Source organism: Halostella litorea, from assembly GCF_004785955.1.
GTDB classification, from domain to species: domain Archaea; phylum Halobacteriota; class Halobacteria; order Halobacteriales; family Natronoarchaeaceae; genus Halostella; species Halostella litorea.
In genome coordinates this window covers 1,256,393-1,311,709 of record NZ_SJER01000001.1, presented here as the reverse complement: position 1 = coordinate 1,311,709, position 55,317 = coordinate 1,256,393, and the positions used below count along the sequence as shown (strand labels likewise).

Sequence of the window (55,317 nt, the reverse complement as noted above, 5' to 3'; positions counted from 1 at the left end):
GGCGCCGCGCTCCGCCCGTATCTGGACGGCGTCGAACGCGTAACGGCGATACACGTCATCGAGAAGGCCGGCGGCGCAGTCGACAAGGCACCGCTGGCCAAACGCCGCGAGGACGCCGCCGAGTTTCTGGCCGTCGTCGAGTCGGAGATCGGCGACGCCGTCGCGGTCGACACCCGGACCGCCTTCGACACGGACGTCGTCGACGCGGTGTTCGCGGCGGCGGCCGACGCCGGCGCGACCGCGGTCGCGTTCCGGCCCCGGGGCGGCAGCCGCATCGTTCGGCTCCTGACCGGCGACACCGCGACGGGGCTGGTCACCGACCCCGAGATACCGGTCATCGCACTGCCGGACCCGGCGGAGGGCGAGTGAGATGGGCGGCTCGCCGTTCGTTCCTCCGCACTCACGGCCCCACCACGGAGGTGCGTCTGCGTGAGTGACTCGTCGTTCCTCCGCACTCACGGCCCCACCACGGAGGTGCGTCTGCGTGAGTGACGAGGAACTCGCCAAGGACCTCGGTCTCGTCTCCGCGATGACGATCGGGATCGGGACGATGATCGGCGCGGGCATCTTCGTCCTGCCCGGCGTCGCGGCCAGGGCCGCCGGGCCGATCGTCGTCGTCTCGTTCGTCGTCGGCGGCGTCATCGCGATGGTCAACGCCCTCTCCGTCTCCGAACTCGGGACGGCGATGCCGAAAGCCGGCGGGGGGTACTACTACGTCAACCGGGCGCTCGGACCGCTGTTCGGCTCGATCGCGGGGATGGGCGACTGGATGGGCCTGGCCTTCGCCAGCGCCTTCTACAGCATCGGCTTCGGACAGTACCTCGCGACCCTCGCGCCGATCCCCGGGATCCTGTTTCTCACGGACATCCAGGTCGGCGCGCTGATCGCCGGCACCGCGTTCGTCCTCGTGAACTACGTCGGCGCGAAGGAGACCGGCGGCGTCCAGACGGTCATCGTGACCCTGCTTTTGGCGATCCTGGGCGTGTTCGCGGTCCAGGGCTGGCTGTCGTTCGACTACGCGACGCTGGCCGGCGACGGCGGCCTCGCGCCGATGGGGGCCGGGGCGATCCTCCCCGGTACCGCGCTGGTGTTCGTCTCCTTCCTCGGGTACGCGAAGATCGCGACGGTCGCCGAGGAACTGAAAAACCCCGGCCGGAACCTCCCGCTGGCCGTCATCGGGAGCGTCGCCATCGTCACCGTCCTCTATGCGATCCTCGTGAGCATCATGCTCGGCGTCGTGCCGTGGCCGGAACTGAGCAAGGACGCCCCGCTCACGCAGGCGACCGAAGCCGCGTTCCCGGGCGGCTACGCCGGGATCGCCGTCACGACCGTGACGGCCGGCGCGCTGCTGGCGACCGCGTCGAGCGCGAACGCCTCGATCCTCGCGTCGGCCCGGATCAACTTCGCGATGGGCCGGGACAAGATCGTCACGAACTGGCTGAACGAGATCCACCCGAGCTACGCCACGCCGTACCGCTCCATCGTCGTCACGGGCGCGATGATCGTCGTCTTCATCGCCGCCCTCGGACAGGACATCGAGGTGCTGTCGAAGGCGGCGAGCGTCCTCCACCTCGTCGTGTACGCGCTGATGAACGCGGCGCTCATCGTGTTCCGGGAGACCGACGCGCCCGAGTACGACCCGGACTTCACCGTCCCGCTCTACCCGCTGACGCCGGTCGCGGGGATGGCGCTGTCGCTGGGGCTGCTCGCGTTCGTCGGCGGGCGCGAACTCGCGCTGTCGGCGGTGTTCGTCGTCGCCGCGGTCGTGTGGTACTTCGCGTACGCCCGGAAGCACACGCCGAAGCGGGGCCTGCTCGGGCGGTACATCCGGGACCGGCGGGCGACGATGCCCGACTCGGTCGTCGGCGCGGCCGAAACCGTCGCGCCGGACGGGGCGACGAGCCCCGACGAGCCGACCGTCATGGTCGCGCTCTCGAACCCCCGGACCGAGCGTGCGCTCATGACCCTCGCCGGCGCGCTGGCGAAGGCGAAGGGCGGGTCGGTACTCGCCACCCACGTCGTGCAGGTGCCCGACCAGACGTCGCTGGCGGCGGCCGCCGAGCAGCGCGGCGACCTCGTGACGGAGTCGGAGGAACTCCTGGCCGACGCACGGGCCGACGCGGAGCGCTTCGGCGTGGCCGTCGAGACGAGGACGATCCTCTCCCACCAGGGCGTCGCCGAGGTGTTCGACGCCGCGCGCGAACACGAGGCCGACACGGTCGTGATGGGCTACGGCGGCGCGCAGCTGGCCGGCGGGCGGGTGGAAGGGACCCTCGACGAACTCACCCACGACCTCCCCTGTGACGTGCTCGTGTTGAACGAGCGGGCGTTCGACCCCGGCCGGATCCTGCTGCCGACCGCGGGCGGCTACTCGTCGGACCTCTCCGCGGAGCTGGCCCGCGCGCTCCGCGACGCGGTCGACGCCGAGGTTTCGGTCCTCTACGTCGCCGAAGACGACGAGAGCGAGGCGGCCGCCCGGGAGTTCGTCGGCGGGTGGGCGGCCGACCACGGGCTGGACGACGCCGAGTTACTGGTCGAGACCGGCGACGTCGAGACGGCCATCCGGGACGCCGCCGCCGACCGGTCGCTGGTGGTCGTCGGGGCCACGGAGGAGGGGCTGCTCTCCCGCGTGGTGCGTGGCTCGCTGACGCTGTCGGTGCTGGAGAACCTCGACGCGTCGGTGCTGCTCGCCGAGCGCCCGCACTCGCGGTCCCTGCGGGAGCGGCTGTTCGGCTGAGGCCGCGGGGCCTGCCGGCGCGCCGTTTCCGAGCGACCGCCGGAGCCGGAAACCAAACCGTTTAGCACGGGCCGGCCCGACGGCCGAGGTATGGACCCGCGTATCCGCGAACACGCGTCCCTGCTCGTTCACGAGGCGCTCGAACTCGAAGAGGGCGACGACGTGGTGATCAAGGCACCGCCCGTCGCGGAGGACCTGGTCGTTGCCCTCCACGAGGCCATCGGCGACGTGGGGGCCAACCCCGTCGCCCAGTACACCACCCGCGGCGGCCGCGCAATCCGGGCGTACCTCCGCGCCCACGACGGCGACTTCGACACGCCCGACCACGAGATGGCGCTGATAGAGGCCGCCGACGCCCACGTCCACATCCGGGGCCACGAGAACGTCACCGAGAAGAGCGACGTCGACCCCGAGCAAAGCTCCGCCTGGGAGCAGGCCCAGCGGCCCATCCTGAACGAGCGGCTGACGGACAACTGGACGCTCACGCAGTTCCCCGCGCCCGCCAACGCCCAGCTCGCCGAGATGAGTACGGAAGGGTACGAGAACTTCGTCTGGGACGCCGTCAACAAGGACTGGGACGCCCAGCACGAACTGCAGGAGCAGATGGTCGAGATACTCGACCCCGCCGACGAGGTGCGGATCGTCTCCGGCGACACGACCGACGTGACGATGAGCGTCGCCGGCAACGTGACGATAAACGACACCTGCACGAACAACGTCCCCGGCGGCGAGGTGTTCACCGCGCCCGTCCCCGCCTCCGTGGAGGGCGAGGTGCTGTTCGACAAGCCCCTGTACCACCAGGGCCGCGAAGTGCTCGGCGCGTACGTGAAGTTCGAGGACGGCGAGGTCGTCGAGCACAGCGCCGAGAAAAACGAGGAGGTGCTGACGGGCATCCTCGAAACCGACGACGGGGCGCGCCGCCTCGGCGAACTCGGCATCGGCATGAACCGCGACATCGACCGCTTCACCTACAACATGCTGTTCGACGAGAAGATGGGCGACACCGTCCACATGGCGCTTGGCCGCGCCTACGAGGCCAACGTCGGCGAGGGCAACGAACAGAACGAGAGCGCCGTCCACGTCGACATGATCGTGGACATGAGCGAGGACTCCTACATCGAGGTCGACGGCGAAGTCGTCCAGCGGAACGGGACGTTCAAGTTCGAGGACGGGTTCGAGAGCGAGGCCGAGTGACCGTCGGGGACGAAGCCTCGGACGACGAGCGGCGAGCGGATCGCCGCGGGGATATTTTCGACACGATGCCGGCGAACTATACATCGAATCGACTAGACGAGTCGACGTCAGCCCCTCCCGTGACACTCGTCGGCACGTATCGAATTGGTTAAGTACTTCTATGAACGTTCGTGACCTATGCCGAAGGTCGCCTGTCCGGACTGTGACCGGAACATCGCCGTTCACGAACTCGAGGCCCGGACCGTCGCCCAGACGTCGGGGTTCAACACGAACTACCGCTGTCCGTTCTGCCGCGCCGACTTCGAGGACATCGGGGACAACCTGGTGTAAACGCCGCGTCGGCCAGCGAGCCCCGGTCGAAGACGGCCGTGAACCGATAGGTCTTTTTTCGCGTCACGAGGGCGCTACGGTATGACGAGCGGTAGTTCGGACAGCAACGACACCGTCTTCAGGCTGATCGGCGGCGGGTCGGCGGCGATGAACCTCGTCGTCTTCACCGTTGTCGGGCAACTCGCGCTGGGGAGCCTCCCCTACGGCGTCGCCGTCGGGCTACTCGCCGGCGCGGGGTCGGGGCTGTTCATTCCCTGGCTCCTGCGGTTTTCCGCCGCCCAGAACGAGTCGGCCGACAGTCCGACCGATGCCGACGACGGCGCACGGGCGACCGAGAGCCGCCTCGGCGTCGTCGGACTCGGGCTCGAACTCGGGGGCATCGCGATGCTCGCGGTCGGCTTCGCCGGTGACGAACCCGACCTGGTCACCGGGCTCGGCGTCGCCGTCGCCGTCGCAGTCGTCGTCCCGCTCGTGGCGTCCGAACTGGTCCTCGACTGACCGGCGGTGGCGTCGACGGCGCATCGGCCGCGGGGGACGCTTCGAGCCCCTTCCGTACGCCCTTAGTTTCTCACAGATAACGGGCACGATGGGATTCGAACCGGAGCCAGACGGTCGGCCTCGCTCCGCTCGGCCGCTGCGACTGGCAGGGTTCGAACCCATCTCCGTATGCTGTTTGCTCCTCGCGTCCGCTCGTCGCAGAACAGCGGGCACGATGGGATTCGAACCCACGACCGTCGGATTAGAAGTCCGACGCTCTATCCGGACTGAGCTACGTGCCCTCGCGTGTTCGTCCGGCGTTCCGCTCAAAATAGCTTGGGTTTCCGCCCGTCGGGCGCTTCAAAGCGCTTAAGCGCGCCACGGCAGTAGCACGCCCCAATGAGAGTCATCGGGACCGTCGGCCTGCCCGGCAGCGGGAAGGGCGAGGCCGCGGCCGTCGCCGAGGAACTCGGCGTGCCCGTCGTGACGATGGGCGACGTGATCCGCCGGGAGTGCCGGGACCGGGGGCTGGACCCGGCGACCCACCACGGGGAGATCGCCCAGGCGCTGCGCGAGGAGAACGGCCCGGCCGCGATCGCCCAGCGGTCGCTGCCGGTGATCCAGGAGGAACTGGAGTCCGCCGACGCCGTCCTCGTCGACGGCATCCGGTCGGGCGTCGAGGTCGAACGCTTCGAGACGGCGTTCGGCGACGACTTCGCGCTGGTGAGCATCGAGGCCCCGTTCGAGTTGCGCGCCGAACGTGTGAACGACCGCGGGCGGGACGCCACCGGCGACGACGGCGAGAGCCTCGCCGAACGCGACGAGCGCGAGCGCGGATTCGGCATGGACGAGGCGATGGAGCGGGCGGACGTGACCATCGAGAACACGGGGACGCTGGAGTCGTTCCGGCGGCAGGTCCGGTCGCTGATCCGCGACGGCCCCGAGGCGCTCCGGGAGGAAGCATGAGCACGGCGTACAGCGTCGACGTGCGGATCGTCGCGCCGGTGAAAGACACCGAGGTGACCGACCGCGTCGCCGACGCCGTGACGAACCTCTTCCCCGAGGCCGAGACCGAGTCCCGGCCGGGCGAGGTCGTCGCCACGGCGCACTCGATGGAACAGTTCTCCGAGTTGCTCCACCGCCAGGAGATCCTCGACACGGCCCGCCGGGAGTTCTTCGACACCCTCCGGGGCGACACGTTCTCGTTCGGCCTGAAGAAGCAGGCGGCGTTCCAGGGCGTCGTCAACTTCGCCGTTGGCAACCCCGACGAACTCGGCGACGTGGAGGTGCGGGTGACCGTCACCCAGCCGACGGCCGAGGCGTTCATCGACCACGTCGCCCCGCCGACCGAAGGGGGCGAACCCCTCGCCGACGAGTAGCGGTCAGTCCTCCCCCGTGATCGCGTAGTACGCGGAGCGCAGCGTGACCGGCGAGACGCCCGCCACGTCGGCCGCCCCGGTCTGCGTGAGGTCGCCGTCGCGCTCGGCGTCGGCGGCGTAGAGACACGCCGCGGCGACGCCCGCCGGGTTCCGGCCCGAGACGACGCCGTCCGCGGCGCGGTCCGCGAGTTCCCGGGCGCGGCGCTCGACCGCGCGGGCACAGTCGAGTTCGCTGGCGAACCGCGGCAGGTACTCCGACGGGTCGACGGGGCCGGTCGGAAGCCCAAGGTCGCGGTTCAGCGCGTCGTAGGCGGCCTTCAGTTCGGCCTCGTCGGCGCGGGCGTCGGAAACGACCTCGGCGAGCGTCCGCGAGACGGACTCGATCCGGCAGGTCGCGTACACCGCGGCGGCGGCGAAGCCCTCGATCGAGCGCCCGCGGAGCAGGTCCTCGGACTGGGCCGACTCGAACAGCGTACACGCCTGGTCGCGGATGTGGTCGGACAGCGACAGCGAGCCCACGAGCCGCCGGATCTCCGTGAATCCGTACACCTGGTTGCGGTCGGACTTCGACGGGATCCGCGCGCGGTTGTGCTCCCGCCGCATACGGGCGACCTGCCGGCGCTTCCGGCCCGTGAGGCGGGTGTTCGACCCGTCGCCGTAGCCGATCTCAGTCGAGAGGCCGCGGTCGTGTCTGGAGCGGGTCAGCGGCGCGCCGGTGCGCTCGCGGTTCCGGTCGTCGTCCGCGAACGACCGCCACTCCGGGCCGCGGTCGATGCGGTCCTCGGCGACGACGAGGCCGCATTCCGCACAGACGGTCTCGTCGCTGCTGTCGTTCAGTCGGCCGTCGCATTCCGGGCACGCGTCGATGGAGCGAGTCGGGCTCATCACGGTCGAAGCTTCGGCCGGATAGGTTATTTAAATCTAGACGTCTGGCGGATGAAACCGGGCGATCGGCCGGAAGCAACGTACCTATTATAGGTACGTTTCCCGATGCGGGCGGCTAGATTCCGACACCTGCATCCGATAATTTTTAGCCGATTGGCTGGATAGCTCCGACCATGACGCTGTCGGAGATCGCCGCGGACGTGCGGGTCACCGCCGAGCAGCGTGACCGCGGCGTGGCGACGGTCGACGACACCGAAGCCGATCTGGCGGACCGGTTGGCCGACTACGCGGAGGATCTGCCCTGCTCGGCCGACGAAGCCGCGGCCGTCGTCGAGGCGTACGCCGACGGCACGAGCGTGGGGGCCGCCGGTGGGGCGGCCGGCGTCGCGCCGATGACGGCGGCGAAGGCGCTCCACCGCCTCGGCGTACAGGGGCTCTCGCCGCTCTCGCCGCGCCAGCGCGAGGTCGTGCGGGACTGGCTGGACGCGTCGCTCCCGCGGTCGGAGGCGCTGGCGCTCTGTGGCGAGTCCGAGGCGGAATTCGCGCTCGCGGCGTACGTCGAGACCCACGACCCGATACCCGGTGCCGCCGAGGCCGCCGAGAGCGCGCTGGCCGACGCGGGGCCGGGCGAGGACCCGCTCGACGACGCGATGAGCTCCGTCGACGAACTACTGTAGCACGTCCGCGAGCAGCCCTTCCTCCGGGAACTCCAGCGACAGCGAGGCGTCGAACAGCGACTCGGCGACGGCGGCGACCGCCGGCGCGTAGGCGGCGTCGGGGTCGGTGACGGCGGGCGCGTTCCCCTCCCGGACGACCGCGCTCTCGGGGACGGCGACGTCCGCTTCCCCCACCGGGTCCTCGCCGCGGTTGGAGACGACGAGGTCGGCGGCCGCGCCGACGTCGGCAAGCCGGCCGCGGAGCCGCTGGAGCGCGTCGACGCCGCGGTGCGAGTCGGGGATCACGACGCCGACGCGGTCCGCGTCCGTCACGGCCGCCACGGCGGGGTTGTCCGCGACCGGCGGCGCGTCGACGATCACGCCGTCGACCTGCCCGGCCAACTCGGCCACGACGTCGCCGAGCCGTTCGGCCGCGCCGGCGGTCTTCGCCCGCGCCACCGCCTCGAACGCCGCCCTGGCGGGACAGGCGGCGACCGACCCCGGCGCGTCGACCGCGAGGTCGACCAGCGCCTCGGCGGGGTCGGCGTCGTCGTCGGTGACGAGCGTCGTCACGTCGGGGTCGATCCGGCCGTCGACGTAGCCCGCGAGCCCCTGCGTGGCGTAGTCCGCGTCGACGACCGCGACGTCCCACCCGGCGCGGGCGAGCGTCGCGGCGACTTCGACCGAGAGCCTGGTCGTCCCCGCTCCGCCGGTCGCGCCGACCAGCGTTGCAGACTGGATCGTCATGGCTGAAATTTTCAGTCGTCGTCGTATAAAAAATCCGGGCGTCGGTCCCACCGGGGCACACAGCGGCGCGCGGTCTACGCGCCGTCGGCGATGCGGTCGGCGATGTCGTCGAGTTCGTCGTCCGAGAGGTCGGGCCGGGAGCCGGCGACGGCGTGGATCGGGCGGCCGCCGTCGCCCTCGAACCGCGGGATGACGTGCCCGTGGACGTGGGGGACCTCCTGGCCCGCGGCCTCGCCGTTGTTGAACGCCACGTTCGAGCCGTCGGCGTCGACGGCGTCCTCGACGACCGGCGTCAGGTCGTGGAGCGCGGCGAAGACGGCCGCGCCGGCGTCGTCGGGCAGGTCGCCGAGCGTCTCGTGGTGCGCCTTCGGGATGACGAGCGTGTGCCCCGGCGCGAGCGGGTTCGCGTCGAGGAACGCCAGCACGTCGTCGTCCTCGTAGACGGTGCGGCTCGGGATGTCGCCGGCCACGATCTTACAGAAGATGCAGTCCTCGGCCATGTGCGGGGCGTCGGCCGCTCGGCTAAAGAAGGTTACCGACGGCCGGGCGGTCGCCCGTCGACCCCGCTCACCCGACGAGCGCCGCCAGTTCCTCGCGGATCGCCGCGACGTACCCCTCGCGGTCGTACCCGAGGCGGCCGAGCCACACGTCCTGATAGGAAGGGTGCAACAGCGGCAGGACGTCGACGCCGAGCGATTCGACCCCGACGGGGTCGAGCACCGAGTCGACGAAGCCGTCGAGTGCCCGGCCGTCGGCGGCGAGCAGCGACTGCGTCGCGTGCTTGCCCGTCGCGAGGACGGCGTCGGGAGTAACTTGGGCGAGCTCGGTCCGCAGGTGGTCCCGGCAGTTCGCGCGCTCGGCGGCCGTCGGCTCGCGGTTGGAGCCGTCGTCGGCCGCGGGGAAGCACTTGACGGCGTTGGTGAAGTAGCAGTCGCCCGCGTAGCCGAGGTCGGCCACGAGGGCGCGGACCCGCCGCCCGGAGTGGCGCGTGGTGTACGCCTTCCCGGTCCAGTTGCCGCCGCGCCAGCGGTCGGCGTCCGGGTCGCCGGCACCGGGGGCCTCCCCGACGACGGCGAGCGTCGCGTCGAGCGGGCCGGTGCCCCACGAGATGCGCTCGCGGCAGTCGACCAGCGCCGGGCAGCGATCGCAGCCGGGGTCGAGGACGTTGCGCGACTCCGGAAACCGCGGCATCACTCCGTCAGCGGCATGACGATGCCGAAGACGAGCGGCCCGAACAGCGCGGCGAGGACGCCGACGACTTCGAGGTCGAACAGTAGCGTCTCCTCCCACGCCGGCATGGTGCCGAGCGGGCCGTGCCCCACGATGGAGCCGACCGCGCCGACCGTGAACGCGGCGACGCCGGCGAGGAAGGTGAGCTTCGCGTAGCGGGAGTAGTCGATGGATCCGTACCGTCCCATAGCCGTTTCGACGACCAATGTCGGCAAAAGCGTTCGGAAACCGTCGCCGAGCGAAAGACCCATAATCGACTGCTGTCTGCTGTCAGCCATGCAGATACTGATCGAACTGATCGCGTACACCCTCGGGGCGGGTGCGCTGACGGTGCTCGGCCTGTTCTCCGAGTACAGTGGCCTCCAGCATCTCACGGGCGGCGAGCCGATCCTCGGCGTCTGGTTCGCCGCGTTCGGCTGCATCATGCTGTACGCCGGGACGTACCTGCTCGGCTACGAGCAGGTGATCCGCCGGGCGCTCGACGGCTGATCTGGGCGTCGAACCGAGTACCCCACAACGACCGGGTAACTACGCGCCAGCAGTCGGGTGGCTGTCCGACACAGAACCCCGCAGAGCCCGCAATAACGGTTAATCCGCTGTTCTCCTTGCTTACGGAGGTAATGTCAGCAACACGGCGAGACGCGCTGAAGGCGCTCGGTGCGGCGGGTGTACTGTCGGTCGTCGGCGCGGGAGCGGCGACGGCCCAGGAAAACGACGATGACGACGGCGTCGACCTCGACGCCGACGAGGGGGCGGTCAGGGTCGCCCACGCGTCGCCGGACGCGCCCGACGTCGACGTGCTCGTCGACGGGGAGCCGGCCTTCACCGGCGTCGCCTACGGGAGCGTGACGGAGTACGCGACGCTCCCGACGGGGACGTACACGGTGACGATCACCGCTGCGGGCGACCGCGACACGGTGGCGTTCGAGGGAGAGGTGTCGGTCGAGCCGGGCTACTACACGGTCGCGGCGGTCGGCGAACTGAGCGAGGAGACGTTCGAGCCGGTCGTGCTGGCGGACGGGAACGCCGCGCTGGTCCGGCTCGTGCACGCCTCGCCCGACGCGCCCGCGGTCGACGTGGGCGTCGAGGGGACCGAGTACGTCCCGTTCGAGGACGTGAGCTTCGGCGAGACGACGGGCTACGCGTCGGTCGCGCCCGGGACGTATACGCTCGGCGTCCGCCCGGCGGGCGACGACGGGACCGACCCGGTCGCCACGTTCGACGTCGAACTGGCGCGTGGAACGGTCTACACCGCGTACGCGACGGGATATCTCGCGCCCGAGGACGCCGCGGGGGACGAGGAGTTCGACCTGGTCGTCGCCGAGGACCCGTTCGAGGAACTCCCCGAGTCCGATGACGACGCGGACGACGACACCGACGACGATGGGAGCGGCGGGGACGACGATGGCGACGATACGACCGCTGACGACGACACCGACGACAGCGACGACGGGCACTGACCGCCCCGCACGCGTTTTTTGCGCCGCTGACCGCCGACGGCCGGAACCGGTCGAACCGAACCGGTTTGGCTTAGACCGATGTGGTTACCGATCCGGTCACCGAACTAGTCTCACGACCACCGTACATGAGCGCCCTCATCACGACAATCGGCCGGCGCAAGCACGCGGCGCTCCGACGCGCCGCGTGCGAGCGTTCGGGGGAGGGCAGGCACTCGAAGCGTGTCGCGGCGATCGCCGCGACTCGCGCAGACTAGCGGTGCCTGGAACGAGCGCCGGGGGCGCTCGTTGGCGGACATAGAAAGGGCGAGGAATCGCCGCCAGGCGATTCCGAGGGCTTTCTGTGGGACCGATCCCCCTTTAATAGTGGAGGGACACAGACCACCCATGAGCAGGTTCGCGGCGGTCGACGACCAGTACGACCCCGACGCGGTGGAAGAGCGGGTGTTCGACTACTGGGACGAGGTCGACGCCTACGAGCAGGCGAAGGCGCACCGCGAGGGCGAGGAGCCGTTCTTCTTCGTCGACGGCCCGCCCTACACCTCCGGGTCGGCCCACATGGGCCACGCGTGGAACAAGAGCCTGAAGGACGTGTACATCCGCTACAAGCGGATGCGCGGCTACGACGTGACCGACCGGCCCGGCTACGACATGCACGGGCTCCCCATCGAGACGAAAGTCGAGGAGGAGAAGGGGTTCGAGAACAAGAAGGACATCGAGGAGTACGGCGTCGACGCGTTCATCGACGACTGCCGCGAGTTCGCCGAGGGGAGCCTCGAAGGGCTGCAAAACGACTTCAAGTCGTTCGGCGTCTGGATGGACTGGGACGACCCGTACAAGACGGTCACGCCGGAGTACATGGAGGCGGCGTGGTGGGGGTTCTCGCAGGCCCACGAGCGCGGCCTCGTCGAGCAGGGCCAGCGCTCGATCACGCAGTGTCCGCGCTGCGAGACCGCCATCGCCAACAACGAGGTCGAGTACGAGGACGTCGAGGACCCCTCGATCTACGTGAAGTTCGACCTGCGGGACCGCGAGGGGAACCTCGTCATCTGGACGACGACGCCGTGGACGATCCCCGCGAACACGTTCGTCGCCGTCGACGGCGACCTGGAGTACGTCGGCGTCGACGCCGAGCGCGACGGCGAGACCGAGCGCCTCTACGTCGCCGAGGAGTGCGTCGAGGACGTGCTCCGCGAGGGGCGGTACGACGACTACGAGGTCGTCGAGACGCTGTCCGGCGAGGAGATGGTGGGCTGGGAGTACGACCACCCGCTCGCCGACGAGGTGCCCGACCACCCCGACGGGGAGGGCGCGCTGCAGGTGTACACCGCCGACTACGTCGAGGCCGACCGCACCGGCCTCGTCCACTCCGCGCCGGGCCACGGCGAGGAGGACTTCGAGCGCGGCCGCGAACTCGGGCTCGACATCGTCTGTCCCGTCGGCGGCGACGGCGTGTACGCCGAGCGCGCCGGAAAGTACGCCGGCGAGTACGTGAAAGACGCCGACGACGACATCATCGCCGACCTGCAGGACGCGGGGCGGATGCTGTCGGCCGGCACGACCACCCACAGCTACGGCCACTGCTGGCGCTGTGACACCGGCATCGTCCAGATCGTCACCGACCAGTGGTTCATCAACATCACCGACATCAAATCGGACCTGCTCGACAACATCGGCGACTCGGAGTGGTTCCCCGAGGAGGCCCGGGAGAACCGCTTCCGGAACTTCGTCGAGGAGGCCCCCGACTGGAACGTCTCGCGCCAGCGCTACTGGGGGACGCCCGTGCCGATCTGGCTGCCGGAGGACTGGTCGGGCGACATGGACGACGCCATCGTCGTCAGCGACCGCGAGGAACTGGCCGAGCGCGTCGACCAGGACGTCGACGCCGGGAGCGTCGACCTCCACAAGGGCACCGTCGACGACCTGACGATCACCGAAAACGGCGTCACCTACGAGCGCGTCCCCGACGTGTTCGACGTGTGGCTGGACTCCTCGGTGGCGACGTGGGGCACCCTCGACTACCCCGAGGAGACCGAGGCGTTCGACGAGCTGTGGCCCGCCGACCTCATCATGGAGGCCCACGACCAGACCCGCGGCTGGTTCTGGTCCCAGCTCGGCATGGGCACGGCCGCCGTCGGCGAGAGCCCGTACGAGCGGGTGCTGATGCACGGCCACGCGCTGATGCCCGACGGCCGCGCGATGTCCAAGTCCAAGGACATCCGGGTCGACCCCGGCGAGGTCGTCGACGAGTACGGCGCGGACCCGATGCGGGCGTTCCTGCTGTCGCTGACCGCCCGCGGCGACGACATGCAGTTCTCCTACGAGGAGACCGAGGAGATGCAGCGCCGCCTCAACATCCTCTGGAACGTGTTCCGCTTCCCGCTGCCGTACATGCGGATGGACGGCTTCGACCCCGAAGCGGTCGACGTCGCGGACGCGGAACTCGAACTGGCCGACGAGTGGGTGCTGTCGCGGCTCCAGACCGTCGAGGCCGAGGCAACCGAGGCGATGGAGGCGTATCGGCAGGACGAGGCCGTCGACGCCGTCCTCGAGTTCGTCGTCGAGGACGTCTCCCGGTACTACGTCCAGCAGGTCCGCGAGCGGATGTGGGAGGAGGCCGACAGCGCCTCGAAGACGGCCGCGTACGCGACGCTGTACCGCGTGCTCCGCGAGGTCGTCGCCCTGCTCGCGCCCTTCACCCCGTTCATCACCGAGGAGATATACGGGGCGCTCACCGGCGACGCCGAACACGACACGGTCCACATGTGCGACTGGCCGACGCCGGACGAGGCGTGGCGCGACGAGCGACTGGAGACGGACGTGGCGTTCCTGCGGGCCGTCGAGGAGGCCGGCTCGAACGCTCGCCAGCAGGCCGAACGCAAGCTCCGCTGGCCCGTCCAGCGCGTCGTCGTCGCGGCCGACGACGAGCGGCTGGTCGACGCCGTCGCCCGCCACCGCGACCTGCTCGGCGACCGGCTCAACGCCCGCGCGGTCGAACTCGTCGGGGCGGACGAGCAGTGGGGCGAATTGCAGTACAGCGCCCGCGCCGACATGAGCGAACTCGGCCCGGCGTTCGGCGACCGCGCCGGCGAGGTGATGAACGCCCTGAACGACGCCCGCGTCGACGAACAGTCGCTCGACGCGCTGGAGGCGGCCGTCGCCGACGCGCTCGACGGCGAGTCCCTGACCGACGGGATGGTCGAGTTCGTCACCGAGACGCCCGAGGGCGTCACCGGCACCGCCGTCGAGCGCGGCGGCGAGGAGCGCGGCGTCGTCTACGTCGACACGACGCTCACCGAGGACATCGAGTCCGAGGGGTACGCCCGCGAGGTGATCCGCCGCGTCCAGGAGATGCGCAAGGACCTCGACCTGGACATCGAGGAGCGCATCCGGCTCGAACTGACCGTCGCCGACGACCGCGTCGCGGACCTCGTCGACCGCCACCGCGACCTCATCCGCGAGGAGGTCCGGGCCGACGAGTTCGCGGCCGTCGAGGACGGCCACCGCAAGGAGTGGGACGTCGAGGGCGTGAAAATGGAGATCGCGATCGAACCGCGCGAGGCCGACAGGAAGGAGGCCTCGGAACGGACGAGCGGCGACTGACCGGAGCCGCGAGGCCCGGCGACGCAGGAACCGTCCGACTGACCGGGGGCGAAACGCCCATAACGTATCAGTCCCCAGACAGCGTAGTGCTTCGGAACAGTTTGGTCCTCCTGCTCGTGGTCGTCGCCCTCCCGGCGGCCGCCGGCGTGGCGGGCGCGTCGCCGGGAGTCGCCGGGGGCGGGGCGAGCGCCGACGTCGCCGGCCCCGCACCGACGGCGTCGAACGCCACCGACGACCGGCTCGTCCGGACGACGACGTTGCGGCTCACGCCCGACGACCCCGGCGCGGTCGAGGCGACGGTGCGGTTCGACGCGCCGGACCACGTGACCAGCATCAGGCTGACGGTGCCCGAGGACGCGACGGTGACGGCCACCCGCGGGTTCGACCGCGAGAGCGGGCGGGAGTACCGGTGGGACGGGTCGACCGTCCGGCCCTCGGTCACGTTCGACCAGCCGGCGAACGTCACCGACGACGCCCGCCGGTCGGTGAACGTGTCCGGCGGCGGGACCGCGGCCGCGGGGGGCGGCGGCGCGGGGAACTGGAGCGGCTACGCCGTCGACGACTACGCCGCCCCGCGCGGCCACCTCGACGGGGCCGCGACGGGCTACGTGTTCGTCGACGCCGGCGACTGGGCCGTTGTGGAGGTGCCCCGGCTGGCGACGAGGTGGGGACGGACGAGCGACGGCCCGGCGGTGACCCTCGACCGCCGCACGGAGGTCGCCGGCGAGGGGGCGACCGGCGGCGAGATGGCCTACCTGGGGCCGTCCGAGCAGCACGTCCGCGAGACCGACCGCGGCCGGATACGGCTGGTCGTGCCCGAGGCGGCGTCGATGGCGGAGTCGCCCGACGACGTGCTCGACTCGGTCGCGGACGCGAGCGACCGGCTCCGCGTGGGCGCGAACGACGCGGAGACGTTCTTCGTCGCCGTTCCGAGCGACGCCGGGTGGGGGCCGCTGGGCCTCCAGTACGGCCCGGACGACGCGTGGGTGCGCGCGGACTCGCGGCTGGCGTCGCCCAACAACGTCTGGATCCACGAGTACGCCCACACCCAGCAGGACTACGACCCGACCGCGGAGACGGCCTGGACCATCGAGGCCTCGGCCGAGTACTACTCAGCCCTGTTCGCGTTCGAGCAGGGCGAGATCGGCTTCGACCGGTTCCGCGACCACCTGCGGAACGGGCAGCGGAGCCCCTTCGCGGGCGCGGTGCTTTCGGACCCGTCGACGTGGCAGAACACCGGCGCGAACTACGTGAAGGGGGCGCTCGTCGTCGGCGCGATAGACTACACCGCCCGCGTCGAGAGCGACCGCCGACGGAGCTACGGGACGGCGCTCCGCCGCCTCAACGAGCGCGAGACGGTCGACGGCGAGGCCTTCTTCGCCGCCGTCAACGAGTCCGGCGGGCCGGCGGTCCGCGACCTGGCCCGGCGGTACGCGACGACCGACCGCGTGCCGACGGTGTGGAGCGCGAGCGACCACGGCAACGCGTTCGACGCCGCGCCGGCCGTCCGCACCACGGCGGTCGAGGGGTTCCGCGTCGACGGGCCGTACCGGAACCGGAGCGTCGCCACCCCGCCACCGCTCGCGACCGGCGAGCGCCTCGTGACGACGGTGGCGGTCGGGAACGCAGGCGGCCGGACCGGCGAGTTCGTCGTCGCGCTGACCGTCGACGGCGAGCGCGTCGCCGCCCGGAGCGTGACCGTCGCCCCCGGCGAGCGGGCGACCGTCGACCTCGCCGAGACGTTCGACGCGCCCGGGGAGTACGCGGTGGCCGTCGGCGACGCCGAGCGGACCGTGACGGTCCGCGAGCCCGCCGCGCCGACCGTCGCGGACCTCCGTATCGAGCCGTCATCGCCGACCGCCGGGGAGCCGGTCCGGCTGGTCGCGACGGTGGAGAACGACGCCGACGTGCCCGCGAGCGGCGACGTGACGTTCGCGGTCGACGGTGAGACGGTGGCGAGCCGGGCCGCGACCGTCGACGCCGGCGGTCAGGCGACGGTCGCCGCGAACGCGACGCTGCCCGGCGGCGACGTGGTCGTCGGCGCTGGCGGCGTCGAGCGGACCGTCTCGGTCGCCGAGGGCGGGAGCGACGGCGGCGGGACGCCCGGGTTCGGCGTCGGGGTCGCGGTCGCGGCGCTCGCCGCGGCGCTGTTGCTCGGCCGGCGACGGGCGTAGCCGGGGAGAAAAAGCGGGCCGCTACGCTCGGGTCACGACCAGTTCGCAGTGGTCGTCGCCCTCGTGGACGCAGACCGGCTGGTCGACCGAGACGGACTCGCCCCTGTCGGCGGCGACGCCGTGGACGATTCCCTCCGCCATCGCACAGAGTTCGCGGTCCGAGCGGTACACGACCGTCACGGTGTCGCCGTCGCGGGCGGTCTCGACCGCCGGCGGCGAGGTGTCGTCGCTGCTCTGTTCTATCCCCTCATAGATCGCCTCCAGCCGGGCGAGCACGTCGAGGGTGTCCCAGTCGTCCTTGACGTGTGCCTTGAACGTGTCCAGCAGCTCCGGCGCGAGGAACTCGCCGAAGTCCCGCTGGACCGCCCGCTCGGACCGCCCGGCGTTGTCGGCGATGGTCGTCACTATCGCGGTCACTTCCTCGTCGGGGTAGTGTGACACCGGGAGGTAGAGTTTCGGTTCGATCCCTGCCTCGTCTAGGAGGGCGTCCCAGGCGCCGTCCGACATGCGGTCCTCGACGTACTCCTTCAGCGATTTGTGGATGATCCCGTGCATGTGTTAGCGTCGCCCCCACGCACGCGTGTTGTTCACAGGGTTACGTCTGTGGAGGGGCGCTTAAATCCCCCGGCTCGCATGAGAGGTCGGAACGGTTACAGGTACTCGGCCAGCGAGGGGGCGACCGACACCGCGCTCGCGGCGCGTTCCAGCGTGTCCGTGCCGTAGACGGCCTCGACGCCGGCCCGGGATAGCTTCGTCGGGGCCGAGCGCGCCAGCAGCGGGTGGACGCAGGCGACGAACACCCGGGCCGCGCCCCGGTCGGAAAGCACCGCGACCGCCTCGCTCATCGTCGACCCGGTCGCGATGATGTCGTCGACCACGACGACGTCCCGGCCCGCGACCGCGGCGTCGCTGGGCGTGACCTCCACGTCCACCCCAGAGTGGCGGGTCTTCTCGAAGAAGTCGGTCTCCCCCTGTCCGTAGGCGTCCCGGACGGCCGTAGCGATGTCGACCGCGCCCTCGTCGGGCGCGAGGAAGAGGGGGTCCGAGAGGGCCGCCGGGAGCGGCTCCGCCAGCCGCGGGGACGCGTCGACCGCCGTCGCGGCCGGGTCGAAGAAGTCCAGAACCGCGTCCTCGTGGGGGTTGACGACGAGCGTCCGGTCCGAGCCGGCGCTCACGGCGCGGGCGACGGCGCGGGCCGAGACCGGTTCGCCCGGTTCGAACGCCGCGTCCTGGCGCGCGTACCCCATGTACGGCAGGACGGTGACGACCTCGGACGCGCCCGCCTCGCGGGCGGCGTCCTGCAACTGGAGCAGTTCGAGGTGGGCGTCGCTCGTCGGCGTCGACGCCACAACCACGGCCCGGTCCGGCGAGACGTCGCCGACCCGTGCGATCAGTTCGCCGTCCGGGAAGCGCTCGAACTCGACGGGGGCGAGCGCCTCGTCGAGTTCGGCGGCCAGTTCGGCCGAGAGCGACTGCGACGCGGACCCGCTGATAATCATGGGTGGGGATCCGCGAGCCTGGTTAAACCCGTTTTCGTTCTGCCGGGACCGGGGAAAGCGGGGAGAAAGCTGGGCGGGGGAACTCAGCGCGTCCGGACCCGGACCGTCCCGGCCGCCTCGACGGTCACCTCGAACTCGTCGTAGTCGAACCGCAGGCGGTCCGCCCCGGGGCCGTCGTCCGGCGTCCGCCCGAGCAGCGTGTCGAGGGCGTCCGGGTCGACGAAGTCGTACAGCGGCGGGAGGACGCGGCCGTCGCCGTCCGGCAGGGCGACCGGCTCGTAGCCCGAAACCGCGGTCACGGCGCTGACGACGGCCTCGCTGAACCGTTCGGCCGGCTCCATCTCGTAGTCGAACGGAAGCGCGTCGAACGGGGAGGTGTTTCGGGAAGACATTTCGTACCACGGCTATGCCACCGCCGGGGTTCAACGCGGAGGTTCACTATGGAAGGTGTTCAAGTGGGGATCCGACCACGCGGCGGTACCCCCGGCTACTCGCCGTCGGCCGCCGGGACGAGCGTGCTGCCGATGAGGTTGCGGTAGCCGCGTTTCAGCCGCGCCGACACCGCCGTCCGGGAGATGCCGAAGCGGTCGGCCAGTTCCTGCAGGGTCGTCGCCCGGGGGTCGTCGTAGTACCCCTCCTCGAAGGCGAGCAACAGCGCCTCCCGCTGTGCCGGCGTCAGGCCGTACCGGCCGCCCAGTTCGTTCTCCGAGAGCGTGTGCAGGCGCGTGAGCGTGACGTCGACGCCGCAGGCCACACAGCGCCGCCGGAAGTCCGCGACCGCGTCGGCGTCGTCGCCGCGGAGTTCGAAGGTCCACTCCGCGGCCGTCCCGGTCGCGCGCAGCAGCGACGCGTCACTGTCGGCGATGCAGGTGACGAGGCCGCGTGCGTCGCTGTCCCACGCCACCCGGTACAGCGACACGTCCGGCGTCGTGTCGACCAGTTCCATCCCGGCCAGGTCGGGGTGTGCCCCGATGGCCGCGGCGACGTCGTCGACCGCGGCGTTCCGGACCCAGACGTACGGGATCACCGTGTCCGTCGTCGGGACGATGCGGTCCAGTTCCATCGTCGCCGCCGGGAGGTCCTCGAACAGGCTCCCCAGCGGGAAGGCGTCCGCCGGAACGGTAAACGACGCTATCGTGGCCATGTACGTGTGACCGTCCCGCCGGTGAAAAGCGAGGGGTCCACGCGACGGCGCGGCCGGGGCCGGTTCCCCAACGCTTAGTGCCGCTTGGCCCCTTGGACCGCCCGATGGAAAGCACGTCAGGCCGTGTCCCCGCCGCGCCGTCGAAGCCGGAGACGGCGGTGTTCGTCTCCGGCGTCGCCAGCATGGGGCTGGAGATACTCGCGGGGCGGGTCGTGGCCCCGCAGTTCGGGAGCAGCATCTACACCTGGGGGAGCATCATCGGCGTGTTCCTCGCCGCGCTGAGCCTCGGCTACCACGTCGGCGGGAAACGCGCCGCCACGGAGGCGACCAACGAGCGGCTGGCGGTCCTGCTCGCCGGCACGGCCGGCTACGTCGCGGTGCTCATCTTCGCCGGCGACCTCCTGCTCGCGAGCGCGGCGGCGTTCCCGCTCCCGGCGCGCTACGCGTCGCTGCCCGCCATCGTCCTCCTGTTCGGCCCGCCGACGTACCTGCTCGGGTTCATCAGCCCGTACGGGGCCGAACTGACGCGGGCGGACGGGATCGGCGCGGCCTCCGGCCACGTGTACGCCGTCGGCACCGTGGGGAGCCTCGTCGGCGCGTTCGGGACGACGTACTTCCTGATCCCGTCGCTGTCGGTCGACCTGATCGGCCTCGCCTTCGGCGCCTCCCTCGTCGTGACCGCGGCGTGGCTGCTCTTTCCCTCGCCGGAGCGCCGGCCGGCGGCCGCCGTCGCCGTCGTGACGCTGCTGCTGGTCGCCGCCGTGCTGGCCCCGGCGGTCGGCTACTCCGTCCGCGGCGAGGTGGTGTACCAGACCCAGACGCCGTACCAGGAGCTAGAGGTCATCGACAGCGGCGACACGCGGACGCTGTACCTCGACGGCCAGCGCCACAGCGCGATGGACAAGGACGCCCCGACCCGCCACGTGTTCGAGTACACGCGGTACTTCCACGTCCCCATGCTCGTCGCCGACGACGTGGACCGGGTGCTGTTCGTCGGCGGCGGCGGTTTCACCGGCCCGAAGCGGTTCGTCGAGGAGTACAACGCGACCGTCGACGTGGCCGAGATAGACCCTGAGGTGATAGACGTCGCCCGCGAGTACTTCCGCGTCCCCGAGACCGACCAGCTGAACGTGTACAACGAGGGCGGCCGCCAGTACCTGCAGGAGACCGAGAAGACGTACGACCTGATCGTCCTCGACGCGTACAAGCGGGACAAGGTGCCGTTCCAGCTGACCACGGTCGAGTTCATGCAACTGGCGAACGACCGCCTCGACGAGGACGGCGTCCTGCTGGCCAACGTCATCTCCGCCCGGAACGGGCCGGCCTCGAAGTTCTACCGCGCGGAGTACAAGACGATGGAGCGGGCGTTCCCGCAGGTGTACGCCTTCCCGACGGCGGGCGCGGCGTCCGTCCAGAACATCGAGCTGATGGCGACCAAACGCGACGGGCAACTCACCGAGGCGGAGCTACGGGAACGCAACGAGGAGCGCGACGTGGGGCTCGACCTGTCCGACGAGATAGCGAACTTCGAGCGGTCGGCCGAGACGGACGGCGTGCCCGTCCTCCGGGACGACCGCGCGCCGGTCGACAGCCTGCTCGAACCGATGGCCGGCCAGCGCTACGTCGTCGAGGAGACCGGGGACGGCGACGACAACGAGTCCGAGGCGCTCGCGCCGCCGCCGCTCCGGGCCGACGCCGCCCGCGGGCCGGCGGTCGCGGGCTGACGCGTCGGGTCCGGGCGGCCGTCCCGTCCGCGCCGGGAGCCGTCGCTATAGCAGCCGGATTCGGCTTGCGTGAAACGACTCGTTCGGGGCGAGTGCGGGCGTGACGGGGTGTGTGGGTCCGAAACGAACGGCGTTCGCATCGCAACCCCTTTGTTTCGGTTCGAAATACGATCCGCCGTGCGACGCGTTCCGAACCCCGTCCGGCTGGTCGTCCTCTGGATCGGCCTCGCGCTCGCCCGCGCCGGCCTGATCTCCGGCGAGCGGGCGCGCCGGACGACGGAGTTGGCCTGGCCGCGGATCCTCACCGGGATCGCGCGGATGTCGAAAAACGCCGTCGACGTGGCGATGGTGGGGCTGGCGGTCGGCCCGCTCGCCATCGCCGGCGTCGGCTTCGCCACGCCGTACTGGGGGATCGCGTTCTCGCTCGGCGGCGGGTTCGCCGGCGGCACCATCGCGCTGGTCTCCCAGCGCTACGGGGCCGACGCCCACGGCGAACTGGGGCAGGCGATCCGCACCTCCGTGGCGCTCGTCCTCGCGGTGACCGTCCCCGTCGCCGTCGCCTTCTACCTGTTTCCCGCCGACCTCATCGGGGTGATGTCCGACGACGCGCGGACGATCCGCCTCGGCGCGGACTACCTGCGCGTGCTCGCGTTCGGCGTGCCCTTCGCGGGGCTCAACCTCGTCGGCAGCCGGATCTACATCGGGATGGACGACGCGTACACGCCGATGCTGGTCCGGGCGGGCGGCGCGGTCGCCAACGTCGTCGGCAACGCCGTCCTGATCTTCGGACTGGGGATGGGGGTCGTCGGCGCGGCGCTGGGGACGGTCGCCGCCAACGTCCTCGTCACGACGGCGTTCGCCGTCGGGCTGGCGGCCGGGCGGCTCCCCGGCACGGGCGACCTGGGCGTCAGCGTGCGGTTCGCCGGGCGGTACGTCGACCGGGGCGTCCTCCGCGACCTCTTCGACATCGGGCTCCCGGTCGTCGGCCGGAACCTCGTGTGGACCGTCGCGAAGTTCCCGATGCTCGCCATCGTGGGCCTGTTCGGCCCGACGGTCGTGGCCGGCTACGTCATCGCCCGCCGCATCTGGGGGATCATGAACACGCCGGGGTGGGGCTTCGGGCTGGCCGCCTCCAGCCTCGTCGGGCAGGAACTCGGCGGCGAGGACGAGCGCGCCGCCGAGGCGTACGCCCGCGACGTGATCCGCTTCTCGGTGGCGACGTACGCCGTCGCCGCGGTCGCGATCGGCCTGTTCGCACGGCCCATCGCCATCGCGTTCGTCGGCGACGCCGGCGACCCGTCCGTGCCGGTGGCGACGGCGTTCGTGTACGCCGCCTGCGTCGCCTCGATCCCGCAGGCGGTGAAGGGCGCGACCGCGGGGCCGCTTGACGCCAGCGGCGACACGCGCTGGCCGTTCTACAGCCAGGCGGTCGGGATGTTCGCCGTCGCGCTCCCGCTTGCCTACCTCGGCGCGACGACGGCGCTCGGGATCGCCGGGCTGTACCTCTCGTTCGTCGCGGAGACGGCCGTCCCGGCGGCGATCAACTACCGGCGGTTCGCCACGGGGAAGTGGAAGGCGATCAGCCGGGAGTTCCGGCCGGACGCCGTGCCCGCCGACGACTGAGGCGGGCCGACGTCCGGCGGTCCGACTGGCCCCTTCACTCCGCGTCGCTCGGGGCGTCGCCCGGCCCCGGCGGGGCGGGGGAGTCGGACGGCGCGGCGGGCGGGTCGTCGTCCGACGCCGGTCCGTCCGTTTCGTCGGCATCGTCCGGTCCCTCGGCATCCGTCCCCCCGTCCTCCGTGAGCGTCGACTGCCGGTAGCCGCCCGTCTCCGCCGACAGCAGTTCGACCCCCTCGACGAGCAGGGCCACCGCGAGCGGGCCGGCGATGATCCCGATCGGGCCGAGGGTGAGCAGGCCGCCGGTGAAGCCGATGAAATACAGCGTGCTCGGCATGTCGGCGCTCCGGCGCGCGAGCCGCGACCGGATGACAACGTCGGGGAGGTAGCCGACGAACACCGCCCCGGCGACGCCGACCAGCGCCGCCATCGCGACGTTTCCGGCGAGCAGTTCGTACGCCACGAGCACGCCGAGCAGGACGCTCGGCCCGACGATGGGGAGGAACTGGAGCACGCCCGCGACGACCGCGAGCGTCACCGCGCCGGAGTAGCCAAGCGCCAGGAACAGCACGAGCGCGACGGCGAACGTGCCCAGCGCGGTCGCGGCCTGGAGCACGTAGATGGCGAACAGCGTCGACCGGGCGCGCTCGTGGAGCGCCTCGACGACGCCGCGGTACTCGACGGGAACGGTCCCGACGGCCGCGCGGTAGGCGCGGTCGCTCCCCAGCAGGAAGCCGAACACGACGAACGCAAACAGCGCGAACTTGATCCCGAGCACCGGCGTCGCGGCGGCGACGTCGACCGCGATGTCCCCCAGATACCCCGCGACGATCGACCGCGCCTCGCCCGCTTCGATGACCCGGCTGTAACCGAGGAACTCGATCTCGACCGCGGAGGGCAGGCTGCGGAACAGGTCGAGCAACTGGTCGCGGCGGCGGTACAGCACGCCGACCAGCGGCGTGAACACGGCCAGCGCCGAGAGGAAGGCGAGCGCGGACGTGGCGACGCTCGCCCACCACGCCGGGACGCCGCGGGCGACCAGCCGGCGGTACACCGGCGCGAAGACCGCCGCCACCGTGACCGCGAAAAACACCGTTGCGAGCACGTCCCGGAGGATGAACGCCGCGACGAGCGCGAGCGCGGCGACGACCCCCGAGAGCACGTACCGACGACTGCGTGACACGGTTTGTGCTCTCGCCCCGGTGACAAAACCGTTCCGCCACGCCCCCCCATCCGACGGCGGGCCGGGGACGGCGACCCCCGCCCACCGACGCCGTCGCGGATCACCGACGTTAAGACCACCCAGTTCAACCACCGAGTAATGAGACGGCGAACCTTCCTGACGGCGACCGCCGGCGTCGCCGGCACGGCGCTCGCAGGGTGCATAACGCAGACCGACGACGGCAACGGCGGCGACGACGGGGACGACGTGGAGACGCTGACCACCCCGGAGAGCTTCGAGGGGGAACTCACCGTCGCCACCTACAGCGCGTTCGTGGACTCGCCCAGCAGCAGCCCCGGCCAGTGGGTGAAAGAGCGGTTCGAGGAGGAGTTCCCGGACGTGACCCTGAACTGGAAGGTCGCGGAGAACGGCGTCAACGAGTACGTCCAGCGGGCGGGCCGGGACGCGAGCATCGACGCCGACGTCTACCTCGGGCTGAACGTCGACGACCTCGTCGTCGCCGACCGGGAACTCGACGACTCGCTGTTCATGAGCAGCGACGTGTACGAACTGGAGAACGGAGGCGCCGTGAAGGACGACCTCCGGTTCGACCCGCAGTCGCGGGCGATCCCGTACGACACCGGCTACATCGCGCTCGTGTACGACGAGAACGAGGTCGACGAGCCGACGAGCCTGGACGACCTGACGGCCGACCCCTACGATGGCACGTTGCTGGCCCAGAACGCCCAGGACAGCGACCCCGGCCGGGCGTTCATGCTGTGGACCGTCGACGGATACGGCGAGGACGGCTACCTCGACTACTGGCGGGACCTGGTCGACAACGACGTGCGGATCTCCAGCTCGTGGAGCGACTCCTACGACGCGTACAGCCAGGGCGAGCGCCCGATGGTGGTCTCCTACTCCACCGACCAGGTGTACGCCAACCGCTACGACCAGGACATGAGCCGCCACCAGGTCGCGTTCCCGAACGGACAGGGGTACGCCAACCCGGAGGGGATGGCCGTGTTCGAGGCCTCGGACTCGCCGGCGCTTGGCTTCGAGTTCCTCGATTTCGTCCTCTCGCCGGCGGTGCAGGGCGAGATCGCCGTCCGCAACGTCCAGCTGCCCGCGACCGACCACGCCGACCTCGACTCGGAGTTCGACGAGTACGCGCTCGAACCCGACGAGACGGTGATGTTCGACTACGAGACGCTGTCGGGCAGCCTCGACGGCTGGGTCAGCGAGTGGGCCCGGGAGATCGCCGGGAACTAACCCGCGGGCCGCCCCTGCTTTCAGCGTGAGCCGTACAGGTCGGGTCGCCGCGGCGCTCGAACGCCACGCGGTCGGCGCGGTCGCCGCCGCGGCGGCCGTCACCATCGCGCTCGTGTTCTACCTCCCGGTGGGGATCGTCCTCTCGGAGGCGGCGACGGTCGTCCCGGGGGTCCCGCCCCGGGTCTCGGTCGCGCCGCTCGCCGACGTGCTCACCGACGAGTTCTACGTGGGCGCGCTGGCCGGCGTCGCCGCCGACCCGCTTGCCGTCCCGCGGCACGCGGGCAACGTCGCCGCCTGGGCCGGCGCGGTCGCCGCCGGCGACGCCGGCCTCCCCGACTTCGGGCTGTTCGGCTTCACGGCCTACCAGGCACTCGTCTCGACCGCCGCCAGCCTCGCGCTCGGCCTCCCGGGGGCGTACGTCCTCGCCCGCTTCGAGTTCCCCGGCCGGCGGACGCTCCGGTCGCTGACGATCCTCCCCTTTATCCTCCCCTCCGTGATGGTCGCCATCGGCTTCGTCGCCACGTTCGGCCGGCGCGGCGTGCTGAACGACGCGCTCGCGGCGCTCGGCCTGCCGCCGGTCGACCTCATCGGGAGCCTCGCCGTCGTGGTCGTCGCCCACGCGTTCTACAACGCGCCGCTGGTGACCCGCGTCACCGTCGCCGCGTGGGAGGGGGTCGACGCCCGCGCCGTCGAGACCGCGCGGAGCCTCGGGGCGGGCCGCCGCCGCGCGTTCCTCGACGTGGTCGTTCCCCAGTTGCTCCCCGCGGTGCTGACCGGCGCGCTGCTGACATTCGTGTTCACGTTCATGACGTTCCCCATCGTGCTGGCGCTCGGCGGCCTCGAACTCGCCACCGTCGAGGTGTGGGTGTACGCGCTCCTGCGGAACCTGCGCTACGAGGAGGCGGCGGCGCTGGCCGTCCTCGAAACCGCCGTGTCGCTGGCGCTGACCTACGCCTACCTCCGCTACGAGGCGGCCCAGGCCGCGGGGAGCCGCGGCGCGAACCCGCCCGAGCGCGTCCCGCTCGTCCCGTCGGCCCGCGCGCTGCTTTCGCCGAGCCGGCTGGCGGTGATGGCCTACGCGGCCGTCGCCGCGTTCGTGTTCCTCGGGCCGATCCTGAGCATGGTGTGGACGAGCGTCGCCGGCCCCGACGGCCCGACGCTCGCCTACTACGAGTTCCTCGTGCAGCGCCAGGTCGAGGGCACCGCCGTCCAGACGAAACCCTGGCCGGCGGTCCGCAACTCACTGACGTTCGCTCTCGGCGCGCTCGTCGTCGCGCTCCCCATGGGCGTCGCCGTCGCCCTGCTGACGACCCGCGAGTTCCGCGGGCGGACGGTCCTGGGCGCGATAGCGATGGGGCCGATAGCCGTCTCGGGCATCGTCACCGGCGTCGGCCTCCTGCTCGGGCCGGTGTTCGGCATCCCGCTCGGCGGGGGCTACCGCCTGCAGGTGACGGGCGCGATGGCTATCGTCGCCGCCCACGCCGTCGCCGCGTACCCGTTCGTCACGCGGTCGGTCGCCCCGCCGCTCGCCCGGCTTGACCCGGCGATGGTGGAGTCGGCGCGGGCGCTCGGCGCGAGCCGCGCCCGGGCGCTGCTGGACGTCGAACTGCCGCTGGTCGCCGCCGGCGTCGTCGCCGGCGCGGCCTTCGCCTTCGCGATCAGCGTCGGCGAGTTCGATTCGACGGTCATACTTGCGGAGGGCGCGGACAGCTACACGATGCCAGTCGCCGTCGAACGCTACCGCGGCCGCCGGCTCGGCCCCGCGACCGCGATGGGCACCGTCCTGCTCGTCGTCACGAGCGTCAGCTTCGTCGTCATCGACCGCCTCGGGGGGCGGTTCGAGGATGGTTGACATTCACCTCGACGGCGTCTCGAAGCGCTACGACGGCGCGACGGCGCTCTCCGGCGTCGACCTCGACGTCGCCGACGGCGAGTTCTTCACGCTCGTCGGCCCCTCGGGTTGCGGGAAGACGACGACGCTGCGGGCTATCGCCGGCTTCGAGGAGCCGACCGAGGGGGCCGTCCGCTTCGGCGACCGGGAGATGGCGGGCGTCCCCCCGGAGGAGCGCGACGTCGGGATCGTGTTCCAGTCCTACGCCCTCTTTCCCCACATGACGGTCGCTGAGAACGTCGCCTACGGCCTGCGCTTCCGGGACCCGCCCGGCGACGCGACGACCGACGAGCGCGTCGCCGACCTGCTTTCCCTCGTGGACCTCCCCGAGATGGGCGACCGCGACCCCGAGGAGCTGTCCGGCGGCCAGCAGCAACGCGTCGCGCTGGCCCGGGCGCTAGCCCCCGGCCCGGAGGTACTCCTGCTGGACGAGCCGATGAGCGCGCTCGACGCCCGCCTCCGGGAGCGCCTCCGGCGGCAGGTGAAGGCGATCCAGTCCGAACTCGGGATCACGACCGTCTACGTCACCCACGACCAGGCGGAGGCGCTGGCGGTGTCCGACCGCGTCGCGGTCATGCACGACGGCCGCGTCGAGCAGGTCGGCCCCCCGGAGGACGTGTACCGCCGGCCCGAGCGCCGCTTCGTCGCGGAGTTCGTCGGCGAGAACAACGTGTTCGAGGGCCGGATCGCCGGCCGCGACGCCGCCGGGACCACCGTCGACGTGAACGGGCGCTCGCTCCGGATCCCGCCGGTCGAGGCGTCGGCGGACGACCGGGTGACGTTCTGCGTCCGGCCGGCCGCCTTGGACCCCGACGAGGTGACGAACCAGCTCCGCGCCGACGTGCGGACCGCGGAGTTCCTCGGCGAGGCCGTGCGGGTCCACGCCGACTGGAACGGGCGGGAGCTGGTCGTCCGGCTCCCGGACGCGCCGAGCGGTGACCGCGTGACCGTCGGGTTCGACCCGGACGCGGTGCACGTGGTCGGGACGGACGGGTAAGTATTTACGCCGGACGCGGGACGGTTTTCCCCATGCGATCGACGCGAAGATCCGTCCTGCGGGCGGTCGGCGCGGCGGGCGTCTGCGGCGTCGCGGGGACGGCCGCGGCGCGGGGACGGTCGACCCGGTCCGACGAGGGCGCGTGGACCCACACGTACGACGCCGACCACACGGAGTACGCCGACGCCGTGACCCGGACGAGCGACGGCTACCTGCTCGCCGGGCGCTCGAGCGACGACGGCGACACGCTGGAGTACTTCGTCCTCGAACTCGGCCCGGACGGCGACCGGCGGTGGGCGACGGCGTTCGAACACGACGTCCGGGGCACCGTCGAAGCGGTCGTGGCGGCCCCGGACGGCGCGGTCGTCGTCGGGACCGACCTCGGCCCGAGGGACGCCGTCACCGCTTCGTGGACGCCGTGGGCCGCGAAGGTCGACGACTCGGGCGTCGCGTGGACGTACGGGAAGGACCGCGACGCGGTCGAGCGCGACCACGTCCTCGGCGGCGCGACCCGGGCGGGCGACGGGGATGTCGTCGTCGCCGGCTTCGTCGGCCTCAGCGACGCGGACGCCTGGATGCTCCGCCTCGCCGCGGACGGGAGCACAACCCGCGAGGACACCGCGGACCTGGACCGGTCCTCGACGTTCCGCGACGTGGCCGCCGTCGGCGACGGGGGCGTGGTCCTCGGCGGTTCCGTCGGCGGCCCGCAGGACCCGACCGCTCGGCTCGTCCGGCAGGCCGCCGACGGGACGACGACGTGGGAGCGGACGTACGACGGCGCGGAGCGGCCCCGACTCGCCGACGTCCGGTCGGTCGCGGTCGACGGCGACGGGTTCGCACTCGGCACGACCGGCGTCACCGGCGGCGACGCCGGGCCGACCGTCGCCCGCGCCGACGGCGACGGGGCGCTCCGGTCGACGGCCTACCTGTTCGCTTCCCCGGCAACTGCGGTGGGGGCGGTCGCCCCCGTCGACGGCGGCTACCTGGCCGGCGGGAACTTCGTCCTGGAGGACAGCGAACACGACTACTGGCTCGCGGCCGTCGGCCGCGACGGGGGCGTCCGGTGGGCCGCCCGGTACGCCGACGGCGGCTACCTGGGCGGCCTCGTCGGCGACGGCGCGAAGGGCCTGTTCGCCGGCAGCGACGGTGACGACGCGGTCGGCCGCCGGTTCGACCCCGCGGGCGCGCCCTGGGAGCCGGCGGCCGAATCCGGGGGCGGGACGACGACTGCGGCCGGCACGACGAGCGGGACGGACGGCGGCGGGGCCAGCCAGTCGAACGGGTCGGAGGCCGGCGACGCCGAGAGCGACCAGCCGAGCGGGTCCGACGACGAGTCGAACTCCTCGGGCATGCCCGGCTTCGGCGTCGGCGAGGCGGCCGCCGGCATCGCGGGGCTGGAACTGCTCCGCCGGCGGCGGTCCTAGTCGACGCCCGACCAGAACCGGTCCAGCCCCAGCGAGAGCATGTCCGGGCTGACGGGCTGGAACTCGTCGGTTTCGGGGAAGTACTCGCGCACGCTGTCCCAGGAGTCACGGGCGTAGCGCTCGTCGACGAGGACCCGGACCCCCACCTCCTCGGGGCCGCGGATGACGCGGCCGATGGCCTGGCGCGCCTTGCGGACCGCCGGGATGGTCAGCGCGTACTCGAACCCGCCCCGGGAGCCGGATCCGCCACCGCCGAACTGCCGGTCGTAGGCGGTCCTGACCGCCCGCGTTCGGGGGCTGGCGGTGTTGATGATCGGGACGCCACAGACCACCGCCGCGCGGAGTTTGTCGCCCTCGTAGTCGACGCCCTCGGTGAGCGTCCCGCGGAGGCTCGTCACCAGCACCTTCGCCTCGCCGGCGAAGAAGTCGCCCTTCAGCGTCTCGGTGGCGTCGTCGCCGCTGGACTCGTCGATGAGGACGGGCTTGTCCACGCGCCCGCGGAGCGCCGCCGCCATCCACTCCGCCTCCGCGTAGTTGGGCATCCCGACGAGGACGTTGCCCGGCGACCGCGCGACCTCCGCGACCGCGTCGGCGTACGTCCGGCGGGTCCGGGCGTGTTCGTCCGCCGCCTCGCCGCCTCCAGCGCCCGCGCCGTCCGGCGTCGGCCCGCGGTTCTCGTAGGTGAACTTCGGCGCGGCGACGGCGAAGCTCTCGCGGTTCTCCGCGGGGAAGTCGAGGCCGTACGTCCGCTCGACGACGGGGCGTTCCCCCTCGCGTTCGAGGTGGCGCAGGCCGGTCACCTCGGCGAACACGTCCAGCGGTTCCAGCGTCGCGCTCATCAGGACGCCGCCGCCGAAGTCCGCGAGGCGCTCGCCGATGGCGTCGCTGGGCACGCAGTTGTGCAGGGCGAGGCTGGCGTTGTACGCCCGCCGCCACGAGCCGTCCGGTTCGGTCCGGTCCCACGTCCGCTCCAGGTCGATCTCCCGGAAGTAGTGCTCGTGGTCGTTGCGGTACCACTCGCCGAGGACGCGGCCGGCCGCCGGGGCCGCGCGGGTCTTCTGCTCGTCCTCGGCCTCGTCGAGGATGCGCTTGACGACCGCGCCGACCGCCTCGGCGCGCGCCCAGACGCCGCCGTCGTACCCCTCGCGCTCGGCCCACTCGGTGATCGCGTCCGGCTCCGGCGTCTCCGGGTCCCGGAGCGGTATCTCCTCGTCGGGCAGGTCCGAGAGGTCCGCCTTCCACCCGCGGTGCTCGCGTTCGAGGTGGGCGGTGACGCGGCGGTCCAGTTCGTCCCGCAGGTCCCGGACGAACGCGCGCGTCTCCTGCAACTCGGAGAGGGTCACGTCGCTGTCGGACAGTTCGCCCCGGATCAAGTCCGCGTCCTCTCGGGCGGTGTCGCGGTCGTTCGCGTCGTCGAACTGGAGCGGCTGGATCACCCGCGACAGCTCCGTCTCCGCGTCGCGCAGGGTGGCGTCCGCGACGCCGTCGCTCACCAGGTCCCGGACGCGCGGTTCGAGCATGTGCGCCTCGTCGCAGACCACGAACGTCGAGTCGTCGAGCAGCGCGCCGGTGAACGACCCCGTCGTCGTCGGGTCGAACGCGTGGTAGTAGTTGCCGATCACCACCTCGGCGTGGCCCAGCATCGCGCCCATCATCGAGTGCGGGCAGGTGCCGTGTTCGACGGACCGGGCGACCAGTTCGTCCGGCGTCAGCAACCCCGCGGCGGTGAAGTCGAACGGGACGGCCTCGCCCGGGTCGCCGTCCTCCGGCAGGTCCGCGAGGTACTGCGCGTAGAACGGGCAGTACTCGGTGTCCTCGAACTCGGGCATCTCGCGGGGGTACGGCGACGGCTCGTCCGCCGTTTCCAGATACGTCGCGCCGCCGGACCCCGAGTCGGCAAGTCCCACCTGCTGGCTCCGGGCGTCGGCGGCCAGCGCGTCGGCCGTGGTCGGCCCCTCGCCCGTCAGCCCGCGCGTGCGGTCGCGCAGGTCCTCGCAGCGGTCGTACACGTTGTCGTCGTCGATCCGGCCGGCGTTCTCGCGGTTGTACGGACAGACATCGGCCTTCCCGACGAGCGTCAGCCCCGACACCGGGCGGTGGTCGTCGGGCAGGTTCCCGTTTATCGTCCGCAGGTCCTCCTCGAACTGGCGGAGTTGCTGCTTGACGCTCGTAAGCACCAGCACGCGCTCGAAGTCGCTGTCGGGGTCGCGGACGAGGTGGATCCCCGCCGTCAGCGCGAGCATCGTCTTGCCGGTGCCACAGGCTCCCTCGAGGGCCAGAAAGCCGCCGTCGCGGGCCGTCTCGACCGCCGTCTCGACGCCGTCGACCTGGTCGTCGTACGGCTCGTCGTGGCCGAACACGTCGCGCCAGGAGCCTGCCATCGTCGTGTCGTCTACCACCGCCGCGTCGGGCATAGGGCTGTCGAAGCAGTGGCCGCGGCTTCGGGTTTAAATCCCCGGGCGGGCGGCTACTCCCCGCCGTCCGTCCACGTCGTCTCGCCGTCGCCGCCGCCGGTCTTGTACACCCCGCGGGCGTCAGCCACGGCCCCGCCCTCGCCGTCGGTCACGTCGACGGAGACGACGGCGACGCTCCCGCCGTCCCGCACCACCTCGGCCTCGGCGCGGAGGCGGTCGGTGCCCGGCGAGAGGTAGTCGATCCGCATGTCGACCGTGGGGGTCGGTTTCGGGTGGAGCGAGTACACCGCCGCGCCGCCGACGGTGTCGGCCAGCGAGTACGTGACGCCGCCGTGGGCGACGGTCGTCCACGGGACCGAGGAGTGGCCCTCCTCCAGTTCGAGGGTGCCGACGGCCCGGCCGTCGCCGGCCGACTCCATCTCGATGCCGAGTCGCTCGACGAACGGCAGTTGCGAGAACAGTTCCACCGCCTCGAAGTCGTCCATACCCCACCCCACAGCCGCGGGGGAAATAAACTGTCCGGGCGTCGTGGGTTTTCCCACGGGACAACCACCGCATCTGCCGGTCCTCGCCCGCGACGGCCGCCAGACGCAACCGTTACCCGCCGCCGCGGCCAACGTCCGGGCATGACCGAGACGTTCGACGCGGACGCCTGGCGGCGGGAACTGGAGACACAGCGCGAGGAGAAGGACCGCTTTTTCGACGAGCACCGGCAGTCGCCGATCCCGCCGGAGGAACGCGACGACTTCGACGGGCTGGACTACTTCGACCCGGACCCGGACTACCGCGTGACGGCGACGGTAACCGTCCACGACGACCCCGAGCCGGTGACGATGGACACGACGGCCGGGACGGAGGTCCGGTACCTGCGCGAACTGACGCTGACGTTCGAGGTGGACGGCACCGAGCAGGAACTCGCGGCGTACCGCCAGGAGGGCGACCGGCAGTACTTCGTCCCGATCCGCGACAAGACGACGGGACAGGAGACGTACGAGGGCGGGCGGTACATGGAGTTCGAGAGCGACGAGGACCTGACCGACGGCGACGAGATGACCCTGGATTTCAACCTCGCGTACTCGCCGTTCTGTGCCTACAGCGAGACGTTCGCCTGCCCGCTCCCGCCCGAGGAGAACTGGCTGGACGTGGCGGTGCGGGCCGGGGAGAAAGCGCCCTGACCGTCGCTGGCGGGGTTGCGAGGACCGCCGTTCCGGGCGAGGACAGTCATAGGGGGCCGGTCGGCCGGAACGTGGCTACGCCGCCTCCGGCCGGACGGAGTCGACCGTCGTGTCGTCGAGGTCGCGGGCGACCGACGCGAGATTTATGGTCGCGTGAACCGCGACCGCCGGGAGCAGGCTCCCGGTGACGGCGACGACGCCCGTCATCCCGAGGGCTATCGCCACGTAGAACGCGAGCACGAGGGGGTTGAGGACCGCGAGGCCGTGCGAGAGCGCGAACGCGAGCGCCGCGCCGAGCACCGCCGCGGGCCACGGGAGCCCCAGGCCGAGCAGGCCGGCGACCGCGACGCCGCGGTAGAGGAACTCCTCGCAGACGCTCGCGGTGACGCCGCCCGCGAGGAACCAGAGCGCGCGTTCGTACCCGTCGGCCGGGTACGTCGTGGTGTAGTCCGTCGGGGCGTCGGCCCGCGGGACCGCGGGCGTTCGCAAGGCGACGTAGCCGTACCAGGCTGCGGCGACGAGGGCGAGGCCGGCGCTGGCCGCGGTGACTGCCGTCGAGGGCGTTCGGACGCCGACCGTCGCGAGCGAAGCGTCGGCGGCGACGAGGACGGCGACGGCGACCCCGGCCTGTGCCCACCGGAGCACCACCGAGGCGCTCCAGTAGGCGGTCCACGCCCGGTGGTCGTGGTCCGTCCAGAGGCGACGCGACCACGGGGTGAAACTGTGCACCACGTCGAGGAGGGGCAGCCCGAGAACCAGGGCGACGCCCCATGCGGGAAGGGAGCTTTCGGGGAGCACGCGTGGGAGCCGATAGATCCCCCCACGACAAAAATTTAGGCCGTGAACGGCGGTATCGAAGCGGATCCCCCCGTTCAGGGCGACGAGGCAGCGTCAGGGCGCGACGCCGACGGTCAGCAGCGTGCCGTACTCGCGGTAGCGCTCGACCATGTCCTCGCGGGTCTCCCAGCTATCGGTCGGGAACTCCTCGGCGGGCGGGATCTCGATCTCGTCGTCCGGGATCGTGTCCTGCTCGGCGACGTGTAGGCCCGCCTCGCGGAACGCCTCGCGGTACTCGGACCGGCTCCAGCGGGTCATGTCGACGGCGATGTTGTCCTGCCACTCGTGGGAGTGGACGTTCTCCTCGTAGTAGTTCACCGCACAGAAGAACGTGCCGCCGGGCCGGAGCACGCGCCGGACCTCCCGCAGCGTCTCGTGGGGGTCGGCGGCGTAGTAGAAGGCCTCCATCGACCAGACGTGGTCGACCGAGCCGTCGGCGAAGGGAAGCGACCCGAAGTCGCCGACGACGTAGCCCACGTCGGGGTCGTCGGTGTACTCGCGGGCGTTGCGGGTCATCTTCGGCGCGCCGTCGAGGCCGTAGGCGCGGCTCGCGTCCTTGGCCTCCCGGAGCGCGCGGCCGGCGTAGCCGCTGCCACAGCCAAGGTCGAGGACGACGTCGCCCGGTTCGACCGGCATCCGCGCGAGGGCGTGCTTGGCGGTGTGCCAGTGTCGGTCCTCCATGCCGCGGTCGCGGCCGTCCGCGGCCCACTCGTCGAACTCGGCGCTGACGCTCATGGGGGAGACGAGACGACGCGGGGACTAAACGGATCCGGACGAGGCCGGGACCGGTCCCGCGCGGGAGCGAGTCGCGGGGCTTTTCATCCGTCCCCCCGGGAACAGGGGTATGGTCGGCCGTCGCAAACGCTACCGGATCGCGGACTCCGCACAGCAGGTCGTCGGCGGGTTCCTGCTGGCGGGGCCGTTCGTCGTCACCGAGGAGGTGTGGGTGCTCGCGGCCAACATGACGTTCTGGCACGCCCTGGTGACGGTGGGGATCGTCGCCGGGATCGGCTACGGCGCGCTGTACAAGGCCGACGCGGGGCGGGACCCCGACACCGAGGCGGAGGTCGCGGGGATCCCCGTCCGGTTCGTCTCGCTGATGCTCGTGTCGTACGGGTCGGTGTTCGTGCTCGCGCTGGCGCTGACCGCCCCGACGACGTTTCTGGTGGAGGCGGAGATCCTCACGGACCCGACGCGCACCGGGGTGGTCCTGACGACGATCAAGGCCGTCAGCGTCGGTGCGATCTTCAGCGTCGTCGGCGCGGCGACCGCCGACAGCGTGTTCTGAGGTCGCGGGGGTCCGGACCGCTCACCGGCGATCACCCGGTCCAGCAGTCTTAAGTCCGTCCCACACGCTTTCCGGTGTATGGATTACGAGCTGGCGATAGACGGCAGCCCCGAGACGGTCCCGGGCGGGACCGGCGTGCTCCTGTTACATCCGAGCACGGGCGAGACGGACCGCATCGACACCGACTTTCTGAAGCGCGACACGGACCGATTCCTCGTGATCTCCACACGAACCACTGCCCGGGAGGTCATGCAGAAACTCGACTACTACGACGTCGACGAGGACCGCGCGGTCGTCCTCGACACGCTCTCGGTCGAACGGGGCTACTCGCGGCGCAGCAGCGAACACGTCCACTACGTCGGTGCCCCCGACGACCTCGACGGCATCGTCGAGCAGACCGAGGAGTTCCTGACGAGCCACGACGGCAAGCGCCGGGTGAGCCTCGACTCGATCACGGAACTGGCCTACTACGCCGGCGAGGAGGCCACGCAGGACGCGATCCGCGAGATCCTCGCGCTGCTCGACGAGCACGACGCGGTCGGCCTGTTCCACCTCGCGACCGAGGTCCACGACGACGAGGTCGTCGCGTCGTACCGCGACCTGTTCGACGGCGTCATCGACTTGGACGAGGACGGGAGCGTCAGCGTCGACTTCTGACCGGCGCGGCCCATCGCGCCCGGCCGCTACAGTTCCTCGAACGTCTTCTCCGCCCAGGTGACGGCGTACTCCGCCCCGTGGTGGCGGTACGCGCTCGTCGCCAGCGCCGCGAACGGCGCGGGCAGGTCGAGGTCGTGTTTGATCGCCGCGCAGGCCAGTTCCGTCGCGTCGGCGAAGTCCGTCTCACCCCGCGCGACCTCGCCGGGCAGGCCGTCGACGCGGCCCGCGATCCGCTCGCCGGCGTCGACCCATGCCTCGCCGACCCGGGGGTGGTCGGCCGGCCAGTCCGCGAACGTCTCGCGGGTGTGGCAGCCGAGCCAGCCGTCGTACAGCGCCGCCGCCACCTGATACGTCGCGTTCGGCGACAGCGGGAGCGCGTCGTCGAGGTCGCGGTAGCGCTCGCCGAAGAAGGGCAGGAAGCCCTCGGGGGCGTCCAACCCGACCTGTACGAGCGCCTCCGCGACGAGGAAGTCGACGAACGACTCGGGCGACCCCTCCACCCGCGGCTTGACGAGGACGACGGGCGGGTCGGTCTGGCGCGTCCAAGCGACGCTCCCGTCGCCGGGCAGGCCGATCGTGAACTCGCTCCCGGCGTACCGGGCGAGCAGGCGCGGCGCGTCGTCGGGGAGCCACGCCGCCGGGTACGTCGCCGGGTCGAGCGAATCGACCAGCAGCCCCAGGTCCTCGGCCTGTTCCGGCGGCAGCGTCTCGAAGTCGCTGGCGGCGGAGAGGACCAGCGCGTCCGGCGCGTGGGCGTCCCGGACGGACGCGACGTCCTCTCCCAGGTCGCGCTCCTCGAACATCAGGCGAGCAGCGACTGGACGACGAGCGCGACCGCCAGTAGTCCGGAGATCCCGATGGTGCCGAGCACGACTTTCGTGGCTTCGCTCATGGTCGGGTGGAGAACCCACGCGCGCTTAAAACCAGGGCAATCGCGTCGGGACGAGAGACGGTACACGGTACGGGGCGGAGGACGCCGAGGTGGCGGACGCTACGCCTCCTCGTCGGACCGCCAGGTCTCGGGAACTTCGATGACGTAGCGGCCGTCCTCCTGCAGCGAGATGATGTACTCGTCGCGGTCGTACAGCTCCATCAGGTTGAGTTCGTACCGGCCGGGCTGGACGATCTTGATGCTCTCGAACTGCTGGTTGAGCTCCTCGCGGAGCTGTGAGAGGTCCGGGCGCTCCTCGTCGGGCGTGTCCGCGATGGTCCCGCCCGTCGGGGCCGCCGGCTCGCCGGCGTCGCTCGGCGGCGAGCGCTCGTCGAGCGCGGGTTCGGGCGGGTCGTCCGGGAGTTCGTCCTGCGCGACCACGCCGCTCCGGGCGTCGGCCTGTGCGGCGTTCTCGTCGTCGGCCGCCCCTGCCGTGCCGTCGGTCGCCGGGCCGGCGTCGGCGGTGGCGCCGTCCGTCGGGTCCGTGCCGGTGGACGACGCGTCGTCGGTCCCGACCCAGTCGCGGACCGTTTCGCGTGCGCGGCCGACGGTGCCCGTGGCTCCGCCGTCGTCCGACGGAGTCGCGTCGGGGACGTCCCCTCCGTTCGGGTCGGCGGCCTCGGCGCTCGCGTCGGCCGCGGCGCCACCGCCGTCCGACCCGCCGGACGGGTCGAACTGGAACTTGTTGCCGCCGCAGTCCGGACAGCCCGACAGCATCTCCTTGGAGCCGTCGGCGAACGTCCGGCCGCAGTTCGTACACTCGTGGGGCATTATCTGCGGGAGACGAGGGCGCTGATGAGCGTCTCGTCCTTGTGTAGCGTCTGGATCTGGTTCGCCGGGCCGATGACGGTCAGCTTGTTCGTCGACTCCCGCCCCATCAGCCGGTCCAGGAAGCTCGCGTCGTCGGTCTGGGCGCGCGGGTACGTCTCGATCTCGATCCCGTTGAACCCGTCGGGGCTGATCTCGGTCATCGTCACCTCGATCAGCCGGCTCTCCTCGTCGGGGGAGAGTCCCTCCTCCAGGATGACGATGTTGCCCTCGTGGACGCCGTCCAGGATCATCCGGATCTTCTCCATGCTCGTCATCCCGGCCATCCGCTCGCCGCTGATGAGGTCGATCTGGACGCCGTCGTCCGATTCTTTGGACTCAGGCATGGTTCACCCGAAGTACTCCGCGATCTTGTCGTACACTTCGTCCATGTTGTCGCCCTCCAGCGCGGAGAGCGGGACGGTCTCGTGCTGGGGGAAGGCGTTGCGGATGCGCTGCTCGCTGGAGTCCTCGAGGTCGATCTTGTTGGCGAAGATGAGCACGGGGAGATCCCGGCTCTCGATGATGCCGATCAGCATCGTGTTCACCTGCGTGAACGGGTCCTCGGCCGAGTCGAGCACGTAGATGACGCCGTCGACGTCCTCCCGGAGCCAGTGCATCGCCTCGGCGACCCCTTCGGTCGCCTCCCGGGAGCGACGCACCGCGTCCTCCTTCTCCATGTCGAACTCGGTGAACTCCTCGTAGTCAACCTTCGTCGTCACGCCGGGCGTGTCGACGATGTCTATCGTGACCGACTTGCCGTTGCGCTCTATCTCGACGTCCTCCTTCCGGCGCGCCCGCCGGGTCTCGTGGGGGATCTGGCTCTCCGGCCCGACGGCGTCGCCGGTCCAGTCCCGCGCGATCCGGTTGGCGAGCGTCGTTTTCCCCGCGTTCGGCGGCCCGTAGATGCCGATCCGCTTTGGCTCCTCCTCCGAGAAGAGCCGCTCCGTCGCCCGTGAGATGCTCTGTCTGAGTCCGTTTATCAGTCCCATCCTGTCCTCACGCACCCGTAGGTGCTTGTCCACGTAACGACACCGGATTCACTTAAGCCTACGTCAGACACGTATCCGCCCCGAACGGAGCGATCGACGGCGGCCCGCCGCGCAGTACCGCGATCGTGGATCGGCACCCGCCGTTCGTGTCCGCCAACCGATCGGTCCAGCGACCGACGATGCGGCCCGGACGTGCCGGATAGCGAGCGGGTCCCCGCAGGTAGCGGGACGGATCCCCGTTGCGGGGTGTCGAAGGGAGTGCGCCGTGAAGGGAGTGGCGACAGTGGTTTCCAGTTGAAACAGAGGGGTGTTAGGTCATGTAGAGTGCGGGTTCAGTAGGTCATTCGAACCCAGACATTCCCTTCTTTCGTGTGGAGGCGAAACGGTGGGGGGTAACGGGCCAGGCCAACGGGGCCGACCATACCGGAGACGGTTGAGAGACCCCTCGAACCCCGACGGATCTCGAACGCCGTTGTACGGGGAAGAAGGACGAGGGTGACCCCCCCACCCCTTCGTTTCGGGTGGAACGGTCGAAGGTGGGGTGGGGGTGTCTCCGGCAGTCTAGAGTGGCGTGGTTTTATGTACCAAGCTCTCAAACCAAAACCGTAATGCAGTAAGCACGTTTTTCATATATTGTACATACTGAAACAATCTATTAGGAACCACTAGAGACCCGCTAACCGATCCGACAGTCGACACGAACACCACCCGTCACCCCACACCCCACGCCCCGCCGAGCGCCGTCTCCAGTTGAAACGAAGGGGTGGGGGTGTCGGAGAGATCGAGACTGACCCGCGAAACGAGGTTCGAGCCGAGAGGATGAACGGGACAGCCTGCGACGTACCGGGTAAGCTCCCAAGCGAACCAGAACCGGCCCGGTCCGCGGACGGACCCGAACTGCCCCCGACGGACTGACTGCCCCGTCGACCGTCCGGAACTTCCCGCAGATCCACTTGGTTCCGGTCGACGGCCGTCTCCGTTGGGACTGACGACTACGACGTCGACGACGTTCGAGCCTGTGGGACGTGGCTCCGACCGGCCCGCGAACCACAAACCCCGCTTGATCCGGGACGTTACATCGGTCAGCGGTCCGTTCCGCCGGTCCGAACGGTCGCTATTCCGAGAGGGAAGATTTTAAGACCCTGGTGTACCTCCACTTCGTTTGCATCAACTGGACGGACCGCGACACCGTATTGACTGCGAACCCACGATATGAGGCCACTACGACGGGTTCGCTCGGCTTAGGCGGGCGGTTTCCAGATGAAACGAAGGGGTGAATCACGCAACGGATGACCGAGGAAGACACGGGATCGGAGCGCGCCGACGTCGACGTAGATTCGTCGCAGGACTTCGACGTCGAACTCGACGACGTCGTTCTGGAGGACGAGGAGGAGGAGAATCAGGGGCTGTTCGACGACCTCCTGAGCGGCGAGCCCATCTTCGAGAACAAGGAGGTGCTGCGCCCGTCGTACACGCCACACGAACTACCACACCGCACCGAGCAGATAAACAAGATGGCGACGATCCTCGTCGCCGCGCTGCGGGGCGAGACGCCGTCGAACATCCTCATCTACGGGAAGACGGGGACCGGCAAGACCGCGAGCGCGAAGTTCGTCAGCCAGGAACTGGAGAGCACCTCCCAGAAGTACCAGGTGCCCTGCGAGGTCGAGTACATCAACTGCGAGGTGACCGACACGCAGTACCGTGTGCTCGCCCAGCTGGCGAACAAGTTCATCGAGGAGAACGAGCGCCACATCGACGAGCGGCTGGGCGACCTCCGGGAGCTCCGGGAGGCCGCGACGGACGACCCGGCGGCCCTGTCCGACGCCGACTTCGACTCCGTCGAGGCGGTCGACGACCGCATCGCGGAGCTGGAGGCCGACCGCGAGGAGTTCGAGACGGTCCCGATGACGGGGTGGCCCACCGACCGCGTGTACAGCGTCTTCTTCGAGGCCGTCGACTACCACGAGCGCGTGGTCGTCATCATGCTGGACGAAATAGACAAGCTGGTCGAGAAGTCCGGCGACGACACGCTATACAACCTCTCTCGGATGAACTCCGAACTGGACAACTCGCGCGTGTCGATCATGGGCATCTCGAACGACCTGAAGTTCACCGACTTCCTCGACCCCCGCGTCAAGTCCAGCCTCGGGGAGGAGGAGATCGTCTTCCCGCCGTACGACGCCAACCAGCTCCGGGACATCCTCCAGCACCGCTCGGACGTGGCGTTCAAGGCCGACGCACTGACCGACGACGTGATCCCGCTGTGTGCCGCGTTCGCCGCCCAGGAGCACGGCGACGCCCGGCGGGCGCTCGACCTGCTGCGGACCGCGGGCGAACTCGCGGAGCGCGACCAGTCCGAACTGGTCGACGAGGACCACGTCCGGAAGGCTCAGGACAAGATCGAACTCGACCGCGTGGTCGAGGTCGTGCGGACCCTCCCCACGCAGTCGAAGATCGTGCTGTTCTCGATCATCCTGCTGGAGAAAAACGGCGTCCACAACATCAACACCGGCGAGGTGTACAACATCTACAAGCGCCTCTGCGAGGAGATCGACGCCGACGTGCTCACCCAGCGCCGGGTGACGGACCTGATCAGCGAACTCGACATGCTCGGGATCGTCAACGCGGTCGTCGTCTCGAAGGGCCGCTACGGCCGCACCAAGGAGATCAGCCTCTCGGTCCCCATCGAGGAGACCGAGGCCGTCCTCCTGTCGGACTCGCGGCTGGGCGACATCGAGGACGTCCAGCCGTTCGTCCAGGCGCGGTTCGACAACTGACCCGTCCGCGCGGCCACCACAGTGGCGGCCACCGTTTCCCCTGGAGGCCGACACGTCGTCCCCGTAAACTCCGATCCACGACCCCCTCGTTTCTAGTGGAGATCACGGCGATATCCGCACGCAAGAGCGTCTCGCGGCCGGTTACAGCTTGGCGAACTGGAGTCGAACCCACCCGAGCCACGGGACACGGACCTCGGCGCGACCCTTGATCCACTCGGACTTGACGACGGTGGTCCGCCCGGCGACCTGGTCGTAGTACGGCGTGGCGTCGCCTTTCGTGATGAACCCGTCGTGGGGGGCCGGGCAGTTCCGGACCTCCTCGCAGGTGTCGCCCCTGAGGTACTCGGCGTTCGCCCTGTCGACCCACTCCTCGTCCTCCTCGACGTAGAAGCGCGCGCGGTGTATTATCGGCACCCCGTCGCTCCCGTCCGGCTCGAACACGATCACGTCGCCGTAGCTCCCGAACGAGCGGACGCCGGTCTCCTGGCCGCGCTGGTACGTCACGACGCCGTGGACCGCGCCGTCGCCGGCGAACCGCCCCTCGTCGACGATGAACACGAGGTCGTTTTTCTCCATGTGGGGCTCCATGCTCCCGCTCTCGACGGCGACCAGCGGCGGCCAGATCCCGCTGACCGCGAACAGCACCAGGCCCACCAGCGCGACCAGCGCGACTGTGCTCAGCAAGTCCCGGACCGCGGCGACGCCCTCGTTGTCGGACTTGAGAAACCAGGTAACCGGCTCCTCGCGGGGGTCGGGGCCGTCGTCGTTCGCCCGGTTCGTCGGGGGGCCGTCGCCGTCCGTCCCGTTCGACGGGGATCCGTCGGAGGCCACGCCCCGGCGTGACCGCTCCTCGTCTGCGGCCAGAGCGGTGTCCGCGTCCGCCGTCGCGGCGTCGGCGCGCTCCCCCGAGGCGGCGTCGGCGTCCGAACCGGAGCCGGCGTCCGCGGCCGGAGCGGTGTCAGGGCTCGGTTCCGGACCGCCGTCGCCGTCCCCCGCCGGGTCGTCGCCGTCGGGGGGGTCACGGTCGGGCTCGTCGCCGGTACCGGCGTCAGTCATCGTCCTCGCATACTGGCCTCCGGGAAATCAACCTTCTGTTCGTGCGGTCCGGTCCCACGGCTCCGGTCCCGACGTTCCGCTACGCTTTTGCCCGCCGCCGACTTCTATCGTCGGTGTGCCACTGGAGGCCCCCGCACGGATCGTGAGCGAACTCACGAGCCGGGGGTACAACGCGGACCGGGAGGCCGTAACCCTCATCGCCTCCGCGGACGACCCGGCCCGCGCGCTGGAGCGCGTCGTCGAGGCCGCCCCGGACGGCGCGTTGCGGCTCTCCGTCGACCACGTGCGCGAGGTGCTTGACGCCGACGACGCGGCCGGCGACCCCGCGACGATGTCCGAGTCCGCCTCCACCCGGGCCGGAGCGGTCGACGCGCCGGCGGGGACCGACGCGACTGCGGAGACTGACGCGTCTACTGATGCCGAACCCGCTGCCTCCCCCGACGCTCGGTCCGGGGCCTCGGCCGCCGACGGCGGCTCCGTCGGTCCGACCGCCGACGACCCCTCCACTTCGACTGCAGTACCCGACGACACCCCCGACGAAACGCCAGAATCGTCTCCACACGAAACGACGGTGTCGGCGGGTCGAACCGCGGACCAGTCGGTCCGCTCCGTCGAGATAGCGAACGACATCACCGGCCGGAGCACCGGCACGGGCGCGTACGAGGACTTCGTCGCCGTGTTTCGGGACCGCTACGAGCGCCTCGGCGGCAAGCTCCGGTCGCGCGTGAACCACCGCCCGGCCGAGGCGATCCAGTCGATGCCCGGCGGGAGCGAGGCGTCGATGGTCGGGATGGTCAGCGACATCCGGTCGACGGCCAGCGGCCACTGGCTCGTCGAACTGGAGGACCCGACCGGCACGTTCCCCTGTCTCGTGATGAAGGACCGCGACATCGCGGCGCTCGTCGAGGAACTGCTCCACGACGAGATCATCGCCGTCGAGGGGTCGCTCGCGGACGACGGCGGCATCCTCTTCGTCGACTCGATGCACTTCCCGGACGTGCCGCGGACGTACTCGCCGAACACCGCCGACCGCCACGTGCAGGCCGCGCTCATCAGCGACGTCCACGTCGGCAGCCAGGAGTTCATGGCCGACGCCTGGTCGCGTTTCGCGGACTGGCTCCACACCCCCGAGGCGTCGGCGATCGAGTACCTGCTCATCGCGGGCGACATGGTCGAGGGCGTCGGCGTCTACCCCGACCAGGACGAGGAACTCGACATCGTCGACATCTACGACCAGTACCGGCAGTTCTCGGAGCACCTGAAGGAGGTGCCCGGCGACATCGAGATCGTGATGATCCCGGGGAACCACGACGCCGTCCGCCTCGCCGAGCCCCAGCCGGCGTTCGACGAGGAACTGCGCGACATCATGTCGGCCCACGACGCCCGGATCACGGGCAACCCCTCGACGGTCACGCTGGAGGGCGTCTCCGTGCTGATGTACCACGGCGTCTCGCTGGACGAGGTGATCGCCGAACTCCCCGAGGAGAAGGCCAGCTACGACGACCCCCACAAGGCGATGTACCACCTCCTGAAGAAGCGCCACGTCGCCCCGCAGTACGGCGGCCACCTCCGGCTCGCGCCCGAGGAGAAGGACTACCTCACCATCGACGAGGTGCCCGACGTGTTCCACACCGGCCACGTCCACAAGCTGGGCGTCGGCAAGTACCACAACGTCCTCTCGATCAACTCGGGCTGCTGGCAGGAACAGACGGCGTTCCAGAAGTCCGTCAACATCGACCCCGACGCCGGGTTCGCGCCGGTCGTCGACCTGGACACGCTGGAGCCGACGATCAGAAAATTCCACTGAAAGCCCTTGCGCGCCGCTGGCGCGGCGCGCTGCGCCCTTTCAATGTCCGCCGCCAGAATCGCGCAGCGATTCTCGCTAAGGCCCGCTAGTCTGCGCGAGCGCCAGCGGTCGCTGGCGCACGCTTCGAGTGCCTGCCCTCCCCCGGACGCTCGCACGCGGCGCGTCGGAGCGCCGCGCGCTCGCGCTGGCCGCGTGACGATGTCGGGTCCGATGCGGTTCCCGCCGGTTCCCTCCCGGCGACGGTTCCCGTCTACGGCTCCAGCCGGTACTTCACGGTCGGCGTGCCGTCGAACTGCGGCCCGGGGCCGGCCTCGGCGAACCCGACGCGCTCGGCGGCCTCGGCGACGTGTGGGACGGAGTCCGGCGCGATCAGCTCGACCGGCATCGACTCGCGCTCGGCGAAGCGGACGGGTTCGGCGAGCAGTTGCTCGCAGGCCTCTGCGGTGCCGTCGACCTGCGTTACGTGGACGCAGCTCTCGCGCGCGTCGAAGCTGACGAAGCCGAGCAGTCCCGGGTCGCGCTCGTCCGTGTCGGCGTTCGGGTCCGTCCCGTCCTCCTCGGACTCGGCGACGCGTACGGTGCGGTCGTGGACGAGGTTGCGCATCACGTCCGTCGGGGCGTCGGCGATCGCGGCCATGTCGTCCGCGTCCGCCTCGACGGCGTCCCGTATCTTCATCACGACCACGGTATGCTCCCACACACACATAAATCCGCGGCGTGCGCGGGACGTTCACGGGCGTCACACTTTCAACCCGTCGGCCGCTACTCCGAGCCATGAGCGACGGGTTCGAGGGGACGCAGCGCTGTGACTTCTGCAGGCTCCCCCACGCCGTCGATCCGGTCGAACTGGAGTACGACGGGGCGACGTACGAGTTCTGTTCGGCCGCCTGTCGCCGGGCCATGCGGGAGTCGGACCGCGTGTTCACTGAGTACCACGGCCACCGCCGGTTCGCACCCGGCGTCTCCGCGCTGGACGCCTCCCTCCCCGAGGGGCTGCCGCGCAACTCCTTCGTCATGCTCACGGGGCAGGCGGGCACGCGGGTCGAGGCGCTCCACGCCGAACTCGTCTGGCGGACCCTCCGCCGGGACGAGCCCGCCGTCGTCGTCACGTTTCAGGAGCCGCCCACCTCGATCGTCGAGTCGTTCCTCACGATGGAGTGGAACGTCCTCCCGTACCTCGAGTCCGGACAGCTCCGGATCCTCGACTGTTTCACCTACCGCGTCGGCGACCGCGACCGGATGCACGACCGGATGAGCGCGTGGAACCAGCACCTCCATCGGGTCACTGAGCCCGCGACGGAGACGGTCCGCGACCCCAGCGACATGAGCGAACTGGCGAACAAACTCGACAACTGCCTCGAAGCCGAGTCGATGGTCGACACGGGGGTCGTCGTGCTGGACTCCCTGACGGAACTCGGGACGCTCGTCCAGCCGGTTCAGGCCTACGACTTCGTCAAGGACGTGCGGGCCGACGTCTGCAAGGGCCGGTTCGTCCCCGTCTTCGCCGGGGCGACGTTCAGCGGCGAGAACGGCGGTTTCCCCCACGACCTGGACTACCTCGTCGACGGGATCGTCGACCTCGAACTCAACGGCGGGATCGTCGACGACACGCTCCTCCGGCGGGTCCGCATCCGGAAGATGTCCGGCGTCCTCACCATCTCGGAGTGGACCGCCTTCGAGTACACGTCGGGGACCGGCCTCGTCCCGTTCGACCCGGGCGAGGAGATGACCGCGTCGAACGAGGACGCCGACGGCGACCGACCCGACGGCGACCGGCCGGCCGCCGAGGACCCCTCGACCGGCCCCGGCCCGGACCCGGCCGCCGGCGACGCCGCGTCCTCGCCCGCATCCGGCGACGGCACACGGGAGGCCGACGCCGACGACGGGACCGGATCCGACGATACCGGCGACGTGGCCGACGACGACGCCGGGACCGACCGCGGGTAGTCAACGATCTTCGTTCAAAATTCCCGGAGATGAACAGGGTTATCACCGCGGTACGGCAACGACACCCCATGATCGCCGTTGACACGCGCCCACGGGTGGTAGGATGCGAGTAGTTGCGAAGTTCGGCGGAACCAGCCTCGGGAGCGGCGAACGGGTCGACCGCGCCGCCGACTCGATCGCCACCGCCGTCGAGGAGGGCCACGAGATCGCCGTCGTCGCCAGCGCGATGGGGTCGACGACCGACGAACTGCTCGACGAGATCACCTTCGAGACGGAGGACGAGGACCGCGCCCAGATCGTCAGCATGGGCGAGCGCACCAGCGTCCGCATGCTCAAGGCCGCCCTCGCCGCCCGCGGGATCGAGGCCGTCTTCCTCGAACCCGGCAGCGACGACTGGCCGGTCATCACGGACCCCGCCGGCGAGGTCGACGTCGAGGAGACGAAGCGCCGCGCCCGCGCGCTCGCCGCCCGCCTCGACGGCGTCGTCCCGGTGATCACGGGCTTCCTCGCGCAGGACCACGACGGCAACGTCACCACGCTGGGCCGCGGCGGGAGCGACACCACGGCCGTCATGCTCGGCCGCTACATGGACGCCGACGAAGTCGTCATCGTCACCGACGTCGAGGGCGTCATGACCGGCGACCCGCGCGTCGTCGAGGGCGCGCGCAACGTCGGCGAGATCACCGTCGACGAACTCCGCAACCTCTCGTTCCGCGGCGCGGAGGTCGTCGCGCCCAGCGCGCTCTCGTACAAGGCCGGCAACATGAGCGTCCGCGTCGTCCACTACCAGCACGGCGACCTGCTCACCGGCGGCACCCGCGTCGAGGGCGAGTTCCGGAGCCTCGTGGACATGCGCGAGGGGTCGCTGGCCTGCATCACGGTCGCGGGCCGCGCCATCCGCAACAGCCCCGGCATCCTGCGGGACCTCACGGCCGCGCTCGGCGACGCCGACATCAACGTCGACGCCATCGCCAGCGGGATGGACTCGGTGACGTTCTACGTCGATGAGTCCGACGCCGAGGGGGCCGAGACGGTGCTCCACCGCGAGGTCGTCGACCAGGAGCCCCTCTCCAGCGTCACCGTCGAGGACGGCCTCGCGGTCATCCGCGTCACCGGCGGCGAACTGCCGAACCGCCCCGGCGTGATGCAGGAGATCGTCCAGCCGATGGCCGAGGCCGGCATCAACATCCACGACCTCATCACCAGCGCCACCTCCGTCGCCACCTTCGTCGACTGGGACGACCGCGAGCAGGCCCTGGAGATCATGCAGAACCGCTTCTAAGGAAAGCCCTTGCTCGGCCTTGGCAGGCCTCGCTGCGCCCTTTCAATGTCCGCCAACGAGCGCCTGCGGCGCTCGTTCCAGGTACCGCTAGTCTGCGCGAGTCGCGGCGGTCGCCGCGACACGCTTCGAGTGCCTGCCCTCCCCCGTCCGCTGGCGGCGCTCGGCGGGGCCTCGCGCACGCCAGCGCGGCCGAGTGGCAATGTCCGGACTGTCGCGTTTGAACGAACGAATGGGGGACCTCCGTGGTACCGTTACTCTCGGAAGCGTTATGAGTGGATAGGCCCTACACTTGTTTGCAATGGCAAACGGAACTGTTGATTTCTTCAACGACACGGGCGGTTACGGTTTCATCTCCACCGAGGATGCGGACGACGACGTTTTCTTCCACATGGAGGACGTTGGCGGCGCGGACCTCGAAGAAGGACAGGACATCGAGTTCGACATCGAACAGGCCCCCAAGGGCCCGCGCGCGACCAACGTCGTTCGCAACTGAGTCTCTCTCGACACCACTAACTCGCGATTTTTCGGGTACTACGACCGACAGTCACGACGCCGTCCCGGACGGCCGTCGACGGCTGTGAGCGCCGCCGCCGGTCGCGGCGGGCGCGGCCGAAACCCAACGAACTACTTCGTCGGTGGCCTTACACCTCGCCGATGCCCGACCGACTGACGACCGTCGAGACGGTGGAGGAGGAGGGCTCGTGGCTCTTTACGATCCGCGACGAGTACGACGAACTCGACGAGGTCATCCTGGTCCCCTGCGAGGAAAGCGGCGTCGAGGCGTGGATCAACCGCTGCACCCACGAGGCCCAGCGCTTCGACCGCGGGTTCGGCGCGGCGGTCCGCGACGGCCAGATCGTCTGCCCGAAGCACGGGTCGATGTTCGACGCCTGCTCGGGCGACTGCGACAACGGCGACGCCGCCGGCACGACGCTGCCGGGCGTCGACGTGACGGTCAACCGCGGCGACATCTACCTCACGGACGACGACGTCGAGTTCGAACACGAGGGCGGTATCGACGACGGCGACGACGGCCCGAGTTCGACCTCACACATCGGGCTCTGAGTGGTCGCGGTGGCCGGACTCGCCCCCGAAGGCCCCGACATGCCGACCGATGGATACGTCCGTCCACCGTCGACCGCGGTTCGCCGTCACCCCGCGGATCTGGTCGCCGTCCGGCAGATCCCGCCGATTAACTTGTTCACGCCGCCGGCCGTATACGGCGGCATGCGAGCGTACAAGACCAAGATGGTCGAGCGGATCGAGTTGCCCGACCGCGAGGAGCGTGCGGCCAACCTGGAGGCCGCCGGCTACAACGTCTTCAACCTGGACGCCGACGACGTGTACGTCGACCTGCTGACCGACAGCGGGACCGGCGCGATGAGCGACGAGCAGTGGGCGGCCCTCCTCCGGGGCGACGAGGCCTACGCCGGCAGCGAGAGCTTCCGCGAACTGGAGGCGGCGGTCGGCGACGTGATGGGGTTCGAGAACGTGGTCCCGGCCCACCAGGGCCGCGGCGCGGAGAACGTCCTCTACGGCGCGCTGGTCGGCGAGGGCGACGCCGTCCTCAACAACACGCACTTCGACACGACCCGCGCACACGTCGCGAACCAGGGGGCTGAGGCCGTCGACTGCCCCGTCGAGGGCGCACACGACCCCGACGCCGAGGGCGATTTCAAGGGCGACTTCTCCGTCGAGCGCGCCCGCGAGCACGTCGACCGCGTCGGCGCGGAGAACGTCCCGGTCGTCGTCCTGACGATCACCAACAACTCCGCGGCCGGTCAACCCGTCAGCGTCGAGACCACCCGCGAAGTCGCGGCCTTCGCCGACGATATCGACGCCACGTTCGTGATCGACGCCTGCCGGTTCGCCGAGAACGCCTACTTCGTCCGCGAGCGCGAACCCGGCTACGGCGACACATCGATCGCCGAGATCGCCCGCGAACAGCTCGGCTACGCCGACGCCCTCGTCATGAGCGGCAAGAAGGAGGGGCTGGTCAACGCCGGCGGCTTCGTCGCCGTCGAGGACGACGACCTGTTCGAGCGGGCGAAACAGCGCGCCATCCTCTACGAGGGGTTCCCCACGTACGGCGGGATGGCCGGCCGCGACCTGGCGGCGATGGCCGTCGGCCTCCGCGAGGCGGTCGACCTGGGCCGCGTCCGGGACCGCGTCGAGCAGGTCCGTGACCTCGGCGACCGGCTCCGGGACGCCGGAATTCCGGTGTACTGGCCGCCCGGCGGCCACGCCGTCTACGTCGACGCCGGCAAGCTCCTCCCGGACGTCCCGACGGGGCAGTTCCCGGGCCAGGCGCTCGTCTGCGAGCTGTACCGCGAGGGCGGCGTCCGAGCGGTCGAACTCGGCGAGTTCGCGTTCCCCGGGGCCGACAGGCCGGACCTGGTCAGGCTGGCCCTGCCCCGCCGGACGTACGGCCGGGAGCACGTCGAACACGTCGTCGAGACGCTCGCGGCCGTTCAGGACCGCGCCGACGCCGTGGCCGGCCTCGAAGTCGTCGACGAGCCCGAGATGGCCGAACTCCGGCACTTCTCCGCGCGGCTCCGGCCCGTTTGATCCGACGACACCCTGAACCGTTCCGCTCGCGCTCAGCCGAGGATCCGGTCGGCCAGCGAGCGCGATTCCGGCTCCTGCTCGCGGCCGAGCCGCTTGCGCGCGCGGTCGCGGAAGCCGCTCGACTCCTCCTGCCCGCCGAACTGCCGCCGCACCTCCTGCCGGAGGCGGTCGACGTCGCCGAGCTTCGCCGACCGCCGCTGCTCGGCGCGCTGCAGGACGACGCCGATCCCGAGGAACAGCGCCGCGTCCGCCAGCTCCGACCGGAACCGCGCCTTGTCGCCGCGGACGGCGAGCGCCTTCAGTAGCGACAGCCCCCCGACGGCGAAGTACAGTTTCGAGTCCGTTCCCCCTCCCCTGATCGCGTCCGTGATCGACATGGCGTCCATTCTACCCCGGGGGCAGGGTTAACCTTTTGCTCGTACCGGGGCGCTGACCCCTCATGGCACCGATACGGGCGGTTTCGCCGCTCGCCGGCGCGCCGCTCTCACCGCCCCTTCTCCAGCCGCGCGCCGATCTTCCCGGGCAGGTCGGCGGCCGCGACGGCCTCCTGCACGGCGGCGATGTCGTACTCAACGCGGTGCTCCGCGACGGTCAGTGCGTCCAGGTCCAGCACGGCGTACGCCGCCCGCGGGTCGCCGTCGCGCGGCTGGCCGACGCTGCCGGGGTTCATCACGATCCCCTCCCCGTACTGCTCGTGGCCCTGCACGTGGGTGTGGCCCATGATGAGGACGTCCTCGTCGCCCAGCAGCCGCGGCGAGAACTGGTCGGGGTAGGTGTAGCGGTCCGGGTCGTCGGGGTGGCCGTGGACGATCTTCACCCGGCCGTCGCACTCGACGCGCTCGTCGGGGAGGTCGGCGAGCCACGCGACCTGGTCCTCGGAGAGCGTCTCCCGGGCGTGCTCGACGCCCGCGCCGGCCATGCTGTTGAACCGGAACGCGGTCCCCGTCGCCACCGCGCGGTCGTGGTTGCCCATCACGGTCGGCACGTCGCGCTCGCGGACCGCCGCGACGCAGTCGGCGTGCCAGGGGTTGTAGCCGACGACGTCGCCCGCACACAGCAGGCCGTCGACGGGCGGCATGTCGTTCAGGACGGTCTGCAGGGCGACGCGGTTGCCGTGGATGTCGGAGATGACGCCCAGTCGCATACCGACCCCGACGCGGGCGCGACCCTTCAGGCTTGTCCGCCCCCCGAGACCGCTCTGCTGTCGCGGCGCTCCGTCCGGCCCTACTCGTCGCCGTTGACGACCGCCGTTTCGAAGCCGTCGTCGGTCCGCGCGACGCCGGCGGCACAGACGGCGTGCTCGAAGTCGAGGTCGTACGCCTCGCGGGCGGCCGCCGCGGCGTCGCCGGCCGCGAAGTCGAACGCCTCCGGGCTGTTCTTCTCGTAGGTCGCCACCAGCGTCGGCTCCGTCACTTCCTCGACCAGCAGGGCGTCCTTCCGGACGATGCCGACGTACGCGCCCTCGGCGGTCAGTACGCCCGCCACGCGGGGCGTGTCGTAGTCGTCCTTCTCGTAGTCGAGCGACAGCAACGCGGTGGCCAGCGCGTCACGCGCCGGGTAGCCGAGGCCGACCTTCTCGGTGATCGGGTCGACGTGCGACCCGTTGCCAAGCACCGCCGCATCGCCGACGGTGCGGGCGCAGTTGTACGCGATGTAGGGGTTGTCCGTCTCCGGGGCGTCCGCCGTCGGGCCGACGGTCAGCGCGCCCTCGCGCTCGTCGATCCGGCGGTTCGGGAACGACCGGGAGGAGACTCGGTACGCGGCGACGTCCGGGCCGACGACGACGAAACGGCCGATGTACATACACGAGTGTGTACAGGTGAGGGTAAAATGGGTGTCGATCTATGCACAGTCGGCGAACCAACGTGCCAGCTCCGGCTTGCCGGTCACGCGAGGAGGAGCGGCAGGTACTGCGACGCGAACTCCCTGACCGACGAGAGGTGGCCCGTGTACGTCAGCGTCGGGACGCTGGCGGCCCCGAGGGTGACGACGCCTATCACGGTCGTGGCCACCCCCTTGCCGAGGTAGCGCATGATCGTTCGGTTCTCGGTCGTGTCCGAGATGGTGAACGACTCCGCCGTGCCCCCGTCGCCGATGTACACCCGCTCGTCGCCGGGCGCGTCGGCCGTGTCGGCCGCGTCCACTTTCTCGCCGTAGACGTGGACCGTCTCGCCGGGGTCCAGTCGGCCCTCGTACTTCCGGACCCGTATGCTCGAATCGACCCGGTCCGAGTGGACCGACACCTCGGCCCCGTCGGGGTCGACCGCCACCGACCCCGTGTCGTCGGTCACGTAGAACGGCGTCTCATCGCCGCCGCTGTCGACCGTCCGCCACTCCTCTCGTTCGTTCCCGTCGTCGTCGTGGTCCTCGTGCTTGTGCTTTTCCTCGTATTCGTAGGCCAGGCAGTCCGTCTCCGTGTACGCCGCGTCCAGCGTGCCGTCGATCGGTTCGGCCGTCCCCTGTACCTCGACGACGCCGCTCTCCAGATGGACGCTCCCCGCATCGACGGGGTCGTTCGACATGATGCGATACCCCCGTCCAAGGTCGTTCACGCCCCGATACAGCGTGACCAAGCCGAACGCACCGAAGCCGACGGTCAAGACGGCCCCGATCAGCATCGCGTTGCTGAACGGGCCGACTGCGAGCGGGCTACCCACGCCGACCACGGACCGGATGGATCCGACGGATCATACCCCGCCGTTGACACGCCAACGGATAATAGTTTGGTGTTTGTTGACATTCATTAGCGGGTCGTCTCATTAAATACCAGAACGCGGCTACCGCCCCCATGACGACCGAGGAGGAGTACCTCGACGCCCTCAGCGAGGCCGCGCGGGAACTCGGCGAATCGCCGACCAAGGCACAGTACGAGGAACTGGGGCTGAGGCCGGCGTCCGCGACGATCCTGCGCGTGATGGGTAGTTGGAACGCTGCGAAGGAGGCGGCCGGACTGGAGACGTTCGAACGGGGATCGTTGAACGAAGGCGAGGTACAGCCGAAACCGGACGACGTCGACCTGTCGGACCGGGAGTGGCGGGAGCTATCCGGGTATCAGCGGTGGTATCGAAAGAACCGCGAGTCGGAGATCCGGAAGAAGGACCGCCGACGCGCGGAACTCAGGCGGTGGCTGCACGTGTACAAGCGGGACAACTGTGCCTGTGAGCGGTGCGGGGAGGGAAACCCGGCCTGTCTCGATTTCCACCATCCCGGGGAGAAGGATCTCGGTATCTCTGCGATGGTCGTGTACGGGTACTCGAAGGCAAATATCGGGGAGGAGATAAACCGGTGTACCGTCCTCTGTGCGAACTGCCACCGCAAGGAACACTACTCGGTTCCGCCCGGGGTCGGCTCCGCCGACGAGTAGCGGAGGGCGGCGGACATTCGACTTCGCAACACTCAAATACGGATGTGCGTTACTATTGGATGCGCACTCGAAAGCGACGCTACGAGTCCCGTGGGGTAGCGGCCAATCCTGAAGCCTTCTGGGGGCTTCGACACAGGTTCGAATCCTGTCGGGACTACTTCCTTCCGAACCCACGCCGACCAGCCGCGCCGCCGCCTACCGCATCTCCTCGCCGCCGTTGACGTTCAGCGTCTCGCCCGTGACGAACGACGCGTCCCGCAGGTACGCGACGGCGTCGGCGATCTCCTCGGGGCGGCCGTACCGGTCCAGCGGGATGTCGGCCAGTTCCTCGCGCTTCTCGTCGGGGGAGCGGTCGGCGGTCATGTCCGTCTCGACGTGGCCGGGCGCGACGGCGTTGACCCGGACGTCGGGCGCGAAATCCTCGGCGTGGCTGCGAACCAGCGAGAGCAACGCGCCCTTCGAGGCGGCGTAGTGGACCTCGATCGGCGCGCCGGTGTGGGCCAGTATCGACGAGACGGCGGTCGCCGACGGGTCGTCGTCGGAGTCACGGAGGTGCGGCAGGGCGGCCTTCGTGACGTTGAACGCCGAGTTGACGTTCACGTCCATCACGCGGTCGAAGTCGGCGGGGTCGAGGTTCTCGGTGTACACGTGCTGGTCGATCCCGGCGTTGTTGACGACGTGGTCGACGCCGCCGAACGCGTCGGCCGCGCGGTCGACGAGTCGCGCCGCCGCCTCGGGGTCGGCCACGTCGGCTCCGACCGCGACCGCCTCCTGCCCGCGCTCGCGGACGGCGTCCGCCACTTCTTCGGCCTTCGCCTCGTTCGTGTGGTAGTTCACGGCCACGTCGTACCCGTCCGCCGCGAACCGGAGCGCGATCGCTCGACCGATGCCGCGCGACGACCCGGTGACGACTGCTGCTGGCATGGCCGAACCGTCGGCCCCGCGGGGCTTGAAACCACGGGCGGCCGCAACGTTGCGGACGGTCGCCGGCGACGCAACTGCGGGCCGTCGCGGTCGCCGCGCTACCCTCCCGGCCGACACCGGTCGGCTCTGTCGCACGCTACCTAGTGACGAATTAGCACTTTATGGCTCGATGAGACATTTCCGCCCGTGACCGACCTCGAAACCCACTACGAGGCGGCGGTAGAACGACGCGGGTACGACCCCGTCGACGGACCGATCGGCGACCTGTCGGCGTCGACCTGCCGGCACCGGTTCGCGTTCGTGGGGGACGCCGACGCGCTCGCCGCGGCGACGCCCGCGGAGACGCTCGTCTCGGTCGGTATCTCGCCGACCGGCGCGCCCCACGTCGGGACGCTCGGGCAGGTCCGGTCGGCGGTCGACCTCCAGCGCGCCGGCTTCGACGTCCGGCTGACGGTCGCCGACCAGGTGGTGTACAACGCCGGCGGGGGCGACGCCGCGACGCTGCGCGAGCGCGCCGAGCGGTACCGCGCGTTCGCGCTCGAACGCGGGTTCGACCCGGAGCGCGGACGAGTGGTCGTCCAGAGCGAGGCGGCCGACGCATTGCGCGCGGCAACCCGCCTCGCGCGCCGCTACGACCCCGACGCCGGCGGCGACCGCTGGGACGAGCGCACGGCGTTCGAGGCCGACCTGGCGGCCGCCTACGAGGCGGTCGAGTCCGGGGGCGGCGACGCGACGGCGTTCTCCGAGTCGCTCTGCGGGCTGCTCATGGCGGCGGACAACGTCGCCCCGCTGACCGACGAGTTCCGCGCGGGGTACGACCGCGTCCTGCTGTCGCTGGGGGCCGACAACGTCGGGATGGCCCGGCGGTTCGACGACCTCCGGGCGGCGG

56 protein-coding genes and 2 tRNA genes (2 of these 58 only partly in view) are annotated in these 55,317 nt (G+C 70.6%); 31 read left to right on the top strand and 27 right to left on the bottom strand.

The features are described from left to right. The 5 genes from EYW40_RS12285 to EYW40_RS12270 form a co-directional block, all read left to right on the top strand. Window positions 1–369, top strand: the 3' portion of a protein-coding gene (locus tag EYW40_RS12285) for a universal stress protein (protein WP_135821889.1). 60 nt of this gene lie to the left of the window's left edge; the window shows 369 of its 429 coding nt (coding positions 61–429); its start codon lies off the left edge, out of view; its stop codon occupies window positions 367–369. 115 nt (window positions 370–484) lie between these two features. Beyond that, window positions 485–2,737 (top strand): amino acid permease, encoded by a 2,253-nt coding sequence (locus tag EYW40_RS12280; protein ID WP_135821888.1) that lies wholly within the window; start codon window positions 485–487, stop codon window positions 2,735–2,737. Between the two features lie 90 nt (window positions 2,738–2,827). Then, window positions 2,828–3,931, top strand: coding sequence for an aminopeptidase (locus EYW40_RS12275; RefSeq protein ID WP_135821887.1), 1,104 nt, complete (start codon window positions 2,828–2,830; stop codon window positions 3,929–3,931). A gap of 177 nt (window positions 3,932–4,108) precedes the next feature. Continuing rightward, entirely contained in the window at window positions 4,109–4,261 is a 153-nt protein-coding gene (locus tag EYW40_RS20015; protein ID WP_202614510.1) for a hypothetical protein, read from the top strand. Between the two features lie 81 nt (window positions 4,262–4,342). Then, on the top strand, window positions 4,343–4,759 hold the full coding sequence (locus EYW40_RS12270) for a hypothetical protein (protein ID WP_135821886.1): 417 nt from the start codon (window positions 4,343–4,345) through the stop codon (window positions 4,757–4,759). A gap of 206 nt (window positions 4,760–4,965) precedes the next feature. Here EYW40_RS12270 and EYW40_RS12265 read toward each other — a convergent pair. Continuing rightward, window positions 4,966–5,040, bottom strand: a tRNA-Arg gene (locus EYW40_RS12265). A gap of 97 nt (window positions 5,041–5,137) precedes the next feature. Between EYW40_RS12265 and EYW40_RS12260 the strand changes: the two genes are divergently transcribed. Together EYW40_RS12260 and EYW40_RS12255 are read left to right on the top strand one after the other, a co-directional pair. Further along, window positions 5,138–5,704: an AAA family ATPase gene (locus EYW40_RS12260; protein ID WP_135821885.1), complete on the top strand. Its 567-nt coding sequence runs from the start codon at window positions 5,138–5,140 to the stop codon at window positions 5,702–5,704. Further along, entirely contained in the window at window positions 5,701–6,117 is a 417-nt protein-coding gene (locus tag EYW40_RS12255; protein WP_135821884.1) for an RNA-binding domain-containing protein, read from the top strand. Before EYW40_RS12260 ends, EYW40_RS12255 begins: the two co-directional genes overlap by 4 nt. Window positions 6,118–6,120: 3 nt before the next feature. On the opposite strand, the gene EYW40_RS12250 is transcribed toward EYW40_RS12255, so the two are convergent. Further along, entirely contained in the window at window positions 6,121–7,002 is an 882-nt protein-coding gene (locus EYW40_RS12250; RefSeq protein ID WP_135821883.1) for a transcription initiation factor IIB, read from the bottom strand. Between the two features lie 173 nt (window positions 7,003–7,175). Here EYW40_RS12250 and EYW40_RS12245 point away from each other — a divergent pair, with 173 nt between their 5' ends. After that, entirely contained in the window at window positions 7,176–7,679 is a 504-nt protein-coding gene (locus EYW40_RS12245; protein WP_135821882.1) for a DUF7858 family protein, read from the top strand. On the opposite strand, the gene EYW40_RS12240 is transcribed toward EYW40_RS12245, so the two are convergent. The 4 genes from EYW40_RS12240 to EYW40_RS12225 form a co-directional block, all read right to left on the bottom strand. Next, the gene (locus EYW40_RS12240) at window positions 7,671–8,405 is read right to left on the bottom strand and encodes an AAA family ATPase (protein WP_135821881.1); all 735 of its coding nucleotides are present in this window, start codon (window positions 8,403–8,405) and stop codon (window positions 7,671–7,673) included. The two genes, EYW40_RS12245 and EYW40_RS12240, sit on opposite strands and share 9 nt — an antisense overlap. Window positions 8,406–8,479: 74 nt before the next feature. Then, complete coding sequence (locus EYW40_RS12235) at window positions 8,480–8,905, bottom strand: HIT family protein (RefSeq protein ID WP_135821880.1); 426 nt, start codon at window positions 8,903–8,905, stop codon at window positions 8,480–8,482. 67 nt (window positions 8,906–8,972) lie between these two features. Further along, entirely contained in the window at window positions 8,973–9,596 is a 624-nt protein-coding gene (locus tag EYW40_RS12230; RefSeq protein WP_135821879.1) for a uracil-DNA glycosylase, read from the bottom strand. After that, window positions 9,596–9,823: a DUF7860 family protein gene (locus EYW40_RS12225; protein ID WP_135821878.1), complete on the bottom strand. Its 228-nt coding sequence runs from the start codon at window positions 9,821–9,823 to the stop codon at window positions 9,596–9,598. The genes EYW40_RS12230 and EYW40_RS12225 overlap by 1 nt, the downstream gene beginning before the upstream one ends. Window positions 9,824–9,911: 88 nt before the next feature. On the opposite strand from EYW40_RS12225, the gene EYW40_RS12220 reads away from it, so the two are divergent. The 4 genes from EYW40_RS12220 to EYW40_RS12205 all read left to right on the top strand — a co-directional run bounded on the left by EYW40_RS12220 (window position 9,912) and on the right by EYW40_RS12205 (window position 16,869). Beyond that, on the top strand, window positions 9,912–10,124 hold the full coding sequence (locus EYW40_RS12220; RefSeq protein ID WP_135821877.1) for a DUF8151 family protein: 213 nt from the start codon (window positions 9,912–9,914) through the stop codon (window positions 10,122–10,124). A 131-nt stretch (window positions 10,125–10,255) separates the two neighbouring features. Then, window positions 10,256–11,095 (top strand): DUF4397 domain-containing protein, encoded by an 840-nt coding sequence (locus EYW40_RS12215; RefSeq protein ID WP_135821876.1) that lies wholly within the window; start codon window positions 10,256–10,258, stop codon window positions 11,093–11,095. 384 nt (window positions 11,096–11,479) lie between these two features. Further along, entirely contained in the window at window positions 11,480–14,695 is a 3,216-nt protein-coding gene (gene ileS / locus EYW40_RS12210) for an isoleucine--tRNA ligase (protein WP_135821875.1), read from the top strand. Window positions 14,696–14,781: 86 nt separating this feature from the next. Next, window positions 14,782–16,869, top strand: a complete 2,088-nt coding sequence (locus EYW40_RS12205) for an Ig-like domain-containing protein (RefSeq protein ID WP_135821874.1) — start codon at window positions 14,782–14,784, stop codon at window positions 16,867–16,869. 21 nt (window positions 16,870–16,890) lie between these two features. Here EYW40_RS12205 and EYW40_RS12200 read toward each other — a convergent pair whose 3' ends face one another. From EYW40_RS12200 to EYW40_RS12185, 4 genes are all read right to left on the bottom strand, one after another. Then, window positions 16,891–17,424, bottom strand: coding sequence for a heme NO-binding domain-containing protein (locus EYW40_RS12200; protein WP_135821873.1), 534 nt, complete (start codon window positions 17,422–17,424; stop codon window positions 16,891–16,893). Window positions 17,425–17,519: 95 nt separating this feature from the next. Next, on the bottom strand, window positions 17,520–18,368 hold the full coding sequence (locus EYW40_RS12195; protein ID WP_135821872.1) for a ribose-phosphate diphosphokinase: 849 nt from the start codon (window positions 18,366–18,368) through the stop codon (window positions 17,520–17,522). A gap of 83 nt (window positions 18,369–18,451) precedes the next feature. Beyond that, the gene (locus EYW40_RS12190) at window positions 18,452–18,760 is read right to left on the bottom strand and encodes a HalOD1 output domain-containing protein (RefSeq protein ID WP_237560602.1); all 309 of its coding nucleotides are present in this window, start codon (window positions 18,758–18,760) and stop codon (window positions 18,452–18,454) included. Between the two features lie 95 nt (window positions 18,761–18,855). Then, window positions 18,856–19,512, bottom strand: a complete 657-nt coding sequence (locus tag EYW40_RS12185; protein ID WP_135821871.1) for a helix-turn-helix domain-containing protein — start codon at window positions 19,510–19,512, stop codon at window positions 18,856–18,858. Between the two features lie 104 nt (window positions 19,513–19,616). Here EYW40_RS12185 and EYW40_RS12180 point away from each other — a divergent pair, with 104 nt between their 5' ends. Next, on the top strand, window positions 19,617–21,236 hold the full coding sequence (locus tag EYW40_RS12180; protein WP_135821870.1) for a spermidine synthase: 1,620 nt from the start codon (window positions 19,617–19,619) through the stop codon (window positions 21,234–21,236). A gap of 177 nt (window positions 21,237–21,413) precedes the next feature. Next, window positions 21,414–22,859, top strand: a complete 1,446-nt coding sequence (locus tag EYW40_RS12175) for an MATE family efflux transporter (protein ID WP_135821869.1) — start codon at window positions 21,414–21,416, stop codon at window positions 22,857–22,859. Window positions 22,860–22,893: 34 nt separating this feature from the next. Here the strand turns inward: EYW40_RS12175 and EYW40_RS12170 are convergent, their stop codons facing one another. Continuing rightward, window positions 22,894–24,036 carry an AI-2E family transporter gene (locus EYW40_RS12170; protein WP_135821868.1) on the bottom strand — a complete coding sequence of 381 codons (1,143 nt, stop codon included), beginning with the start codon at window positions 24,034–24,036 and terminating at the stop codon, window positions 22,894–22,896. Between the two features lie 138 nt (window positions 24,037–24,174). Here EYW40_RS12170 and EYW40_RS12165 point away from each other — a divergent pair, with 138 nt between their 5' ends. Genes EYW40_RS12165 through EYW40_RS12150 form a run of 4 tightly spaced genes read left to right on the top strand, consistent with a single transcriptional unit; the run spans window position 24,175 to window position 29,599 of the window. Beyond that, window positions 24,175–25,287, top strand: a complete 1,113-nt coding sequence (locus tag EYW40_RS12165; RefSeq protein WP_135821867.1) for a thiamine ABC transporter substrate-binding protein — start codon at window positions 24,175–24,177, stop codon at window positions 25,285–25,287. Between the two features lie 25 nt (window positions 25,288–25,312). Then, window positions 25,313–27,139, top strand: a complete 1,827-nt coding sequence (locus tag EYW40_RS12160; RefSeq protein WP_135821866.1) for an ABC transporter permease — start codon at window positions 25,313–25,315, stop codon at window positions 27,137–27,139. Next, window positions 27,132–28,175, top strand: a complete 1,044-nt coding sequence (locus tag EYW40_RS12155) for an ABC transporter ATP-binding protein (RefSeq protein ID WP_135821865.1) — start codon at window positions 27,132–27,134, stop codon at window positions 28,173–28,175. Before EYW40_RS12160 ends, EYW40_RS12155 begins: the two co-directional genes overlap by 8 nt. Window positions 28,176–28,207: 32 nt before the next feature. Next, window positions 28,208–29,599 (top strand): hypothetical protein, encoded by a 1,392-nt coding sequence (locus EYW40_RS12150; RefSeq protein WP_135821864.1) that lies wholly within the window; start codon window positions 28,208–28,210, stop codon window positions 29,597–29,599. Here the strand turns inward: EYW40_RS12150 and EYW40_RS12145 are convergent. Both EYW40_RS12145 and EYW40_RS12140 read right to left on the bottom strand, forming a co-directional pair. Further along, a complete protein-coding gene (locus EYW40_RS12145; RefSeq protein ID WP_237560601.1) occupies window positions 29,596–32,013 on the bottom strand; it encodes an ATP-dependent DNA helicase in 2,418 nt (805 codons plus the stop codon). The genes EYW40_RS12150 and EYW40_RS12145 overlap by 4 nt on opposite strands. Before the next feature lie 53 nt (window positions 32,014–32,066). Beyond that, window positions 32,067–32,498, bottom strand: a complete 432-nt coding sequence (locus tag EYW40_RS12140) for a PaaI family thioesterase (protein ID WP_135821863.1) — start codon at window positions 32,496–32,498, stop codon at window positions 32,067–32,069. A gap of 141 nt (window positions 32,499–32,639) precedes the next feature. Here EYW40_RS12140 and EYW40_RS12135 point away from each other — a divergent pair, with 141 nt between their 5' ends. After that, complete coding sequence (locus tag EYW40_RS12135; protein WP_135821862.1) at window positions 32,640–33,188, top strand: DUF1684 domain-containing protein; 549 nt, start codon at window positions 32,640–32,642, stop codon at window positions 33,186–33,188. A 75-nt stretch (window positions 33,189–33,263) separates the two neighbouring features. Here EYW40_RS12135 and EYW40_RS12130 read toward each other — a convergent pair whose 3' ends face one another. After that, window positions 33,264–33,986 (bottom strand): CPBP family intramembrane glutamic endopeptidase, encoded by a 723-nt coding sequence (locus EYW40_RS12130; RefSeq protein ID WP_135821861.1) that lies wholly within the window; start codon window positions 33,984–33,986, stop codon window positions 33,264–33,266. Window positions 33,987–34,079: 93 nt separating this feature from the next. Further along, window positions 34,080–34,760, bottom strand: coding sequence for a class I SAM-dependent methyltransferase (locus tag EYW40_RS12125; protein WP_135821860.1), 681 nt, complete (start codon window positions 34,758–34,760; stop codon window positions 34,080–34,082). A 109-nt stretch (window positions 34,761–34,869) separates the two neighbouring features. Here EYW40_RS12125 and EYW40_RS12120 point away from each other — a divergent pair, with 109 nt between their 5' ends. After that, a complete protein-coding gene (locus EYW40_RS12120; RefSeq protein WP_135821859.1) occupies window positions 34,870–35,313 on the top strand; it encodes a DUF2391 family protein in 444 nt (147 codons plus the stop codon). 78 nt (window positions 35,314–35,391) lie between these two features. Further along, entirely contained in the window at window positions 35,392–35,970 is a 579-nt protein-coding gene (locus tag EYW40_RS12115; protein ID WP_135821858.1) for a DUF7090 family protein, read from the top strand. Between the two features lie 26 nt (window positions 35,971–35,996). On the opposite strand, the gene EYW40_RS12110 is transcribed toward EYW40_RS12115, so the two are convergent. The 5 genes from EYW40_RS12110 to EYW40_RS12095 form a co-directional block, all read right to left on the bottom strand. Then, the gene (locus tag EYW40_RS12110; protein WP_135821857.1) at window positions 35,997–36,773 is read right to left on the bottom strand and encodes a DUF7089 family protein; all 777 of its coding nucleotides are present in this window, start codon (window positions 36,771–36,773) and stop codon (window positions 35,997–35,999) included. Continuing rightward, the gene (locus EYW40_RS20515) at window positions 36,773–36,862 is read right to left on the bottom strand and encodes a hypothetical protein (RefSeq protein WP_449271850.1); all 90 of its coding nucleotides are present in this window, start codon (window positions 36,860–36,862) and stop codon (window positions 36,773–36,775) included. The genes EYW40_RS12110 and EYW40_RS20515 overlap by 1 nt, the downstream gene beginning before the upstream one ends. A 99-nt stretch (window positions 36,863–36,961) precedes the next feature. Next, window positions 36,962–37,672 (bottom strand): OapC/ArvC family zinc-ribbon domain-containing protein, encoded by a 711-nt coding sequence (locus tag EYW40_RS12105; RefSeq protein WP_135821856.1) that lies wholly within the window; start codon window positions 37,670–37,672, stop codon window positions 36,962–36,964. Further along, window positions 37,672–38,055, bottom strand: a complete 384-nt coding sequence (locus EYW40_RS12100) for a DUF2073 domain-containing protein (protein ID WP_135821855.1) — start codon at window positions 38,053–38,055, stop codon at window positions 37,672–37,674. The genes EYW40_RS12105 and EYW40_RS12100 overlap by 1 nt, the downstream gene beginning before the upstream one ends. 3 nt (window positions 38,056–38,058) lie before the next feature. Continuing rightward, a complete protein-coding gene (locus EYW40_RS12095) occupies window positions 38,059–38,700 on the bottom strand; it encodes an Era-like GTP-binding protein (protein WP_135821854.1) in 642 nt (213 codons plus the stop codon). 1,289 nt (window positions 38,701–39,989) lie between these two features. Between EYW40_RS12095 and EYW40_RS12090 the strand changes: the two genes are divergently transcribed. Beyond that, window positions 39,990–41,480, top strand: a complete 1,491-nt coding sequence (locus tag EYW40_RS12090; RefSeq protein WP_135821853.1) for a Cdc6/Cdc18 family protein — start codon at window positions 39,990–39,992, stop codon at window positions 41,478–41,480. 141 nt (window positions 41,481–41,621) lie between these two features. On the opposite strand, the gene EYW40_RS12085 is transcribed toward EYW40_RS12090, so the two are convergent. After that, entirely contained in the window at window positions 41,622–42,536 is a 915-nt protein-coding gene (locus tag EYW40_RS12085; protein ID WP_135821852.1) for a S26 family signal peptidase, read from the bottom strand. A gap of 115 nt (window positions 42,537–42,651) precedes the next feature. On the opposite strand from EYW40_RS12085, the gene EYW40_RS12080 reads away from it, so the two are divergent. Continuing rightward, window positions 42,652–44,343 (top strand): DNA-directed DNA polymerase II small subunit, encoded by a 1,692-nt coding sequence (locus EYW40_RS12080; RefSeq protein ID WP_135821851.1) that lies wholly within the window; start codon window positions 42,652–42,654, stop codon window positions 44,341–44,343. 250 nt (window positions 44,344–44,593) lie between these two features. On the opposite strand, the gene EYW40_RS12075 is transcribed toward EYW40_RS12080, so the two are convergent. After that, complete coding sequence (locus EYW40_RS12075; RefSeq protein WP_135821850.1) at window positions 44,594–45,019, bottom strand: hypothetical protein; 426 nt, start codon at window positions 45,017–45,019, stop codon at window positions 44,594–44,596. A 98-nt stretch (window positions 45,020–45,117) separates the two neighbouring features. Between EYW40_RS12075 and EYW40_RS12070 the strand changes: the two genes are divergently transcribed. The 5 genes from EYW40_RS12070 to EYW40_RS12050 all read left to right on the top strand — a co-directional run bounded on the left by EYW40_RS12070 (window position 45,118) and on the right by EYW40_RS12050 (window position 50,140). Continuing rightward, complete coding sequence (locus EYW40_RS12070; protein WP_202614509.1) at window positions 45,118–46,290, top strand: ATPase domain-containing protein; 1,173 nt, start codon at window positions 45,118–45,120, stop codon at window positions 46,288–46,290. A 103-nt stretch (window positions 46,291–46,393) separates the two neighbouring features. Beyond that, entirely contained in the window at window positions 46,394–47,572 is a 1,179-nt protein-coding gene (locus EYW40_RS12065) for an aspartate kinase (protein ID WP_135821849.1), read from the top strand. Between the two features lie 298 nt (window positions 47,573–47,870). Beyond that, the gene (locus EYW40_RS12060) at window positions 47,871–48,065 is read left to right on the top strand and encodes a cold-shock protein (protein WP_135821848.1); all 195 of its coding nucleotides are present in this window, start codon (window positions 47,871–47,873) and stop codon (window positions 48,063–48,065) included. A gap of 161 nt (window positions 48,066–48,226) precedes the next feature. Beyond that, window positions 48,227–48,637 carry a Rieske (2Fe-2S) protein gene (locus EYW40_RS12055; RefSeq protein WP_135821847.1) on the top strand — a complete coding sequence of 137 codons (411 nt, stop codon included), beginning with the start codon at window positions 48,227–48,229 and terminating at the stop codon, window positions 48,635–48,637. 162 nt (window positions 48,638–48,799) lie between these two features. After that, window positions 48,800–50,140 (top strand): tryptophanase, encoded by a 1,341-nt coding sequence (locus EYW40_RS12050; RefSeq protein WP_135821846.1) that lies wholly within the window; start codon window positions 48,800–48,802, stop codon window positions 50,138–50,140. A gap of 32 nt (window positions 50,141–50,172) precedes the next feature. Here the strand turns inward: EYW40_RS12050 and EYW40_RS12045 are convergent, their stop codons facing one another. From EYW40_RS12045 to EYW40_RS12030, 4 genes are all read right to left on the bottom strand, one after another. After that, on the bottom strand, window positions 50,173–50,517 hold the full coding sequence (locus EYW40_RS12045; protein ID WP_135821845.1) for a hypothetical protein: 345 nt from the start codon (window positions 50,515–50,517) through the stop codon (window positions 50,173–50,175). 107 nt (window positions 50,518–50,624) lie between these two features. After that, on the bottom strand, window positions 50,625–51,284 hold the full coding sequence (locus EYW40_RS12040; protein WP_135821844.1) for a metallophosphoesterase family protein: 660 nt from the start codon (window positions 51,282–51,284) through the stop codon (window positions 50,625–50,627). Between the two features lie 80 nt (window positions 51,285–51,364). Next, the gene (locus EYW40_RS12035) at window positions 51,365–51,943 is read right to left on the bottom strand and encodes an IMP cyclohydrolase (RefSeq protein ID WP_135821843.1); all 579 of its coding nucleotides are present in this window, start codon (window positions 51,941–51,943) and stop codon (window positions 51,365–51,367) included. An 83-nt stretch (window positions 51,944–52,026) separates the two neighbouring features. Then, on the bottom strand, window positions 52,027–52,797 hold the full coding sequence (locus tag EYW40_RS12030; RefSeq protein WP_135821842.1) for a GIDE domain-containing protein: 771 nt from the start codon (window positions 52,795–52,797) through the stop codon (window positions 52,027–52,029). 131 nt (window positions 52,798–52,928) lie between these two features. Between EYW40_RS12030 and EYW40_RS12025 the strand changes: the two genes are divergently transcribed. Next, window positions 52,929–53,504 (top strand): homing endonuclease associated repeat-containing protein, encoded by a 576-nt coding sequence (locus EYW40_RS12025; RefSeq protein ID WP_135821841.1) that lies wholly within the window; start codon window positions 52,929–52,931, stop codon window positions 53,502–53,504. Between the two features lie 84 nt (window positions 53,505–53,588). Continuing rightward, window positions 53,589–53,661 (top strand) — tRNA-Gln (locus EYW40_RS12020). A 38-nt stretch (window positions 53,662–53,699) separates the two neighbouring features. Here EYW40_RS12020 and EYW40_RS12015 read toward each other — a convergent pair. After that, a complete protein-coding gene (locus EYW40_RS12015) occupies window positions 53,700–54,428 on the bottom strand; it encodes an SDR family NAD(P)-dependent oxidoreductase (RefSeq protein WP_135821840.1) in 729 nt (242 codons plus the stop codon). 186 nt (window positions 54,429–54,614) lie between these two features. Between EYW40_RS12015 and EYW40_RS12010 the strand changes: the two genes are divergently transcribed. Further along, window positions 54,615–55,317: the 5' portion of a nucleotidyl transferase family protein gene (locus tag EYW40_RS12010; protein ID WP_161973206.1), read on the top strand. The gene runs 344 nt beyond the window's last position; 703 of the gene's 1,047 nt are visible here — the first part of the coding sequence; its start codon is at window positions 54,615–54,617; its stop codon lies beyond the right edge, outside the window.

Excerpts from the sequence above, each read along its gene's own strand:
- EYW40_RS12275 (WP_135821887.1), top strand. The coding sequence starts at position 2,828 with ATGGACCCGCGTATCCGCGAACACGCGTCCCTGCTCGTTCACGAGGCG.
- EYW40_RS20015 (WP_202614510.1), top strand. The coding sequence starts at position 4,109 with ATGCCGAAGGTCGCCTGTCCGGACTGTGACCGGAACATCGCCGTTCAC.
- EYW40_RS12270 (WP_135821886.1), top strand. The coding sequence starts at position 4,343 with ATGACGAGCGGTAGTTCGGACAGCAACGACACCGTCTTCAGGCTGATC.
- EYW40_RS12260 (WP_135821885.1), top strand. The coding sequence starts at position 5,138 with ATGAGAGTCATCGGGACCGTCGGCCTGCCCGGCAGCGGGAAGGGCGAG.
- EYW40_RS12255 (WP_135821884.1), top strand. The coding sequence starts at position 5,701 with ATGAGCACGGCGTACAGCGTCGACGTGCGGATCGTCGCGCCGGTGAAA.
- EYW40_RS12250 (WP_135821883.1), bottom strand. The coding sequence starts at position 7,002 with ATGAGCCCGACTCGCTCCATCGACGCGTGCCCGGAATGCGACGGCCGA.
- EYW40_RS12245 (WP_135821882.1), top strand. The coding sequence starts at position 7,176 with ATGACGCTGTCGGAGATCGCCGCGGACGTGCGGGTCACCGCCGAGCAG.
- EYW40_RS12240 (WP_135821881.1), bottom strand. The coding sequence starts at position 8,405 with ATGACGATCCAGTCTGCAACGCTGGTCGGCGCGACCGGCGGAGCGGGG.
- EYW40_RS12235 (WP_135821880.1), bottom strand. The coding sequence starts at position 8,905 with ATGGCCGAGGACTGCATCTTCTGTAAGATCGTGGCCGGCGACATCCCG.
- EYW40_RS12230 (WP_135821879.1), bottom strand. The coding sequence starts at position 9,596 with ATGCCGCGGTTTCCGGAGTCGCGCAACGTCCTCGACCCCGGCTGCGAT.
- EYW40_RS12225 (WP_135821878.1), bottom strand. The coding sequence starts at position 9,823 with ATGGGACGGTACGGATCCATCGACTACTCCCGCTACGCGAAGCTCACC.
- EYW40_RS12220 (WP_135821877.1), top strand. The coding sequence starts at position 9,912 with ATGCAGATACTGATCGAACTGATCGCGTACACCCTCGGGGCGGGTGCG.
- EYW40_RS12215 (WP_135821876.1), top strand. The coding sequence starts at position 10,256 with ATGTCAGCAACACGGCGAGACGCGCTGAAGGCGCTCGGTGCGGCGGGT.
- ileS (WP_135821875.1), top strand. The coding sequence starts at position 11,480 with ATGAGCAGGTTCGCGGCGGTCGACGACCAGTACGACCCCGACGCGGTG.
- EYW40_RS12200 (WP_135821873.1), bottom strand. The coding sequence starts at position 17,424 with ATGCACGGGATCATCCACAAATCGCTGAAGGAGTACGTCGAGGACCGC.
- EYW40_RS12195 (WP_135821872.1), bottom strand. The coding sequence starts at position 18,368 with ATGATTATCAGCGGGTCCGCGTCGCAGTCGCTCTCGGCCGAACTGGCC.
- EYW40_RS12190 (WP_237560602.1), bottom strand. The coding sequence starts at position 18,760 with ATGTCTTCCCGAAACACCTCCCCGTTCGACGCGCTTCCGTTCGACTAC.
- EYW40_RS12185 (WP_135821871.1), bottom strand. The coding sequence starts at position 19,512 with ATGGCCACGATAGCGTCGTTTACCGTTCCGGCGGACGCCTTCCCGCTG.
- EYW40_RS12180 (WP_135821870.1), top strand. The coding sequence starts at position 19,617 with ATGGAAAGCACGTCAGGCCGTGTCCCCGCCGCGCCGTCGAAGCCGGAG.
- EYW40_RS12165 (WP_135821867.1), top strand. The coding sequence starts at position 24,175 with ATGAGACGGCGAACCTTCCTGACGGCGACCGCCGGCGTCGCCGGCACG.
- EYW40_RS12155 (WP_135821865.1), top strand. The coding sequence starts at position 27,132 with ATGGTTGACATTCACCTCGACGGCGTCTCGAAGCGCTACGACGGCGCG.
- EYW40_RS12150 (WP_135821864.1), top strand. The coding sequence starts at position 28,208 with ATGCGATCGACGCGAAGATCCGTCCTGCGGGCGGTCGGCGCGGCGGGC.
- EYW40_RS12145 (WP_237560601.1), bottom strand. The coding sequence starts at position 32,013 with ATGCCCGACGCGGCGGTGGTAGACGACACGACGATGGCAGGCTCCTGG.
- EYW40_RS12140 (WP_135821863.1), bottom strand. The coding sequence starts at position 32,498 with ATGGACGACTTCGAGGCGGTGGAACTGTTCTCGCAACTGCCGTTCGTC.
- EYW40_RS12135 (WP_135821862.1), top strand. The coding sequence starts at position 32,640 with ATGACCGAGACGTTCGACGCGGACGCCTGGCGGCGGGAACTGGAGACA.
- EYW40_RS12125 (WP_135821860.1), bottom strand. The coding sequence starts at position 34,760 with ATGAGCGTCAGCGCCGAGTTCGACGAGTGGGCCGCGGACGGCCGCGAC.
- EYW40_RS12120 (WP_135821859.1), top strand. The coding sequence starts at position 34,870 with ATGGTCGGCCGTCGCAAACGCTACCGGATCGCGGACTCCGCACAGCAG.
- EYW40_RS12115 (WP_135821858.1), top strand. The coding sequence starts at position 35,392 with ATGGATTACGAGCTGGCGATAGACGGCAGCCCCGAGACGGTCCCGGGC.
- EYW40_RS12110 (WP_135821857.1), bottom strand. The coding sequence starts at position 36,773 with ATGTTCGAGGAGCGCGACCTGGGAGAGGACGTCGCGTCCGTCCGGGAC.
- EYW40_RS20515 (WP_449271850.1), bottom strand. The coding sequence starts at position 36,862 with ATGAGCGAAGCCACGAAAGTCGTGCTCGGCACCATCGGGATCTCCGGA.
- EYW40_RS12105 (WP_135821856.1), bottom strand. The coding sequence starts at position 37,672 with ATGCCCCACGAGTGTACGAACTGCGGCCGGACGTTCGCCGACGGCTCC.
- EYW40_RS12100 (WP_135821855.1), bottom strand. The coding sequence starts at position 38,055 with ATGCCTGAGTCCAAAGAATCGGACGACGGCGTCCAGATCGACCTCATC.
- EYW40_RS12095 (WP_135821854.1), bottom strand. The coding sequence starts at position 38,700 with ATGGGACTGATAAACGGACTCAGACAGAGCATCTCACGGGCGACGGAG.
- EYW40_RS12090 (WP_135821853.1), top strand. The coding sequence starts at position 39,990 with ATGACCGAGGAAGACACGGGATCGGAGCGCGCCGACGTCGACGTAGAT.
- EYW40_RS12085 (WP_135821852.1), bottom strand. The coding sequence starts at position 42,536 with ATGACTGACGCCGGTACCGGCGACGAGCCCGACCGTGACCCCCCCGAC.
- EYW40_RS12075 (WP_135821850.1), bottom strand. The coding sequence starts at position 45,019 with ATGAAGATACGGGACGCCGTCGAGGCGGACGCGGACGACATGGCCGCG.
- EYW40_RS12070 (WP_202614509.1), top strand. The coding sequence starts at position 45,118 with ATGAGCGACGGGTTCGAGGGGACGCAGCGCTGTGACTTCTGCAGGCTC.
- EYW40_RS12065 (WP_135821849.1), top strand. The coding sequence starts at position 46,394 with ATGCGAGTAGTTGCGAAGTTCGGCGGAACCAGCCTCGGGAGCGGCGAA.
- EYW40_RS12060 (WP_135821848.1), top strand. The coding sequence starts at position 47,871 with ATGGCAAACGGAACTGTTGATTTCTTCAACGACACGGGCGGTTACGGT.
- EYW40_RS12055 (WP_135821847.1), top strand. The coding sequence starts at position 48,227 with ATGCCCGACCGACTGACGACCGTCGAGACGGTGGAGGAGGAGGGCTCG.
- EYW40_RS12050 (WP_135821846.1), top strand. The coding sequence starts at position 48,800 with ATGCGAGCGTACAAGACCAAGATGGTCGAGCGGATCGAGTTGCCCGAC.
- EYW40_RS12045 (WP_135821845.1), bottom strand. The coding sequence starts at position 50,517 with ATGTCGATCACGGACGCGATCAGGGGAGGGGGAACGGACTCGAAACTG.
- EYW40_RS12040 (WP_135821844.1), bottom strand. The coding sequence starts at position 51,284 with ATGCGACTGGGCGTCATCTCCGACATCCACGGCAACCGCGTCGCCCTG.
- EYW40_RS12035 (WP_135821843.1), bottom strand. The coding sequence starts at position 51,943 with ATGTACATCGGCCGTTTCGTCGTCGTCGGCCCGGACGTCGCCGCGTAC.
- EYW40_RS12025 (WP_135821841.1), top strand. The coding sequence starts at position 52,929 with ATGACGACCGAGGAGGAGTACCTCGACGCCCTCAGCGAGGCCGCGCGG.
- EYW40_RS12015 (WP_135821840.1), bottom strand. The coding sequence starts at position 54,428 with ATGCCAGCAGCAGTCGTCACCGGGTCGTCGCGCGGCATCGGTCGAGCG.